Origin of the sequence: Lysinibacillus sp. S1 (genome assembly GCF_044986265.1) — a bacterium.
Lineage (GTDB): Bacteria > Bacillota > Bacilli > Bacillales_A > Planococcaceae > Lysinibacillus > Lysinibacillus capsici.
In genome coordinates this window covers 1,093,962-1,151,632 of sequence record NZ_CP173154.1, presented here as the reverse complement: position 1 = coordinate 1,151,632, position 57,671 = coordinate 1,093,962, and the positions used below count along the sequence as shown (strand labels likewise).

General features: G+C 38.7%; 48 protein-coding genes, 1 other RNA gene and 6 pseudogenes (2 of these 55 cut by a window edge). 47 read left to right on the top strand and 8 right to left on the bottom strand.

Annotated features, from left to right (window positions below; genetic code table 11):
* From arcC to ACHZEU_RS06105, 3 genes are all read left to right on the top strand, one after another.
* Positions 1–823: the 3' portion of a carbamate kinase gene (gene arcC, locus ACHZEU_RS06115; protein WP_404804203.1), read on the top strand. It extends 128 nt beyond the left edge of the window; only the last 823 of its 951 coding nucleotides appear in the window; its start codon lies off the left edge, out of view; it ends in the stop codon at positions 821–823.
* A 13-nt stretch (positions 824–836) separates the two neighbouring features.
* Positions 837–1,295, top strand: coding sequence for a nucleoside deaminase (locus ACHZEU_RS06110; RefSeq protein ID WP_048389958.1), 459 nt, complete (start codon positions 837–839; stop codon positions 1,293–1,295).
* Between the two features lie 169 nt (positions 1,296–1,464).
* Complete coding sequence (locus ACHZEU_RS06105; RefSeq protein ID WP_048389960.1) at positions 1,465–2,700, top strand: Zn-dependent hydrolase; 1,236 nt, start codon at positions 1,465–1,467, stop codon at positions 2,698–2,700.
* A gap of 108 nt (positions 2,701–2,808) precedes the next feature.
* Here ACHZEU_RS06105 and ACHZEU_RS06100 read toward each other — a convergent pair.
* A pseudogene (locus tag ACHZEU_RS06100) lies at positions 2,809–4,011 on the bottom strand (CynX/NimT family MFS transporter).
* 129 nt (positions 4,012–4,140) lie between these two features.
* Between ACHZEU_RS06100 and ACHZEU_RS06095 the strand changes: the two are divergent.
* Positions 4,141–5,022: a LysR family transcriptional regulator gene (locus ACHZEU_RS06095; RefSeq protein ID WP_404804202.1), complete on the top strand. Its 882-nt coding sequence runs from the start codon at positions 4,141–4,143 to the stop codon at positions 5,020–5,022.
* A gap of 178 nt (positions 5,023–5,200) precedes the next feature.
* Positions 5,201–6,451 carry an MFS transporter gene (locus ACHZEU_RS06090; RefSeq protein WP_404804201.1) on the top strand — a complete coding sequence of 417 codons (1,251 nt, stop codon included), beginning with the start codon at positions 5,201–5,203 and terminating at the stop codon, positions 6,449–6,451.
* A gap of 60 nt (positions 6,452–6,511) precedes the next feature.
* On the opposite strand, the gene ACHZEU_RS06085 is transcribed toward ACHZEU_RS06090, so the two are convergent.
* On the bottom strand, positions 6,512–8,359 hold the full coding sequence (locus ACHZEU_RS06085) for a multicopper oxidase family protein (RefSeq protein WP_404804575.1): 1,848 nt from the start codon (positions 8,357–8,359) through the stop codon (positions 6,512–6,514).
* 322 nt (positions 8,360–8,681) lie between these two features.
* Here ACHZEU_RS06085 and ACHZEU_RS06080 point away from each other — a divergent pair, with 322 nt between their 5' ends.
* The 7 genes and pseudogenes from ACHZEU_RS06080 (at position 8,682) to ACHZEU_RS06050 (ending at position 15,233) form a co-directional block, all read left to right on the top strand.
* Positions 8,682–10,106, top strand: a complete 1,425-nt coding sequence (locus ACHZEU_RS06080) for a tetratricopeptide repeat-containing diguanylate cyclase (RefSeq protein ID WP_066037664.1) — start codon at positions 8,682–8,684, stop codon at positions 10,104–10,106.
* A 318-nt stretch (positions 10,107–10,424) separates the two neighbouring features.
* Positions 10,425–10,907 (top strand): DUF5590 domain-containing protein, encoded by a 483-nt coding sequence (locus ACHZEU_RS06075; RefSeq protein ID WP_048389969.1) that lies wholly within the window; start codon positions 10,425–10,427, stop codon positions 10,905–10,907.
* Between the two features lie 16 nt (positions 10,908–10,923).
* The gene (locus ACHZEU_RS06070) at positions 10,924–12,117 is read left to right on the top strand and encodes a pyridoxal phosphate-dependent aminotransferase (protein ID WP_048389971.1); all 1,194 of its coding nucleotides are present in this window, start codon (positions 10,924–10,926) and stop codon (positions 12,115–12,117) included.
* A gap of 28 nt (positions 12,118–12,145) precedes the next feature.
* A complete protein-coding gene (asnS, locus tag ACHZEU_RS06065; RefSeq protein WP_004232833.1) occupies positions 12,146–13,441 on the top strand; it encodes an asparagine--tRNA ligase in 1,296 nt (431 codons plus the stop codon).
* Between the two features lie 77 nt (positions 13,442–13,518).
* Positions 13,519–14,247, top strand: coding sequence for a DnaD domain-containing protein (locus tag ACHZEU_RS06060; RefSeq protein WP_404804200.1), 729 nt, complete (start codon positions 13,519–13,521; stop codon positions 14,245–14,247).
* A 12-nt stretch (positions 14,248–14,259) separates the two neighbouring features.
* A pseudogene (gene nth, locus ACHZEU_RS06055) lies at positions 14,260–14,922 on the top strand (endonuclease III domain-containing protein).
* The gene (locus tag ACHZEU_RS06050) at positions 14,919–15,233 is read left to right on the top strand and encodes a YpoC family protein (RefSeq protein ID WP_066037666.1); all 315 of its coding nucleotides are present in this window, start codon (positions 14,919–14,921) and stop codon (positions 15,231–15,233) included. The pseudogene nth and the gene ACHZEU_RS06050 overlap by 4 nt, the downstream one beginning before the upstream one ends.
* A gap of 191 nt (positions 15,234–15,424) precedes the next feature.
* Here the strand turns inward: ACHZEU_RS06050 and ACHZEU_RS06045 are convergent.
* Both ACHZEU_RS06045 and recU read right to left on the bottom strand, forming a co-directional pair.
* A pseudogene (locus ACHZEU_RS06045) lies at positions 15,425–18,103 on the bottom strand (PBP1A family penicillin-binding protein).
* Positions 18,104–18,105: 2 nt separating this feature from the next.
* Positions 18,106–18,750, bottom strand: coding sequence for a Holliday junction resolvase RecU (gene recU / locus ACHZEU_RS06040; protein WP_404804199.1), 645 nt, complete (start codon positions 18,748–18,750; stop codon positions 18,106–18,108).
* Between the two features lie 380 nt (positions 18,751–19,130).
* On the opposite strand from recU, the gene ACHZEU_RS06035 reads away from it, so the two are divergent.
* The 29 genes and pseudogenes from ACHZEU_RS06035 to ACHZEU_RS05895 all read left to right on the top strand — a co-directional run.
* On the top strand, positions 19,131–19,328 hold the full coding sequence (locus tag ACHZEU_RS06035) for a hypothetical protein (RefSeq protein ID WP_004225568.1): 198 nt from the start codon (positions 19,131–19,133) through the stop codon (positions 19,326–19,328).
* A gap of 207 nt (positions 19,329–19,535) precedes the next feature.
* On the top strand, positions 19,536–19,919 hold the full coding sequence (locus tag ACHZEU_RS06030; protein ID WP_404804198.1) for a YppE family protein: 384 nt from the start codon (positions 19,536–19,538) through the stop codon (positions 19,917–19,919).
* Entirely contained in the window at positions 19,894–22,161 is a 2,268-nt protein-coding gene (locus ACHZEU_RS06025) for a DEAD/DEAH box helicase (protein WP_279494513.1), read from the top strand. The genes ACHZEU_RS06030 and ACHZEU_RS06025 overlap by 26 nt, the downstream gene beginning before the upstream one ends.
* Positions 22,162–22,319: 158 nt before the next feature.
* Positions 22,320–23,567 (top strand): ribonuclease H-like domain-containing protein, encoded by a 1,248-nt coding sequence (locus tag ACHZEU_RS06020; protein ID WP_054550769.1) that lies wholly within the window; start codon positions 22,320–22,322, stop codon positions 23,565–23,567.
* A gap of 121 nt (positions 23,568–23,688) precedes the next feature.
* A complete protein-coding gene (gpsB, locus tag ACHZEU_RS06015; protein ID WP_004269307.1) occupies positions 23,689–23,985 on the top strand; it encodes a cell division regulator GpsB in 297 nt (98 codons plus the stop codon).
* 60 nt (positions 23,986–24,045) lie between these two features.
* Positions 24,046–24,426, top strand: an RNA gene (gene rnpB / locus ACHZEU_RS06010) — RNase P RNA component class B.
* A 483-nt stretch (positions 24,427–24,909) separates the two neighbouring features.
* Positions 24,910–26,655, top strand: coding sequence for a GGDEF domain-containing phosphodiesterase (locus tag ACHZEU_RS06005; RefSeq protein WP_054550770.1), 1,746 nt, complete (start codon positions 24,910–24,912; stop codon positions 26,653–26,655).
* Between the two features lie 3 nt (positions 26,656–26,658).
* Positions 26,659–27,795 carry a class I SAM-dependent RNA methyltransferase gene (locus ACHZEU_RS06000; RefSeq protein ID WP_115673409.1) on the top strand — a complete coding sequence of 379 codons (1,137 nt, stop codon included), beginning with the start codon at positions 26,659–26,661 and terminating at the stop codon, positions 27,793–27,795.
* Positions 27,796–27,880: 85 nt separating this feature from the next.
* On the top strand, positions 27,881–29,788 hold the full coding sequence (locus ACHZEU_RS05995; protein ID WP_279494515.1) for an ATP-dependent DNA helicase: 1,908 nt from the start codon (positions 27,881–27,883) through the stop codon (positions 29,786–29,788).
* 279 nt (positions 29,789–30,067) lie between these two features.
* Positions 30,068–31,474, top strand: a complete 1,407-nt coding sequence (locus ACHZEU_RS05990; RefSeq protein ID WP_404804197.1) for a sensor histidine kinase — start codon at positions 30,068–30,070, stop codon at positions 31,472–31,474.
* The gene (locus ACHZEU_RS05985; RefSeq protein ID WP_404804196.1) at positions 31,467–32,045 is read left to right on the top strand and encodes an ANTAR domain-containing response regulator; all 579 of its coding nucleotides are present in this window, start codon (positions 31,467–31,469) and stop codon (positions 32,043–32,045) included. Before ACHZEU_RS05990 ends, ACHZEU_RS05985 begins: the two co-directional genes overlap by 8 nt.
* 83 nt (positions 32,046–32,128) lie before the next feature.
* Entirely contained in the window at positions 32,129–33,373 is a 1,245-nt protein-coding gene (eutH, locus tag ACHZEU_RS05980) for an ethanolamine utilization protein EutH (RefSeq protein WP_404804195.1), read from the top strand.
* Between the two features lie 26 nt (positions 33,374–33,399).
* Positions 33,400–33,741, top strand: a complete 342-nt coding sequence (eutS, locus tag ACHZEU_RS05975; protein ID WP_404804194.1) for an ethanolamine utilization microcompartment protein EutS — start codon at positions 33,400–33,402, stop codon at positions 33,739–33,741.
* A 10-nt stretch (positions 33,742–33,751) separates the two neighbouring features.
* Positions 33,752–34,252 (top strand): EutP/PduV family microcompartment system protein, encoded by a 501-nt coding sequence (locus tag ACHZEU_RS05970; protein ID WP_054550775.1) that lies wholly within the window; start codon positions 33,752–33,754, stop codon positions 34,250–34,252.
* Positions 34,253–34,269: 17 nt separating this feature from the next.
* A complete protein-coding gene (locus ACHZEU_RS05965) occupies positions 34,270–35,691 on the top strand; it encodes an ethanolamine ammonia-lyase reactivating factor EutA (RefSeq protein WP_404804193.1) in 1,422 nt (473 codons plus the stop codon).
* A 5-nt stretch (positions 35,692–35,696) separates the two neighbouring features.
* A pseudogene (locus ACHZEU_RS05960) lies at positions 35,697–37,067 on the top strand (ethanolamine ammonia-lyase subunit EutB).
* 9 nt (positions 37,068–37,076) lie between these two features.
* Positions 37,077–38,087: an ethanolamine ammonia-lyase subunit EutC gene (eutC, locus tag ACHZEU_RS05955; protein WP_404804192.1), complete on the top strand. Its 1,011-nt coding sequence runs from the start codon at positions 37,077–37,079 to the stop codon at positions 38,085–38,087.
* 11 nt (positions 38,088–38,098) lie between these two features.
* Complete coding sequence (gene eutL, locus ACHZEU_RS05950; RefSeq protein WP_404804191.1) at positions 38,099–38,749, top strand: ethanolamine utilization microcompartment protein EutL; 651 nt, start codon at positions 38,099–38,101, stop codon at positions 38,747–38,749.
* Between the two features lie 15 nt (positions 38,750–38,764).
* A complete protein-coding gene (locus ACHZEU_RS05945) occupies positions 38,765–40,255 on the top strand; it encodes an aldehyde dehydrogenase family protein (protein WP_404804190.1) in 1,491 nt (496 codons plus the stop codon).
* A gap of 20 nt (positions 40,256–40,275) precedes the next feature.
* A complete protein-coding gene (locus tag ACHZEU_RS05940) occupies positions 40,276–40,554 on the top strand; it encodes a BMC domain-containing protein (RefSeq protein WP_004269321.1) in 279 nt (92 codons plus the stop codon).
* A 128-nt stretch (positions 40,555–40,682) separates the two neighbouring features.
* A complete protein-coding gene (locus ACHZEU_RS05935) occupies positions 40,683–41,273 on the top strand; it encodes a phosphate propanoyltransferase (protein WP_048390004.1) in 591 nt (196 codons plus the stop codon).
* 12 nt (positions 41,274–41,285) lie between these two features.
* Positions 41,286–42,155 (top strand): phosphate propanoyltransferase, encoded by an 870-nt coding sequence (locus tag ACHZEU_RS05930; protein WP_009370493.1) that lies wholly within the window; start codon positions 41,286–41,288, stop codon positions 42,153–42,155.
* A 36-nt stretch (positions 42,156–42,191) separates the two neighbouring features.
* On the top strand, positions 42,192–42,476 hold the full coding sequence (locus ACHZEU_RS05925) for a EutN/CcmL family microcompartment protein (RefSeq protein WP_004269324.1): 285 nt from the start codon (positions 42,192–42,194) through the stop codon (positions 42,474–42,476).
* Positions 42,469–42,837, top strand: a complete 369-nt coding sequence (locus ACHZEU_RS05920) for a BMC domain-containing protein (RefSeq protein WP_048390006.1) — start codon at positions 42,469–42,471, stop codon at positions 42,835–42,837. The genes ACHZEU_RS05925 and ACHZEU_RS05920 overlap by 8 nt, the downstream gene beginning before the upstream one ends.
* Positions 42,837–43,784: a malate dehydrogenase gene (gene mdh, locus ACHZEU_RS05915; RefSeq protein WP_048390008.1), complete on the top strand. Its 948-nt coding sequence runs from the start codon at positions 42,837–42,839 to the stop codon at positions 43,782–43,784. The genes ACHZEU_RS05920 and mdh overlap by 1 nt, the downstream gene beginning before the upstream one ends.
* A 267-nt stretch (positions 43,785–44,051) precedes the next feature.
* Positions 44,052–45,146 carry a helix-turn-helix domain-containing protein gene (locus ACHZEU_RS05910; RefSeq protein WP_404804189.1) on the top strand — a complete coding sequence of 365 codons (1,095 nt, stop codon included), beginning with the start codon at positions 44,052–44,054 and terminating at the stop codon, positions 45,144–45,146.
* 76 nt (positions 45,147–45,222) lie between these two features.
* A pseudogene (locus tag ACHZEU_RS05905) lies at positions 45,223–46,719 on the top strand (carboxypeptidase M32).
* Positions 46,720–47,055: 336 nt separating this feature from the next.
* Entirely contained in the window at positions 47,056–47,322 is a 267-nt protein-coding gene (locus ACHZEU_RS05900) for a hypothetical protein (protein WP_054550783.1), read from the top strand.
* Positions 47,323–47,758: 436 nt separating this feature from the next.
* Positions 47,759–48,037: pseudogene (locus ACHZEU_RS05895) on the top strand (carboxypeptidase M32); the annotation flags it as partial.
* A 64-nt stretch (positions 48,038–48,101) separates the two neighbouring features.
* Here the strand turns inward: ACHZEU_RS05895 and ACHZEU_RS05890 are convergent.
* From ACHZEU_RS05890 to ACHZEU_RS05875, 4 genes are all read right to left on the bottom strand, one after another.
* Positions 48,102–49,763, bottom strand: a complete 1,662-nt coding sequence (locus ACHZEU_RS05890) for a b(o/a)3-type cytochrome-c oxidase subunit 1 (protein ID WP_404804188.1) — start codon at positions 49,761–49,763, stop codon at positions 48,102–48,104.
* Positions 49,750–50,241 (bottom strand): cytochrome b5, encoded by a 492-nt coding sequence (locus tag ACHZEU_RS05885; RefSeq protein ID WP_004269330.1) that lies wholly within the window; start codon positions 50,239–50,241, stop codon positions 49,750–49,752. Before ACHZEU_RS05885 ends, ACHZEU_RS05890 begins: the two co-directional genes overlap by 14 nt.
* 24 nt (positions 50,242–50,265) lie before the next feature.
* Positions 50,266–50,388, bottom strand: a complete 123-nt coding sequence (locus tag ACHZEU_RS05880) for a hypothetical protein (RefSeq protein ID WP_009370491.1) — start codon at positions 50,386–50,388, stop codon at positions 50,266–50,268.
* Positions 50,389–50,725: 337 nt separating this feature from the next.
* Positions 50,726–51,187, bottom strand: a complete 462-nt coding sequence (locus ACHZEU_RS05875; protein WP_004269332.1) for a chemotaxis protein CheX — start codon at positions 51,185–51,187, stop codon at positions 50,726–50,728.
* 482 nt (positions 51,188–51,669) lie between these two features.
* Between ACHZEU_RS05875 and ACHZEU_RS05870 the strand changes: the two genes are divergently transcribed.
* From ACHZEU_RS05870 to ACHZEU_RS05845, 6 genes are all read left to right on the top strand, one after another.
* A complete protein-coding gene (locus tag ACHZEU_RS05870) occupies positions 51,670–52,683 on the top strand; it encodes an ABC transporter ATP-binding protein (RefSeq protein WP_026023343.1) in 1,014 nt (337 codons plus the stop codon).
* The gene (locus tag ACHZEU_RS05865) at positions 52,658–53,635 is read left to right on the top strand and encodes an ABC transporter ATP-binding protein (RefSeq protein WP_036077504.1); all 978 of its coding nucleotides are present in this window, start codon (positions 52,658–52,660) and stop codon (positions 53,633–53,635) included. The genes ACHZEU_RS05870 and ACHZEU_RS05865 overlap by 26 nt, the downstream gene beginning before the upstream one ends.
* Entirely contained in the window at positions 53,632–54,423 is a 792-nt protein-coding gene (locus ACHZEU_RS05860) for an IclR family transcriptional regulator (RefSeq protein ID WP_279494520.1), read from the top strand. The genes ACHZEU_RS05865 and ACHZEU_RS05860 overlap by 4 nt, the downstream gene beginning before the upstream one ends.
* Positions 54,424–54,455: 32 nt before the next feature.
* Entirely contained in the window at positions 54,456–56,036 is a 1,581-nt protein-coding gene (locus tag ACHZEU_RS05855; protein WP_016991919.1) for an ABC transporter substrate-binding protein, read from the top strand.
* Between the two features lie 67 nt (positions 56,037–56,103).
* Positions 56,104–57,036: a nickel ABC transporter permease gene (gene nikB, locus ACHZEU_RS05850; RefSeq protein WP_036077499.1), complete on the top strand. Its 933-nt coding sequence runs from the start codon at positions 56,104–56,106 to the stop codon at positions 57,034–57,036.
* Positions 57,036–57,671: the 5' portion of an ABC transporter permease gene (locus ACHZEU_RS05845; RefSeq protein ID WP_016991918.1), read on the top strand. Its footprint extends 267 nt past the window's final position; the window shows 636 of its 903 coding nt (coding positions 1–636); the start codon lies at positions 57,036–57,038; its stop codon lies off the right edge, out of view. Before nikB ends, ACHZEU_RS05845 begins: the two co-directional genes overlap by 1 nt.

Below are 57,671 nucleotides of genomic sequence, written 5' to 3'. Positions count from 1 at the left end.
ARGTTATAAAGTGGTTGTCACACACGGCAATGGTCCACAAGTTGGTTTCACTTTACAAAGAAGTGAAATTGCTAATGAAGTATCAGGCATGCCAGCAATTCCGTTAGTAAACTGTGTGGCTGACACACAAGGTGGAATTGGCTATTTAATTCAACAAGCATTAATTAACGAACTGACTAAACGTCAAATTAATAAAAAGGTAGTCAGTGTGATTACACAAGTTGAAATCAATGAACATGATCCCAACTTTATTAACCCTACAAAGCCAGTTGGTTCATTCTTTACAAAGGAGCAAGCGGAGGCGATGCTAGTAGAGCATCCAGATTGGAAAATGGTAGAGGATTCTGGCCGTGGCTACCGTCGCGTTGTGCCTTCACCAAAACCAATCGATATCGTGGAAAAAGAGGCGATTAAATCATTAATTGATAATGATTATGTCGTGATCGCTGTAGGCGGTGGTGGAATTCCAGTTGTGAAAAAAGAAAACAATGTCTATGAGGGTGTAGATGCAGTCATTGACAAAGACTTTGCAACAAGTCTATTAGCGGCACAAGTAAATGCGGATTCATTAATTATTACAACGGGTGTTCCGCGTGTGTTTATTAACTTTGGAAAACCTGAACAACAAGCACTTGAAGAAATTACTGTTGAGGAAACAAAGCAGCATGTTCAAGATAATCAGTTCCCGCCAGGAAGTATGCTACCAAAAATCGAAGCAAGCTTAAGCTTCTTAGAAAATGGTGGTCATCGAGTAATTATTACAAACCCTGAAAGTCTGAAAGAAGCGATCAATAATCAGGCTGGTACTCATATTATTAACTAGGAGGAATCACGGTATGGATTATATTCAACTAGCTGTTGACAAAACAAAAGAAGGCATCGATCAAAATATTGGTGGACCATTTGGTGCAACCATTGTAAGAGGTGATGAAATCATCGCTGTTGTTGGCAATACAATGATGCGTGATACAGACATCACTGCACATGCAGAAATAGTAGCCATTCGTGAAGCCTCTAAAAAGCTTGGCACAATGGATTTATCCGATTGTGTCATCTACGCTACTTGCGAACCATGTCCAATGTGTGTGGGCGCTATTATTTGGTCGGGTATTAAAGAAGTTCATTATTGTAATACAGCAGAAGATGCTCATGTACATGGCTTCTCTGATATGCATCTACGTGATTACTTAACGGGTAAAGATAAAAGTGTCCTGAGCATGCAAAAAATTGAAACGACTGAAGAATGTGATGCTTTGTTCCATCATTTCAATGACAAAATGGCTAATAGTAAATAGATTAGAGCAGTCATATACTGCTTAAGTCTTTCCAGTGAATTAGAGTAGGGATCTCGTTATGGAGAATCCCTTTTCTAATTTTCAACCAAAAAGGTGTAAAATAGATACTATACAAGCGTACATTTGGTCTGATTTTCATCTTCGTAATTCTTCAAAAGGAGCTGTTTACATGATCTATAAAGAACGTTATCAACAATTACTAGATAAAATGAATCAATATAATTCAGGCGAAAAAGGGATTACGAGAGTTGCCTATACGAATGAAGAACAGGCTTGTTTACATGCCTTTATTCGTTTATGTAAAGATGAAAATCTTCAAATTCATATTGACCATTGTGGAAATCTTATTGCTCGAAGAGAAGGCAGTGTGCCAGGATTGCAGCCTGTTGTCATGGGATCTCATTTAGATACTGTCTATCAAGGCGGTAAATATGATGGCGTTGTAGGGGTAACCGCTGCCCTAGAGGTCATCAAGCGATTAAACGAGCGATCTATTGTGACAGAGCATCCAATTGAAATTATCGCCTTTGCCTGTGAGGAGTCTTCAAGATTTGGTGTGTCAACAGTAGGCAGTAAAGCAATGGCAGGATTAATTGATAAAGAAAAATATCGCCATTTAGTCGATCGAGATGGTATTACGATGGAGCAGGCTTTTGCTCATTGTGGACTTGATTTTAGTAGTGTTGATCAAGCGACAAGAGTAGAGGAAGGATTCCATGCCTTTTTCGAATTGCATATTGAACAGGGACCACTGCTAATTAACTATGAAAAGAAAATTGGTATTGTCACAGGGGTAGCAGCACCAGTTCGCTTATTAATGAAGTTAAATGGAAAAGCGTCCCATTCAGGCACGACTCCAATGAATATGAGAAAGGACGCTCTTTTAGGAGCATCCGAATTGGCATTAGAATTAGAAAAAGCGGCGATAGCAGAGCAGGAGTTTGGCACTGTGGCAACTGTTGGAATACTAGAGGTTGTGGCAGGCTCGATGAATGTAGTTCCAGGTGAAGTGGAGTTAACTGTAGATATCCGATCATCCTCTGTGGAATCGAGAGAACGTGTGCTTCAGCATTTTTATACGGTTATTGCAAACGTTCAACAAAAGAGGCAGCTTGCGATTGAATACAATGTCATTAGCTCAGAGGATCCTGTCCAGCTTTCTCCAAAGCTAATGCAAGATTTAGAAACAATTTGTGTAGAGAAGAAACTATCCTATCAATATATGCAAAGTGGAGCAGGTCACGATTCTATGAATATGACAAGGCTCGGACCAGTTGGCCTTATTTTTATTCCTTCAGTGGATGGTTTAAGTCACCATCCAGATGAACATACGGAGCTTGAAGATATATTAATAGGAATCGATGTTTTAGAGGCAGTTGTGCTAAGATATGCTTCAGTCAGCTAATTAGCAAGCATCAGTTGAAGACGCTACATGTATGGCAAGTGTCATCCCGTGAAGGCAATACAACAAAGGCTCAAAATCGATTCCATCATTAAAAGACGACCTTCCTTGTTAGAAAGTCGTCTTTTTCATGTGAATATGATGCCTTTGCGGTGGSYTKTGKKWTMMMATWWYWMGWTRWRTMRTRATMAKSWAAAGGACGATGATGATCATGCCAATAATAGCAGTTGTAAAATTGCCTGTGAAAYCTCGAACAAGTCCGACAAAGAAGGGGCCCAATGCAGCAAATACAAAGCCAACTGATTGTGTCATAGCAGCTAAGAAGCTAGCCTCGTGAATATCTTTGGCCTCATCAATTGGTAATGTTAGCCCTAATGAGAAAAGACCACCTGCACCAAGGCCAATCAGAATACTGCTCAGCCAAGGATTATAAGAAAACAGTAGCATCAATAATCCAATTAATTCTAATGATGAACTACCTACTAGCCATACGGCTCGATGCTGAAAACGGTTATTTAATATAGGCACTAAAAATGTAGCTGGCATTTGGGCAATTGTTAATAGTGTCAGCATCATTCCAGCGTCGTGTTTGCTATAGCCTAAATTTTCTGCGATGGGAGGTAACCAAGCCATGATGGTATAAAACATGAAGGCCATTAAACCAAAAAAGCCTGTTAAAAGCCAAGCCTTTTCATTCATTAACATTTGCTTCACACTGTTGCTCTTACTAGGTGAATTTGTGACTGATGCAGTAACTGCTTTTTGTTCAATTGGCTTCCACCAAAAGAATAAAGCGATTAAAGCAAGAATAGCCCAGGAGGCAGAAGAAGCTTGCCATGAATGAAAAAAATTGCTTAGTGGAATAGAAAGCCCAGAGCCAAGTGCAGCTCCTACTACAAGTGCTAGCGAGTAAATCCCCACTACACGGGAAGGGTTCGCAAATTTCTCCTTAATATAGCCCGATAACAGTGGTCCTACGATGGCAATGCCAATGCCTGATAACAAGGCTGTTACTAGCATGACCCAGGCAGTATTAGCAAAATATCTGGTAGCTGTTGCTAGTCCAATAAGAATAAGAGCGTAAGCGATAGTTCGCTCGATGCTCCAACGATTAGCTAGTTTGATTGCGAAAGGTGCAAATAAGCCCATACATAGCACAGCTAAAGAAGTTAGCAAACTAGCAGTAGCTGCGCTCATATGTAAAGTCTGGCGAATAGTTCCTAACAAGGGGGACACCGAAGTAATKACAGGCMGTAAATTAAAAGAAGCTRAAATAATGGCAATAATTGGTACAATTTTGTGTTTTATATTCATTGTCTTTCYTCTCCGTCCTATCAAATAAATAGTAAGCCTAAATTGAAGTCTATCTGAATTAGAATGATTGAACAATACTATTATTACTATTACAATGATAGTTAGAAACTATGATAGGGCGTGGTCTATGTGGAAATACGGCATCTGCATTATTTTATSGCAGTCTATGAGGAGCTACATTTTACAAAAGCTGCTGAGAAACTTGGCATCTCTCAGCCAACGTTAAGCCAGCAAATACGTGTGCTGGAGGATGAGCTAGGAATGCCATTGTTCGATCGTATTGGCAAAAAMATTGTTGTGACTGAGGCAGGCTATCTTTTGTTTAGCTATACAACAGAGGTATTTAATACATTACAAAATGTCAAAGATTCGATTAAAGATTTACAGGGGCTACAAGGGGGACAAATAAGTATTGGCATCATGCCATCTGATCTTGATTATCGGATTATACAGCTTGTTATTGATTTCCATCAAAAATTTCCAAAGGTAAAATTAAAGATACTTGCTTCCATCGATATTATGCGGCAGGTTCTCGAAAATGAAGTGGATATCGGTATTGGGACGAATGTAGAATCAGATGATCGATTGGTCATTATTCCTTTATGTAGAGAGGAATATGTACTGACCGTTTCAAAGGAGCATCCATTGGCACAGCAAACAGTGATCCCAATTGCTGAATTAGAAGGACTTCCTATGGTGATGTATCCAGAAGGTTTTCTTGGTAGAGAGATAGTAGAAGAGGCTGTAAAAAAGCATGGTTTTCACATTCATTCTATTCTTGAAACAAGCTCTGTCACGTCCATTATGAATCTCGTTCGAGCCAATATTGGTGTAACGGTGCAACCCTATCCTTTGCTCCAACAAATGAATGATCCTAGTTTGTGTAGTATACGAATTTCAAATGGTGCTCCAAGCCGAAGCCTATCCATTATTTTCCGCGTAGATCGCTATGTTAGTCAGGCAACTACTGCTATGATTGAGCAAATTAAACATTACTTTAAAAGTAAATAGGGTTAACAAAAAGGAAGATATAAAAATATGTTCCTTTTTTTGGGGAGTTCACATATACTATTTATAAACCGACAGTCAGTCTAATTTGTAGGGCAAGTCCTAGAAGCTTGTGCCTACAATTTTTTAACATATTAAATGACCGACTGTCGGTCTAAAAATAATAAGGGGTGTTTTTTATATGGAAATGCTAGTCAAAGAAAAAGGCTTTTCGAAAGATTTTATCATTATGGTAGCTGGGCAGATTATTTCTATTTTAGGCTCTGCGCTTTTAAGATTTGCTCTTTCACTTTTTGTTTTAGATATAACAGGACGGGCAGATCTTTTTGCTGTGCTTTTCGCTATTTCAAGCCTTCCTGTTTTACTTACACCATTTGGTGGCGCTATAGCAGATCGCTTTAATCGGCGAAATTTAATGGTCCTATTTGATTTTATCAGTAGTGGCATTGTATTGATTTTTTTTATTGTATTACTAACAGACAATCATTCTGTGCTATGGATTGGGTTGGTTATGGTGCTTCTTTCATTCATTAGTGCCATGTACACGCCAGCTGTAATGGCTAGTATTCCGCTATTAGTTAGCGAACAAAAGCTTGAGCAGGCTAATGGGATCGTCAATGGGGTCCAGGCATTAGCAGGAGTGACAGCACCTGTGCTAGGGGGGATACTATATGGAATGCTTGGCCTCAAACTTCTCGTCATAGTAAGTGGTTTATTATTTTTCTTTACGGCTATTGTAGAAATGTTTATGACAATCCCATTTGTGAAACGTAGCTATGATGGTCATTTGATGCCGACCTTAATCAAAGACATGAAAGAAGGCTTTACTTATGTGGTGAAGCAAACTTTTATTTTAAAATGTACGCTACTTGCTGCTTTATTGAATTTACTATTGACTCCACTTTTTATCGTTGGTGTGCCTATTATTCTTCGTGTCACGATGAAAAGTAGTGATACATTGTATGGAATAGGAATGGGGATTATTGATTTTGCGACGATTTTAGGCGCGTTAACGATGGGGTACTTTGCAAAAAAGCTGCGTATTCACACCCTCTATATTTGGGTATTGATGTCAGCCTTTTTGGTAATTCCCDTGGCTATGTCTGTGCTCCCTCGCGCCCTTCAAATTGGCTATTATCCATCGTATAGCTTATTTATTGGTTGTGCTCTTATCATTGCGATGATGATGACGATTATCTCCATTTACGTAATGACCCTTGTGCAAAAAGAAACACCAAATGAACAATTAGGGAAAGTCATGGCAATTATGATGGCAGTATCACAGTGTATGGCACCACTTGGGCAGATGGGGTATGGGTTGCTATTTGAGTTCTTTCAAGCCAACATCTATATACCAGTCTTTATAATCTCTGTGTGTGTATTATTATTAGCTTTCGTAACGAAAAGAATATGGCGATTGGAGGTCAAATAAATTGCTAGAACAAAGAAAACCACCTTTTCATTGGTAGTTTTCTTTGTAAAGCGTACTTTGCTAAAATCTTCGGGTTCTTTGACGAGGCCTATGCCTGCTCGTAGGAGTATTGGTAGGATGGGTTGGAAACAGTAGCGTTGGCATATGTTGTGTATTATCTCCTATATGAATAGTAATGGATTCTTCTTCTTGAGGTGAGACTACCTTTTCTTCCTCAAGTTGTGAGTGTTCTACCTCATTTAATAGTGGTGCTGAAGATTCACTATGATGGGTAGTACTTGTAGGATTTGAAGGATTTGTGGGAGCTGTTGATTCTTGATGTGTTACAGGATGTTCTACTGCTGCATGAGGCTGCTGAACAGCATGGACGTCTTTCATAACGAGAATGGGTCGCATCATATCATGATCCTCATGCTCAAGGAAATGACAATGCCACATATAATTCCCGACATGATCTTTCCAATGCATAATAATTTTTGTCACCTTTCCAGCGTCAGCCTTCACCGTGTCCTTCCAACCTCGCTCATAGTCTCTTGGTTCTTCAGGCGGCCCTGTAAATTGTACGATGCCTTCATTTTGATAGATTTCTAAATCAAACGGCCTTCGTTCCAGAATTTTAAATTGAATGAGGTGCAGGTGAATAGGATGGATAAAGGGTGTAGCATTAATAAAGTTCCAGNTTTCCACACTATCTAAAGAAGGTTTTTCCGTTGCTGGATCATGGTACATACGATCATTTAACAGCAACATAGGTCGACCAAACTCATCGGTAGTCGCCGTCAATGGTAGTTGTCTTTCAATATGGGCATGGTGTGGATGTAGATCCATAGAAACGGCAAGTCTTTCTGGAATCTCACTTGTATCTTCACATTTCAAAGGTAAAGTTACTCGAAACTGCATAATCACGTTTGTATGTTCATCACTGAAATCGGTATCAGTATTAAGTAAGGTAATCTCCTGTCCAGCACAGCTTGAAAAATCGATAATGACATCCGTGCGTTCAGCTGGCAGCAACTCGACAGATTGGATAAGTTGTGGTGCTGATAAGAAACCGCCATCTGTACCAATTTGAAACATTGGTTGATCATTGGAAAGACTGATGACATAGCCTCGTCGATTAGAGCCATTTAGTAAACGAAATCTATATTTACGTGGCTCAACATCTAAAAAAGGCCATAGTTTTCCGTTAACCACTATCGTATTGCCAACAAAGCCTGGTGTGATAGAGGGATGAACAGGCACGGGAAAGGGTGGTTCGTCAGGATAAAACAATGAGCCATCCTCATTAAACGTTTTATCTTGAATTAAAATCGGATATTCATAGTCTCCACATGGTAAATTAGAGCGTTCCTCAAGGGCATCCCTCAGTAAATAAAAGCCTGCTAATCCTGCATATACATTTAAACGTGTTAAAGCCATGGCATGGTCATGATACCACATGGTAGTGCCAGGTTGATGATTCGTATATTCATGTATTTCCTTATTAAACTTTGGACCAGTATGCCGATAGTCTCTTGTGTACCATGCTTCAGGATGGCCATCACTCTGCCAATCCACATTGGCACCATGTAAGTGAGTAACTGTTCTTACTTCTTGTGAATCGTTTGCAGCATGAAGCGTAAAATCTACTGGTAAAAAGTGCTGTAAGGGCAGCTGGTTTTTGTATTTCACATAGATAGTTATATTTTTAGAAGCTTCTATGGTTGGCCCTGGGTAAAGCCCATTGTAGCCCCAAATTAATGAGTTTGGAAAATGCTTATGAAAACGATGCTGGCCCTCCATCATGACCAATTCGTAATAATCATTCTTCTGTTGCCCTCTGCTGTATTTTGGTTTAGCAATCATTGGTTTTGGAAGTTCATCTACAAATTTTGGAATCGTTGCTGGATCAGAAGGGTTAATTTGCATACTCACAACATCACGTCCCTTTTCGATACTAAAAAAGCTAATTAACTCATCATATGGGTAAAAACAACAGGTAACGAGGACAAAAATGGAGAAAAATGTGTAAAGACATAAAAAAATTACCTACATATTATGATGGGATAAGATGATTCACTTTCAAGCAAACAGATGTAAGATTTTAAAACAATCATCACAAAAGATTTTTGCGTTGTAGGTAATAGTTGGTATCATACGAAAAAGGCGGACTAAGTGAATACATATGTCTTATAATTGAGAAAGCACAAAGTAAACTGGATGATATGGGGTATGGAGAAGTGGTGAAACGGTGGAATTAACATTAGAAGAATTAAATAAAACGATAATGGAGATGCGCACAAAGGGGTATTTAACGAAAGCACTAAAGCTTGCTGATCAAGGTCTTTTAGTCGCATTAGAGAGCAATAACTATCCATATGTCATGGATTTGTACTATCAAAAAATATTAGTTCATCATTCTTTAGGTGACACATTAAGCATGGTTAATCTTATTCATGATTATGAGGCCATTTGTCAAAATTATGGTACGACAAAAGATTTAATGCATTATCATTTAGTAATGTCATTAATCTATGATTTAGTTGGCATCCGTGAAAAAACGGTGGAGATGACGAAAAAATCTATCGCCTATGCACAGGAGCTACAAGATCCTGTCATGCTTGTTCGCTGTCATAATAATCTGTGCTATTTAGAGGTAGAGAAGGGCTGTACAAAGGAAGCACTTCAAGCAGGGCTATTAGCTAGAGAATATAATAAATCTCTTGCTAGAACAATGCCTGATCTAGCAAAATTACATGATATTCGTATTAATAATAATTTAGCAGATGTGTATATTTTAGAAGGGGATTTTAAAAAGGGGAAGGCATTGCTGGACAGTACGTTATCCTCTACTATTATTCATCATCATAAACGAGAAAAAGTAGCGGCATTGTTTGGCTACGGTTTTTTATTTGAAAAACAGCAAAAGCTTGAAGAAGCTGTATTTTATTATAAACAAGCCATAGATCTTGCCCGATCTTATGGAGATAAGCCAATTACAAAAAAAGTGATGCGCTTACTGTTAAATGTATTGTATCAATTGGATTGGCGAGATGAAATTTTTGATGTACAGCGTGAATATATTGATCTCTCGGAAAAAATGAGTGTTGCAAATTTATTACAACAAGTAATGAACTTAGAATTTAAGCGTCAAAAGGAAAAGCTTGAGAAAAAAGCACATTATGATCCATTAACAGGCGTTTTAAATCGACATTTTTTAGACTATGAGCTACAGGAATGGCTCAATGCAGCCGAAATAACGCAATCCTATGTATGTATTACGGTTTTGGATGTCGATTATTTTAAACTATTTAACGACACGCATGGTCATTTATTTGGAGATATGATTTTACAGCTTTTAGCTAACAGCTTGAAGGATTTTTTACAGGATGAAGATGTGGAAATTATTCGTTATGGCGGAGATGAATTCATCCTTTGTTTGAGGCATTCTCAGAAGGACTATATCAAAACATTGGTCCATAACACACATGCCTATTTGCTCTCACTAAAGCTCGAACAGGAACAGCAAAGTTATCCCTTAAGGGTCAGTATGGGTGCTTGTGTGAATAATCAGAAAAACTATCAATACAAGGAGCTATTTGAGCAAGCGGATAGCTGTTTATACCAAGCAAAGGCGAATGGCCGTGCTAGCTGTGTGCTATACGAATTATCATAATGACAGGTTCCTATTTACATAGTTAAATAGGAATTTTTCTTGTGATATGACCATGTTTTTTATGCCCAAAACGAGGCTTCTAAGAGGTGAAATGAAATTTACTGTAGTCATTGTTTGAAAACGTTGTTCTAGCAACGTACAATATATGAAATTAAGAAACACGACAGCACAAAATTGTTGTATAATGTTGTGGTATGAGGAAAGAAAGCAGGTTGACAAAATGGAAAGCAAAATGAATGGTTACACAGTTATAGACACACACATGCATCAGCTATGTGTTATGCCAAAACAGCTCGATGTGAAACATAAGGTGAATAGATGAAAAACTGGTTAATTTTCATTTCTGTCTTTATTGTTTCGTTGTCACTTGTCATTAGTATTTTAGTACTCTGGAAAGCCGAGGCTCCGTTCCGTTCAATTGAAGAGCAGGCTGAACAGTTGGCACTCGATGCCAAAGCCCTCGCAATTGTATCGGAGTCCTACACATATAATGGCAAACATTCGTATGTTACTGTGTTCGGGGTAGACGAATACGGTGATAAAAAAGCTGTCTTTGTTCCGACGAATCTAGACGAGGATTCCATTCAGGAAGTGATATTAGAAGATGGTATTACGGAAAAGCAAGCATTATCGGTTTTTAAAAATGAAGGAAATGTACAAAAAGTCCTCCACATGAAATTAGGCTATGAGGAGCCTGGCGCAGTTTGGGAAATTACATATCTGAACGACCACGACCAGCTCAACTATGTCTATATTCTGTTTAAGGATGGCGACTGGTGGAAGCGCATTACGAATTTATAAGAGGAGTAGATCCCGAATGAAAAATTTATTAGCAACACGTGTAAAAACTTTAACACCATCTTCAACATTAGCGATTACTGCAAAAGCAAAAGCATTGAAAGAGCAAGGTATTGATGTGATTGGTCTTGGAGCTGGTGAACCAGACTTTAATACACCTCAAAATATTTTAAATGCTGCCATTGATTCAATGGAGAAAGGGTATACAAAATATACACCTGCTGGCGGACTTCCAGTTCTGAAAAAAGCCATTATTGATAAGCTTCAACGCGACAATAACCTTACCTATCAACCAAATGAAATCATTGTTGGTGTAGGAGCAAAGCATATTTTATACACGCTATTCCAAGTGATTTTAAATGAAGGCGACGAGGTTATTATTCCAATCCCTTATTGGGTGTCTTATCCAGAACAAGTGAAATTAGCTGGCGGCGTACCAGTATATGTTGAAGGTACACGTGAACAAAGCTATAAAATTACAGCGGATCAACTGAGAGCAGCTGTGACAGACAAGACAAAAGCAGTGATTATCAATTCTCCTAGCAACCCATCAGGCATGATTTATTCTCGTGAAGAGCTAGCAGAACTTGCTGCTGTTGCAGAAGAAAAAGATATTTTAATCGTGTCAGATGAAATTTATGAGAAGCTTGTATACAATGGTATTGAGCATTTTTCAATTGCACAACTTTCTGATGCAGTGAAAGCACGTACAATCGTTGTTAATGGTGTGGCAAAATCTCACTCTATGACAGGCTGGCGTATTGGATATGCTGCAGGTGACACAGACATTATTAAAGCAATGACTGACCTTGCATCACACTCAACATCTAATGCGACAACAACAGCACAATATGCAACTGTGGAGGCGTATAATGGCTCTCAGGATGCGGTAGAGGAAATGCGTCAGGCATTTGAATCTCGTCTTGAAAAAATTTACCCACAGTTAAGTGCTATTCCTGGCTTCCATGTATTAAAGCCACAGGGTGCATTCTACCTATTACCAGACGTAGCAGAAGCTATGGCTCACACTGGCTATGATTCAGTAGATGCATTTGCTGCGGATATTTTAACAGAAGCAAACGTAGCAGTGATTCCAGGCTCTGGCTTCGGTACACCAACTACTATGCGATTATCTTATGCTACATCTTTAGACTTATTAGAAGAGGCAGTCCGTCGTATTGATACATTCGTAAAATCAAAATGGCAAGACTAATCCTTCTAGTTAACTTTGGAGGATTTCTATGAAAAAAATTATGATTAAAGATATGCCACAGCATATCGGTGAAACAGTCAAAATTGGCGCTTGGTTAGCCAATAAACGTTCAAGCGGAAAAATCGCGTTCTTACAGCTACGTGATGGCTCTGGCTTTGTACAGGGCGTTGTAGTGAAAGAAGAAGTAGGCGAAGAAATTTTTGCTACGGCAAAAGGGATGACGCAAGAAACTTCTATGTATGTGATTGGTGAGGTGAAAGCTGACGAACGTTCAAGCTTTGGCTGTGAGCTTGCTATCACTGGTATCGAGGTACTACATGCAGCAACAGATTTCCCAATCACACCAAAAGAACATGGTCCAGAATTTTTAATGGATAACCGTCATTTATGGCTGCGCTCTCGTAAACAACATGCCATTATGAAAATTCGTAATGAAATTATTCGCGCTACATACGAATTTTTCAACAACAACGGTTTTACAAAAATGGACCCACCAATTTTAACAGGTTCTGCGCCTGAAGGTACTTCAGAGCTGTTCCATACAAAATATTTCGATGAAGATGCTTATCTATCTCAATCTGGTCAGCTTTACATGGAAGCTGCTGCGATGGCTTTAGGAAAAGTATTCTCATTCGGTCCAACTTTCCGTGCTGAAAAATCTAAGACTCGTCGTCATTTAATCGAGTTTTGGATGATTGAGCCTGAAATGGCATTCGTAGAATTTGAAGAAAATTTAGAAGTACAAGAGCAATATGTAGCGCACATCGTACAATCTGTACTTGCAAACTGCAAATTAGATCTTGAGCGACTTGGCCGTGATACATCAACACTTGAAAACATTAAAGCGCCATTCCCTCGCATTTCTTATGATGATGCGATTAAGCTTTTACACGAACAAGGCTTCGACGATATTGAGTGGGGCGATGATTTTGGTGCGCCACATGAAACAGCGATTGCGAATTCATTTGACAAACCAGTATTTATTACTTGTTACCCAGTAGGCATTAAACCGTTCTATATGCAACCACACCCAGATCGTGATGATGTTGTATTATGTGCAGATTTAATTGCACCAGAGGGTTACGGAGAAATTATTGGTGGTTCAGAGCGAATCCATGACTACGATTTATTAAAATCACGTCTGGAAGAGCATAACCTATCATTAGATGCCTATGCTTGGTATTTAGAGCTTCGCAAACATGGCTCTGTCCCACATTCAGGTTTTGGTCTAGGGTTAGAGCGAACTGTAGCATGGATTTCAGGCACAGAGCATATCCGTGAAACAATTCCATTCCCACGTTTACTAAACCGCTTATATCCATAAGCTAATCAATTTAAAAGTCGCGTAGTGAACTATCTACGCGGCTTTTCTACTTACTTAAAGAAGGAGTCTGGAGAATAATGAACGTAAATAATCATCGACTCCGTACATGGACTGAGCAGAGAATGATTCCCATTCCACAGCTTTTTTTTCAGTTTTATAAGGAGTTAAACATGGAGGATGAAGAAGCACTGATTGTCATGCACTTATTGGCCTTTCATATGGAGGAGAATGACTTCCCAACACCTAATGATCTAAAAAATCGTCTCACAATGTCTGATAATGACATCACATCCCGTTTACAGCGATTAATGCAGAAGGGTTTTCTTGAAATTACACGAGATGTCGACGCGGGTGGCAAGCTATATGAAAAGTATTCCGTATACCCGCTATGGGAGCGCATTTTACAGATGATTGWTATGAAAGAGCAGCAACAAACGGCAGTGACACTTCAGCAAGAAGAAGGGGAGATATTCCGTCTTTTTGAAGAGGAAATGGGGCGTCTTTTATCTCCTTTAGAACTTGAAAAAATTGGATGCTGGCTTGATGAGGACAAGCATAGTCCTGCACTCATCAAAGAGGCGCTAAAGGAGGCTGTCTTTGCTGGGAAATTGAGTATTCGCTATATTGATCGCATTTTATTAGAATGGAAAAAGAAAAATATTACGACACCACAAGCCGCACAAAAGCAAAGTGAACAGTTCCGWGAGAAACAGACAATTAACAGAGCACCAGCTCRAACAATTCAACAAGAAACGCAATCAACGGGTAGAGTTCCTTTTTATAATTGGTTGGAAGAAAGAGAATAGGGGGCATCCAGTTTGTTAACGAAAAAACAGTGGGAGCATTGTCTAGAAGAAATGGATCGAATGTTTCCCGACGCACATTGTGAGCTCGTCCATGATAATGCTTTTGAGCTAACGATTGCCACATTATTATCTGCACAATGTACAGATGTACTAGTCAATAAAGTAACGAAAACCTTATTTCAAAAATATAAAACACCAGAAGATTATTTAGCTGTTTCTATAGAGGAATTGCAACAGGATATWMGCTCTWTTRRMCKTKATCRCAAKAAGGCGAARAMMAWWCAGGCKCKATKKCAACGTKTAMTAGATGAGTACGGTGGCGAMAKCCCWGCAACACGTGAAGYATTGGTGACATTACMAGGTGTAGRWSKRWARAMGRSMWAKGTTGTGCTTKCAGTAGCCTTTGWTATTCCAGSACTTGCAGTGGATACCCAKGTGGAGCRAGTATCMAAAMGCCWAGGGCTCTGTCGATGGAAAGATTCGGTGCTTGAAGTGGAAGAGACGATTATGAAGAAAACGCCAATGGACAAATGGTCAAAAACGCATCACCAATTAATTTTCTTTGGGCGTTATCATTGTAAGGCCCAAAATCCTGGATGTGGTACTTGCCCTTTACTCGACGATTGTCGTGAAGGGCAAAAGCGTTTAAAGAAAGGCATGGTGAAGGAAGCATGAATAGCGAAGCCATTGCAAAAGAAAAAGTAGATGCATGGTTTGCCCAATGGACTTCACTACAAGCCGCTATCCATACAGCACATGATGCAAGAAATGGACTGGCAAAAGGGCTAATGGAAGATGCCATCGAGCTATTTGAACAACTTGTGCAAGCTGCAGGAGATGAAGTGCTACCGATTAATGGGGTTGAGCGATTAGCCTTTATTAAAGCTAAGCCAGGTCAATATGCATGCTATCGTCAACTAGATGAGCTATTTAAAGAAACGAAAAAGCGCACAGCACGACTGCGGATTCAAGCTAGTAAAAGTTAGAGTGGATGGATAGAGTATAAAAAGTGGATAGGACATGTAAAGTGAAGGATAGAACGCGAAAAGTGGCGGATAGACCTTGTAGAGTGAAGGATAGACCGTCAAAACTGACGGATAGCCTCCTCAAAGCCCTTCATCAATAAAAAAACAAAAAACCGAGAAGCAGTGAATGAACTGCTTCTCGGTTTTTTTCTTTATTCTGAGCTTTGGTCTTCTTCATTTGGGTTGGTAGGCTCGGTAGGAGGTGTTGGCTGCTGATTTCCATCATTATTGCCATTGTTTCCACCATTGCCGTTATTTCCATGCCCGTTGCCATTTCCATGCCCGTTATTACCATTATTATTGTTGTTATTACCGTTGTCGCCATTACCATTATTGTTATTACCTTGATCATTATCCTCTTGACCAGGATCAATCGGTAAATCAATATCTGGTTCATCTGGATCTTCCGTTTCCAAATCTTCCTCAGGGGTACTTGTGATCTGGAAGGTAGTTGTCCCAGGCTCACTGCGTGTGCCATCTACAATGGCTACGACAGAGATTGTATAGTTACCATCTTCAAGTGTGTTAGCAACAGTTAAGCCTTTCGTGTCTGCTGTGCCAAGGACAACCGTTTCTCCACCTTCACGTGTGGCAGAAACTTCAAATGAAGYTGGTAATGGTTCATCGGTTTCTGGATTTAGGATGGCATMATGTTCCCAAGAAATATTGATCGACTGTGCTCCTAAATCTAAGTTTGCTGAAACATTATAAGGTGTAGATAGCTCTGGCGCCTCATAGACCTCAGAAACCTCTGTTGGTTCAGTCCCGCGAACGAATAACTCTGTTTGACGTAGTTCGCTAGGTGTATAGTCACTTGCCAATCTTAAAGGATTAGAGCCTACTTCCACCGTTGCTTCTACAACAGTACTTGGCTTTTTAAAGCTAGCTGTCTCAACATTCGCTGAAATTTCTTGCATAATCGTCTTAAATAAGTTTTGTGGTAATCGACGTTCTTCCCACGTTGTAATTGGATCAAAGTGTTTTTCATAGCCACTCCATATAGCGATGGAATAGTTAGTTGTGTAACCAGCAAACCATGAATCTGGCACACTTGTATTCGGTAAATTATATTTGTTAAAGTCTTCTGCTGAATAGTTAGTTGTACCTGTTTTACCTGCGATATCTAAGCCAGGCACATTGGCTGCAGTTCCTGAGGCATCAGGCTTATTGCCGACTACATCACGTAGCATGTCTGTTACCATGTAAGCCGTATAATCATTCATAGCCACTTTAGACTCAGGTGTATAGTTTTTAGACGTTTTACCATCACGATAAACAATTTTTGTAATCGAATGTGGATCTGTATAGACCCCGTTATTACCGAAAGCAGCATAGGAAGCTGCCATTTGAATAGGAGAGATAGTAATAGCACCGCCACCAATTGCATCGGACTCATAGAGATTTTCTGTTTCAATTCCTAAACGTCCAACAAATTCCTTGGCTTTTTCAGTGCCAACCTCCTGTAATGCTTTGACAGCAGGAACGTTCCGTGAAGCATATAATGCTTTACGTGCAGTCATGGCACCCATHTATCTGCCATCCCAGTTTGTGATTGTTTGCTTTGTACCTGTATAGTTCATTGGTTCGTCKACAAGTRTTTGACCTGTAGACCATTTTAAATATTCAATTGCTGGCCCATAGTCGACTAACGGTTTCATTGTGGAACCTGGTTGATTATTTGTTAAGTCCTCGGCATAATTCCAGCCACGTTCTGCACCATATTTACGACCGCCACCAACGGCTTGAATGGCACCTGTTTTTGTATCAACGACCGCCACACCTGACTGAATATCTTCAGTTGGGAAATTACTATCATCATTCATCAMATTWTCTACARCTTRTTRAGCATTTGGATMAMGCRYCRTATAGACTTTGATTCCTTCTGCCATTGCCGAACCGTCACCATTATTTTCTAATTCATTAATAACAATATCCAGGAAGGCATCATATTTGGAACCTGCAAATGATTGACGTGTTGCATCATCCGCTAAACCTGATTGAACTTCTGCTTTTTTGGCTTCTTCCATTTCGGCTTTAGAAATTTTTCCGTGTTGATACATTAATCCTAAAACGGTATTACGTCGTTTTTTTGCAAGCTCAGGGTTTTTTAATGGATTATACGCATTTGGTCGTTGCACTAACCCTGCTAATAGTGCTTCTTCATCTAATGTTAAATCTTTTAATTCTTTACCATAGAAGTATTGTGCGGCTGTGCCGAAGCCATAGATACGACCTGACATAAGCATTTTGTTGAAATACATTTCAAAAATTTCTTCTTTTGTATACTTACGTTCTAATTGGAAGGCAAGCCAAGCTTCCTGTGCTTTACGCTTTAATTTCTTCTCGTTTTGTAAAAATGAGTTTTTGACTACTTGCTGTGTTAAAGTCGATGCACCTTGCGCACCAAAGCCATCACGGAAGTTTGCAAGGATTGCCCCGCCTAGACGATAAAAATCCATACCATGATGCTCAAAAAAGCGTACATCTTCTGTAGCCAGAATAGCATTGATCATATCTKCAGGTATATCTTCATATTTTATATATTTACGGTTTTCAGCACCTATTGTTGCAAATAAATCACCGTTTTTATCGTAGAACTCTGAAGAAACAGGATCTTTTAGTAATTCTTCATCGAGCTCTGGAGCCGTGCTTGCATAGAAGGCAAATAATGCACCTCCTCCAATTAAGCCTGCTACACCGATTGCTAAGACTGTTAAGAWAWTGCGTTTAAWCYWTGWCTTWGYGGMTGAGGCTGGTTTTTTTTTTTTATTTTTATTTTTTTCAGCGWGAGCTTTTTGATGCTCTCCACGTGTTCGACGACGTTCAGTCATTCTTATTTCTCCTCACTTTCAGACCCGTAGCATTTTGCATCAATCAATTGTTGGATGWTGGGTAAATAATCGATRCGCGGATAATAGCTCGTAGGAATTTCATATGCCTCTTCTTCGATGATCGAAAAGGGTATCGATTTACGATTGCCATTTTCCATTGCTTGCCAGGCCTTTTGTAAAACTTTGTATGGCACAATAAAATATCGTTCAAAAGCCGAAAAACGAACGATAATAAAAGCCACACCATTTTGTTCCGTCACTTGCTGCATATGTGTCATTTGATGCTCATGAATATTTTTTAAGGGGAAACTTGTTTTGGAAGCCGTTTCCTTTGCATCAAAATCTATATAATGCCCATTCCAAACACCATTGTAGTCGGTTGTAGAGGGTGTTCGAAAATAAGCTTCACGAATGACAGCAGCACTTCGTGAAGGGTACTCTACTTTGACGATTTGCACAGGAACAGGTTTCTTATGAATGATAGCAAGTCGCCTTTTTATATAATAGTCGTTTGCTTCATTAATTTCATCTTCTAGCGTCTTCCCACGATTACTAAAAGATAAATCTTTGCTCTTGCTCTTTTTTTCTGTTTTCTGTACAGAAGCATTTGGGGTATACAATTTCCCGTTTGGATAACGAATTGTCATTAAACTCACCCTTTACCTTACTGCTTTTCTATCCACTAGTTTACCATGTTTTAATAGCTGTTCTCTACCTCCATCATTCATGAAATTGTTACTAGAATAGTAGAAAACAAATGGTACGTATGAATAATTTGCGTCGAAAAATCGTCAGCTTTATTATTACTAGAATCGTCAAAATAACTGATAAATTTAAATAGGTCATTGGGATGAAAATATACTCACACAGCAACCTTTCATTCATGACGATTTTTTTGGTCAGAGGTTCACTATTAAAATTTTATCGAAAATCTTCTTCTTTCAGCTAACTTACGCTTATTTTGTCACGCCTGAAGGTAATTCTATACATACGAGGAATACTAAAGTAAAGCAAAGGAGGCGTTATTTTGAACAAGTTAGAACAATTAGTTGCGCAGTTAGATCTGGTCAATCAATTACTTTTCACGAGAGTGTCATTGGAAAACAATGCTCATAGTTTGCATTTTTTTATGCAACTTAAAGCGGTTAGCCAGAAAGTAAGCTTAGCAGAAAAGAACTGGCAAGTAAAGAATGCTTGTTCGCCTATTAGTAGTGAAAAATCATAGACTTTGGTACACTTATCTTATAAGCAATTGAACTAACGCAATAGCATGAAGATTGATACATTATTTTCCATGAAGGTGTGGTAAATAGGTGTCATAAACAGTGATATTTCCATAGCTGACGAGCTGAACAAAACATACTCAGCATGTATATGCCGTCACTCCGAAATATATTTGCTATGTATAATTGTTGAGAGATGAGGTGCAAAATTGTTAGTTATCCAGCAAACATCCAAATTAATAGATGAATGTGATCAGTGCGTTTCACGTTTTTGGCAAATGCGTGAGGAAGATCGAACACCTGATTTTTTTCAAGAGGTAAAGCCACATGCAGATGAAATTCATCAACTTTTAAAGGTATGGCAGCAAGAAGCCAATAAATGGATTCAAAAAAATCGACCAAAATATATGCATACGCAACAAATTGCTTCAGTCGTTGAATCGATGGASCAATTKGTTGTGCAATCTTTTTATAAAGAAACAAGTAAAAAACGTTTTTTAGATGCCATACATTCTACTTCCTATACTTTGAAAATATTTGAACGATTAGTTAAGGAGGGAGAAAAGGATGCTATCGAAGAAACGAACGATTAGCGAGCTTTTACATGAGTGGAGATATGATGAAGAACTTAAAGAGCGTATCCTGCACTGGCAAACATTAGAAGGGCGTCCAGCGAACTATGCACCATTTCCTAGGAATTTACATCCTTCTTTAGTGAAAGCCTTACAGACAAGAGGGATTGAGCAGCTTTATACACATCAGCGAGAGGCATTTGATTTGGCACAGAGTGGTACATCTTTTACAGCGGTTACGCCAACTGCTTCAGGTAAATCCTATTGCTATCATCTGCCAGTGCTACAAAAAATAATGGAGGATAAAAATGCACGTGCCATTTATTTATTTCCAACAAAGGCACTGGCACAGGACCAGAAAAATGATTTGAATGAGCTCATTGAGCAAAGCGGTGAGGAGATTTTAAGCTATACCTATGATGGAGATACGGCTCCAGGCATTCGCCAAAAGGTTCGTAAGGCAGGGCATATCGTGATGACGAATCCTGATATGCTTCATTCGGGGATTTTGCCGCATCATACAAAATGGGTTTCACTTTTTGAGAATCTACAATATATTGTGATTGATGAATTGCATACATACAAAGGTGTGTTTGGTTCCCATGTGGCGCATGTTATTCGGAGATTAAAAAGAATTTGTGAATTTTATGGGAGTAAACCAGTGTTTATTTGTACATCGGCTACCATAAAAAATCCTAAAGAGCTTGCTGAGCTGCTAACGAATGAATCACACATGCTCATTGCTGATTCGGGTGCTCCAGTTGGTAAGAAAACCTTTCTTTTTTACAATCCGCCGATTATTCATAAAACATTTGGCGTGCGTAGAAGTGCTGTATTAGAGGTAAGTGATTTAGCTAAGAGGTTGTACACGGCTGGCATTCAATCCATTATTTTTGCCAAAAGTAGGGTACGAGTAGAAATGATTGTAACCTATTTAAAGGAACTTACACGTAATAAGCTGCTCGATGAATCTGTACGTGGCTATCGAGGTGGGTATCTGCCATCTGAACGACGTGTCATCGAAAAAGGCTTACGTGATGGAACAATCCAAACAGTAGTTAGCACCAATGCATTAGAATTAGGTGTCGATATCGGTCAATTACAAGCATGTATTATGACAGGTTACCCAGGAAATATTGCGAGTGCTTGGCAGCAAGCAGGACGTGCAGGGAGACGTCAGGATGAGGCATTGATTATTTATGTTGCGCAATCTTCCGCATTGGACCAGTATGTAGTCAATCATCCACTATTTTTACTAGGCAGTACACCAGAGGAAGCACGTATTTATCCAGAAAATATGCTGATTTTAATGGATCATTTGAAATGTGCTGCCTTCGAGCTACCTTTTTCAACAGGCGATACGTATGGAGAATATGACATACAAGAATTGCTGGAGTATTTAGCAGAAGAAGGGGTAGTTTTTAAGACGAGTGATAAATGGCATTGGATGAGTGATCGTTTCCCGGCGCATGATATTAGCTTACGTTCAGCGTCACAAGAAAATGTAGTCATTATTGATCTTACCATTCCTGCACAGACAAAGGTTATTGGTGAAATGGATCGTCATAGTGCCATGACACTCTTGCATGAAGAAGCCATTTACTTGCACCAAGGCATTCAGTTCCAAGTAGAGAAGCTTGACTGGGAAGAAAAGAAAGCCTACGTACGTGAAGTAGATGTTGATTACTATACAGATGCCAATCTAGCAGTTGAAATGAAAGTTTTAGAGGAAGATCGTAACTGTTCATATGCAGGTGGAACAATCTGCTTTGGCGATGTTGGCTTAATTGCACAAGCAACGATTTTCAAGAAAATACGCTTCGGCACACATGACAATATTGGCTCAGGACCTATACATTTACCACCTGATGAGATGCATACAAGTGCTTCGTGGCTATCGTTTACAGCACCAGATAAATGGACAGAGGAAGAGCTAACAGATGCTATGACTGGGGTAGCCTACGCGATGAATGCCTTCATTCCTTTGTTTATTCAATGTGATAGTAGCGATGTAGCCGTTGTACCACAGGTGAAGGCCACACATAATGAGCGGCCAACGTTTTTTGTCTATGATAAGTATCCTGGTGGCATCGGCTTAAGTGAAAAGGTATATGAACTATGGGAAGAGCTAATCATGAAAACATATGAGCATGTTACAAATTGTGCATGTGAATCGGGCTGTCCTTCCTGTATTGGGGCACAAGAATCATTGCTCCAAACAAAAGGAAAGGTAGCTAAATTACTGCAACAATTAATGGTATAGTAAACAGAGGGTGAGGAACGCCAATATGTTCTTTCACCCTCTTGTTTGTATTCATGGTAAATCGATTTTCCTCGAAGAATATTTTGAATGAGGTTAACAATCATGTTACTCTTGCAAGAGAGATGTCTTATACAATAAGCAGAAAATGAGTGAAATTCATGTCTTACGAAAATAAAATATTACAAATGAAAAAAATGCTGGGAAAAAAACCGATGTCCGCTAAAAAGGTTGAAGAACCAGCGTTCCAAAAGCCTGCTAGGCCAAGCTATACAGAGCAATGGAAACAGGCGGGACTAACGGTTGTTGAAAATGATTTCGGCATCGTATTTAAGCGTCAAGTAAGCTATCCGTTTAGCTATCAGCATGGACATTATCAACTGCAATCATTCTTTGAAGCCCTGAAAAAATGGCAAGATGCTGAGTTTGATCATCCTTATGCGCTAGATATGGAAGAGTCCGTCTTATTTTTTGACACGGAAACAACAGGTTTAAAGGGTGTTGGGACCCATATTTTTTTGCTTGGATTTTTAGAAGTAGCTGAAGAATCCTTTATCCTCACACAATATATTATGGCAGATCCTGCACATGAAGCAGCCTTCTTATTTGAATCCAAGCTTTGGCAAAAGTCAGCTACTGTGATTACCTATAATGGGAAAAGCTTTGATTGGCCACAGCTTGAAACACGATGGACATTGCATCAAAAAACCTTACCAAAATTACGCTCTCAGCGACAGATCGATTTGTTGCATAGTTCGAAGCGTTTATGGAAAAATGATATGGAGCGCTTAAAATTAAAATCTGTCGAGGAAGAAAAGCTTGGTTTTTCGCGTAAAGGGGATATTCCAGGCCATCTCGCACCTATTATTTATTTGGATGCAGTAAAAAGTGGCATTCCAGATGCTCTTATAAAGGTTTTGCATCATAATGAGTGGGATTTACTATCACTTATCACACTGTATAGTCATTCTACGTATTTATTGTTCGAGCAGGACCATGAAGAATCAGCAAAAACTTTCACCAACATTGGGAAATGGTATGGTGATTTAAGAGAAAGCACACAAAGTGTGAGGATTTTAGAAAAGGTGACATCAAAATTTGATGCGCTAGAAGCGGGCCATGCTCAATATTATTTAGCTTTACAGCACAAGAAGAATAAACGCTATAGTGAAGCTATTGACTCATTCGTGGCCTCCCTTCATTTTGTTGAAGCAAGAACAAAGTTACATGCCCTTGAGCAGCTAGCCATACTTTATGAGCACCAAATGAAGGATTATGAGCAGGCCCTTTATTATACGCAAGAAGGCATACGTCTCATTCGAAATAATGGGCAATGGAGAGCAGAACAAAAACAAAAATGGGAAATTTCTTGGGAAAAGAGACTACACAGATTAGGAAATAAGAAATAAATTCGTGGGTAAGCGCGTGAAACGACAAGTTTAGCCTTACAATTAGTATTTTCAGACGATATAATGTGATGAAGTATGCTATAATGTATTCGTGTATGTAGTGTGAGGAAGGGCGATGTGAATGGACATTAAATTAACGTCAAAAATGATCCTTGAAAAGGAATTTAAAAAGAACTTTAAAGGCTACAATGTAGAAGAAGTAGATTCTTTTCTTGATGAAATTATTCAAGACTATGAAACGTTTGAAAAAGTGGTGGCCCAACTACGTGAAGAAAATAGACAGTTAAAAGAAGAAATTGAAAGCACACCTAAGAGACAACCGGTTGCTTCAGCGGCAGCTGGTACAACGAATTTTGATATTTTAAAACGTCTTTCTAATTTAGAAAAACATGTATTTGGTAGCAAGCTGTACGAATAAATTTAGTCAATTATATTGTATTTAACATAAAACTCTAGTATAATCTTTCGTATCATCACGAAATTCTGGTAATCGCTGCGGCGCTAGACGTCGTAGAGGAAAGTCCATGCTCGCACGGTTCTGAGATGACCGTAGTGTTCGTGCTTACTGAAAAAATAAGGTAAGGCAGCTATTAAGGCTGACGGCGGAAGGAAAACCTAAGTCCTCTGGATATGGTTGACACTTCCTGAAAGTGCCACAGTGACGAAGCTTGCTTGGAAACTTGCAAGGTGGAACGAGGTAAACCCCACGAGTGAGAAACCCAAATTATGGTAGGGGCACTCTCTAGAAGGAATTGAACGGATAGAGGGACAGAGTTTGCTCTGTAGATAGATGATTACCACCTGATCGTACGAGGCGCAAGCTGTTTGAGTACTCGGGAACAAAACATGGCTTATGGAATTTTTTGATGCTTATCTACGAAATAACAAGCGCTCTCCAATTCGGTGGAGAGCTTTTATTTTGAATTCATGAGGAAAAAGTAACCTTGTTAATCAAGTCTTGGTATGCGCTATACGTTTGAGAAGTATCGCTACCGCTTCTAAGTCACAACATCTGAAAACGGTTATAGCATCAATGTGATGTATTGATCTTGACTGCTCACATACTTGTATTGTAAGCAAACGCCAGGTATAACAACCACCTCTATAAATGGTTTATCAGTTTAGGTGTATGGTTACCTGTTTATCAAGAGAATGCCTTCGGCGATTGTCATAGATTTACTTGAGGCGCTTTTCGAGCAAATTCGAAAAATCTGGACGCATTCATTGCACGAAAGAGAAGCGTCAGTGACAATTACACCGAGCGTAATAGATTACATAGTGGTTGGCCTGACGTAAATGCCCTTCTGAGAGGGAGTATAGAGAGATAGGATGGAGCGGAAACATGAACGGAGTAAACAATTGGGAAAGTACGGATAAACTGAAACTGATATCTAAATATCCGACTTCCTTAATACTTAAAATCTTCGAAAATGTATCTGAAGGTATCATGATTACTGATGAATACAAAAAAATAGTAATGGTTAATCCTGCCTTTGAATTTGTGACAGGCTATACATGTGATGATGTGGTTGGAAAAACGCCAGCCGTTTTACAATCTGGTGTACATGAATTGCCGTTCTATTTAGAGATGTGGGAGCAGATACGACAAGAAGGCATTTGGCAAGGTGAGATATGGAATCGTCGTAAAACTGGAGACGTATATCCTGAATGGTTAACAATTGTTTGTGTAACCAACGATGAGGGTGAGGTTACAAATTACTGTGGTATTTTCACAGATTTGTCTGAAAGAAAAATAGTAGAAAATGAATTAGAAAAGCGTTTGCTCACGGATTCATTAACAGATGTATCCAATCGTTTTGCCTATATCGAAAGAATGGATAATCTCTTGGAATCGACTTCTGCTATTTCTCATTCAGTGCAGCATGCGATCTATTTCTTAGATTTGGATCGATTTAAGCAAATTAATGATACATTAGGCCATGCTGTTGGAGATTCAATTTTAATAGAAGTAGCAAATCGACTAAAAAAATTACTGAAAAATAAAGATATTATTGCAAGATATGGCGGAGATGAATTCGTCATTACATTAACCAATGTGAAAAATGTGAAAGAGGCTGCAAAATTTGCTGAACAAATTATTAGTAGTATTGAACAGCCAATGATGATAAATGATCAGGAAGTTTTTATTTCTACAAGTATTGGTATTAGCGTTTATCCAGTTGATAGTAAAAACACAGAAGAACTGATCAATTGTGCAGATAGAGCGATGACTTATTCAAAAAAGAATGAATTAAACGGCTATTCCTTCTATTTTGATGAACTGCAAACCGACGCACAACGAGTGCTATTGCTAGATTCTGAGTTAAGAAGAGCAATAGAAAACCGTGAATTTGAGCTACATTTTCAGCCAAAGATTTCTATGGAAAATGAGCAGATTCAAGGTTTAGAAGCACTAGTCCGCTGGAATAGCGAGAGGCTAGGCTTTGTTTCGCCTGCTGAGTTTATCACTTATGCAGAGGATACAGGTCTAATCATTCCATTAAGTGAGCTTATTATCGAAAAAGCATGTGAGGCAGTCATTCAAATGCAACAATATGGTTGGAAAACACCTGTCGCCATTAATATCTCGAGCATTCACTTTAAACAGCAGAATTTTTTGGAGTCGATACAAACAATATTAGAGCGCTATAATATGCCAGCTAACAATTTTGAAATAGAAGTGACAGAGCGAACGGTGATGAACAGTGCCAATGAGACAGTTAGTAAATTGGTTCGTTTAAAACAATTAGGCTTTAAAATCTCAATCGATGATTTTGGGACTGGCTATTCATCCTTAAGCTATTTGGTTCGCTTCCCATTAGATTGTTTAAAAATTGATCGTAGCTTTATCCAGCATATTGGATCACTCGATGAAAAACAGGCAGTTGTAGATGCGATTATTCAAATGTCCCATCGCTTAAAAATGAAAGTTGTTGCTGAAGGTGTAGAACAAGCACAACAAGTGGATATACTACGTAAAATGAACTGTGATATTATCCAAGGCTATTATTACAGCAAACCACTCCCGTTAAACGAATTGATGGAGTTTATGGAGTATTGGGAAATTGAGCATCAAGGAAGGAAATAATCTATGGCAAACTATCAATTAGTAGCTACGTCAGCAATGGGCTTAGAAGCTATTGTGGCACAAGAAGTAAAAGCACTTGGCTATGAAACAACCGTTGACAATGGCAAAGTATATTTTGAAGGCGATGAAACAGCGATTGCGCGTACCAATCTATGGCTACGTGTAGCGGATCGTGTAAAGATTGTTGTTGGGCAATTCCCAGCAAAATCGTTCGAACAATTATTTGAAAGTGTAAAGGCACTCCCTTGGGAGAAGTATTTACCAGTGGACGCTGCTTTTCCTGTTTCAGGAAAGTCCGTAAAATCGAAATTATTTAGTGTACCTGATTGTCAAGCCATTACCAAAAAAGCAATCGTTGAGCGAATGAAACAGCATTATAAGCGACTTGGCTTTTTAGATGAATCTGGAGCGACTTACAAAATTGAGGTTTCAATTTTAAAAGATGTGGCGACACTAACGATTGATACATCTGGTGCTGGCCTACATAAGCGTGGCTATCGTCAGGCTCAAGGTGAGGCACCATTAAAAGAAACATTAGCAGCTGCACTTGTACAAATTTCAAAATGGAATCCAAATCGCCCGTTTGTTGACCCATTCTGTGGCTCTGGTACTATTGCATTGGAAGCGGCGATGTTTGGACAAAATATAGCGCCAGGCTATAACCGAGAATTTATTTCTGAGGAATGGCCATGGATGAAAGCTGCAATCTGGGATGCGGTTCGTGATGAAGCAGATAGTTTAGCGAACTATGATCAGCCGTTGGAAATTATTGGTTCCGATATTGATCACCGCATGGTCAGCATTGCGCAAGAAAACGCAATGGAAGCAGGCTTTGGAGAGTTAATCACGTTTAAGCAAATGCAAGCACGTGATTTTACAACACAGTTAACGGATGGTGTCATGATTGGGAACCCGCCGTACGGAGAGCGTATTGGTGATGTGGAAGTCGTGGAACAGGTGATTCGCGATGTTGGGAAGGTCATGAAAAACTATCCAACTTGGTCTGTATATATGCTATCCTCCATGAAGAATTTTGAAGAATTATATGGACGCCAAGCGACGAAAAAACGTAAATTATTTAATGGTTTTATTGAAACAAATTATTATCAGTTCTGGGGTCAAAAGTCTAAAAGAGATTAACGAATAGTAACGGAAGATAAGATTTTTTCTTATCTTCCGTTTCGTCGCGTATAATAGCACCAGATAGTTAGAGGGGGAACATTAATTGCGTAAATCTTTACCATTTGCATTATCAAAGGACCGTTCATTTTTCGATTCATTAGGTGACTGGATGGGCGATGTTCTTTATGATGAATTACCAGAAAAGGGCTTTGAATGCCGTGATGAGCAAATCTTTATGGCTTATCAAATAGAACAAGCACTAAAAGAAAAAAATGTTCTCTTTGCAGAGGCAGGAGTGGGAACTGGCAAAACGATCGCTTATTTGCTTCCAGCTATTTCCTACGCACGTTACACAGGGAAACCTGCGTTGATTGCTTGTGCAGATGAAACATTAATCGACCAACTTGTAAAAGAGGGGGGCGATATTTATAAACTCCAAAAAACGTTAGGACTTGATATTGATGTTCGTCTAGCAAAATCGAGAGATCAGTATTTATGCTTAAAACGCTTTGAGGAAGCAGAGAAAGTGGAGTCGGATGAATGGATTGATGATATTTCCTTTTCTATCCCTGATGGTGTTTATGCACAAGGTTCGATGATTGCTGTTCATCCATATGGGGAACGCAGTGATTATCCAACAGTCAGTGATGAGGATTGGCAAAAGGTTAATTACAATTCGATTATGCAATGTTCGGTTTGTGACCTTCGTAATCGCTGTGGGCAAACATTGCATCGCTCTCATTATCGAAAATCAACCGATCTTGTTATTTGTTCACAAGATTTTCTAATGGAGCATTTAGCTACAAAGGAATCTCGTGAGCGTGAAGGTCAGTTAGCATTACTGCCTGAGGTATCAATGATGGTGCTGGATGAAGGACATTTATTGGAGTATGCTGCGCAAAAAGCGATGACCTATAAAGTACAGGCGACGACTATCGTGCAATTACTGGAGCGCTTGATGGTAGATGGTGTACGCGAGCGCACACTGTATGCAATGGAGAAATTACAGGATGATCATGAACTATTTTTTGATCAGCTTCGTGATGATATTGTCGCTTCTAATGAAGATCGCAAACGCATAAACAAATCAAAAACATTGCTTACTTACGGGAAGCAATTAATAGATGATGTAGAAACATTGATGGAAGAATTCGTTTTTGAATCAGAAATGTACATGATACCTGAATATGAGCTAAATATGGCGGAAGAATATTTAGATCAATATGAGGCTTCGTTGCGTATTTTCATCGCACAGGGAGATGCAGTAGATTGGTTAGAGGAAACAGATGGTGAAGAAACGCTCGTCATTATGCCTCGTTTAATCACAGAAGTTTTAGCAGAAAAATTATTCTCTAAAAAGCTTCCAATCGTCTTTTCTTCTGCCACTCTATCGGTCAATAAAGACTTTTCTTATATTGCCTATAGTTTAGGAATTCGAGATTACCAATCATTTTCTGTGCCATCCCCATTCGACTATGAAGAGGTTATGAAAATCTATTTACATGAGCTTACACAACGAGACAAAACAGCGCGTGTTCAGCAGTTGCTGCTTGATGGTGAGCAAACGTTGATTTTGTTTAAATCGAAGCAAGCCATGCTAAACTTCAAGGCAGAATTACCGCTAATGGAACGTATGTATGTAGCATTTGAGGGAGATCGAGAACTATCAGCCATTGTTCGAGACTTCCAGCAAGGAACAGTTAAAACATTATGTTCATATCATTTATGGGAAGGGTTAGATTTGCCTGAGGAAGCATTAACTCGTGTGATTATTTATGATTTACCGTTTCCTCCACAGGACCCATTATTTGATGCGAAACGTACATTTGCCGAAAACCCATTTGAGGAAGTGGAATTACCTTTCATGCAATTACGCTTGCAGCAAGGGATGGGGCGCTTAATTCGTACATCGAATGACCATGGTGATATTCACATTTTATTAAATGAAGATGAACAAAAGCAGCGCGCAGCCTTTGAAAATATAGTAGCAGTTGTACCAGAAATAAAATAAAAAGAAGCGAGTTTACCCAAACGGTAAGCTCGTTTTTGTTATATCGAAATAACATTATGTGTGTAGTTAAATTATGGATCTTTAAAAAACTGTTGAATATTTCTCTTTTAAGCTATATAGTTCTTTGTAATGCAACGAAATCTTGTGAAAGAATATATTTTTTATATTGAAAATAATTTCACAAAAGGTTTATAATAATGACAAAGATTTTTAAGAATAGTCAAATTGCTTGCTGACTATTCCTTGATAGGGGGCTTAAACCTGTCGAACATTCAATCATTGTGTAGAAAATATACAAATCTATCGGCAACGGATATTGACAAGTTAATAGAAATAGAGGCTACGCTAACGTATTATGCTGAGTTGACTGATTGTTACATGTTCATAGATTGCCTGTTGGAGAATTTACCGCATGCAATTGTTGTGGCAGAGGCATTCCCGAAGAAAGAGATTGGTTTATACGAAAAATCAGTTATCGGAAAATTCGTATTTGAAAGTTTTGAACCAGCCGTATTTGCTGCGTTTAAACATAAAGAAAAATCATCCATTTCCAGAGCAATTACGCAGGAAGGCATAACGGTGGAGCAAAATGTCATTCCCATTTTTAATGAGCAGCAGCAAGTAATTGCTGTGTTGATTCAGGAAAAAATGGTGAAGATGCAAACGACACCGAAGGATGATTTTCAAAATATGCCGTTTGCATTAATTGAGCATATTGTCGAACCTAATTCTCAACCAATTCCAGTTGTTTCTGATTTACTCGTAGAGTCGANTATTCTCACAAATMACGAAAATAAAGKGATTTATAGTAATCCAGCAGGCTATCATTTTATTTCGGAGCTATCTGGATTAGAAAATTTTGACAATATAGCGTTGGATAAAATCTTACCTTTTTTACAGGAGGTCTATGATAAAGGCGACGATGTCTTTTTCCTAGAAATTACGATTGATCGTAAGTCCTTTATTGTGAAGAAGATTCCTATTCGCAGTCATAACGAGAAAGTCACGCTACTCATTATTCATGATCTAACAGAGCTTAAGCTGAAAGAAAATGAGCTAATGATGAAAACATTTGCGATACGAGAAATTCACCACCGCGTGAAAAACAATCTTCAGACAGTGACAAGTCTATTACGTTTACAATTGAGAAATAATCTGTCTGCTTCAAATGCAAGTGCGTTTCAAGAGGCATTAAATCGAATCTATAGTATTTCATCGGTGTATGAGCTGATTTTAGAAAATGAAGATAACGCTGAAGAAAGAGTAGACGTTATCGCATTAGCTAAAAAAATTGGTCATAAAATGATTGGTACGTCTAATACAGCAACTATTCAACTAGCCTTTCATCATGAAAATTTGCAGCTGTTCTGCCATTCAAAAAAGGCAGTCTCTTTAGCACTCATTATTTGTGAGCTACTGCAAAATGCATTAAAGTATGCGTTTATCGGACGTGATGAAGGAATCATCGATATTCAATTCATTCAGGAAGATTCTACAATTTCGCTTCATATTTCTGACAACGGCGTTGGAATGCAAGAGGTGAAGGCATCTTTTGGTATGGAGATTATCACAAGGCTTGTAGAATATGATTTAGCTGGCTCATTTTCAATTATCCCTAGTAATGAAGGTACACATACTCAAATTCAGTTCCCTGTAAGTGAGGAGGTATTTATCGTAAATGACTAGGAAAGTTATGATTGTCGAAGATGAATCACTGATTGCGATTGATTTGAAGTTTATGTTAGAAGATAACGGCTACGAAGTTGTAGCTCAAGCGAACAATGGGGAAACAGCCATTGAATTAGCCTTTTTACATAAACCACAGTTAATCTTAATGGACATTAAAATGCCTAAACTTGACGGTTTAAAGGCAAGTAAAATTATTGAACAACAGCTTGGTATACCCGTTCTTTTCATCTCGGCCTATAGTGAAAAAGAATTGTTGCTATACATGAAGCAGGATAATATATTAGGATATGTAATGAAAYCGTTTTCTGAAAAAAATGTGTTGCCTGTGCTTGAGGTTGCTTTTCATCAAATTGATAAATTCAACCGTCTCAATGGGGAGATCTTACATAAGCAAACACAATTAGATAAGCGAAAAGTCATTGAACGAGCGAAGGGCTTGCTGATGCAGGCTGAAAATATAAGCGAGGACGAGGCTTACCGTAAGATTCGCAATGAAAGCATGCAAACACAACAGGAAATGGTGCATATTGCACAGCAAATTATTAACAACTTACAAGTCAATAGTTGAAGCAAAGGCGCTTTAAAGAGATTTCTTCTTTAAAGTGCCTTTTTTTATATAAATTTATAAATAAAAAAKGGGTGATGAGTAAGATGGCAATGATAGGAACGGTTATCGTTTATATTATTATGATTTGTGCTGTTTTAGGGGCAATCGGAGCTATCCGAGATGCTGAGTATGGAATTGGGAAAGAATTTATGAATGGGATCCATACGGTTGGTCATATTTTTGTCCCAGCAGCAGGGATCATGGCAGCTATACCTTACTTAACATGGTTTATTAGTCATTTTATTAGTCCGATTTTTGAGTTAATTGGTGCAGATCCTGCGATTGCAGCGACTACGATTTTAGCCTCGGACATGGGTGGTTATCAATTAGCCAATGCATTAAAGGAGTCTTATGAGGGATGGGTAATGGCTCTTGTTGTTGGTTTTATGTCAGGTGCTACTATCGTATTCTCAATTCCAATGGGCCTTGCGATGTTGGATAAGCGTGATCATAAATACATGGCGCTAGGAATTATGGCTGGCGTTTTAACAATTCCGATTGGTGCATTTATTTCTTCTATCATGATTGTGCTATTCAACACAGAAGTACGTGAAGTCATTAGTACAACAGAGGCTCCTACATATGTATTTGCCATTTCTGTTTTACAAATATTAATTAACTTACTACCTTTATTCATCTTCGTTATCTTAATCGCACTAGGCTTAAAGCTTATTCCAAACGGCATGATTACTGGCTTCATGGTATTCGGTCGTGTAATGGATGCGGGAATTAAATTGGTGTTAGTGTTCTCTATTGTTGAGATTTTTACAGGTATTTTTACAAAGATTTTTGGCKCGTGGGGCTTCGATCCAATCATGGCTGATGAAATCGATCAGTTCCGAGCATTAGAAACAGCCGGTTATATCGGGATTATGCTAGCGGGTGCCTTCCCAATGGTGTATCTAATTCGAAAGTATGCTTCCAAGCCACTTGAAGCAGCTGGTAAAAAATTAGGCTTATCCTCTGTAGGAAGTGCTGGGATTTTAGCAACGATTGCGAATATTTTAGCGATGTTTACACTAATTCGCCATATGCCACCAAAAGACAAAGTAATTAACATTGCATTTGGTGTATGTTCCGCCTTTTTATTAGGTGATCACTTATCATTCACTGCGAACTTCCAGCCAACCATTATTTTACCTGTTATTGCAGGGAAGTTTTTAGCGGGTGTTATTGCGATTATTTTAGCCTATAAGCTTTCAGTACCAACTGCATTAAGGTTGGAAATTGAAGATCGTAAGGCTGGCATTATCAAAGAAGGCGAGTATTTAACAGATCAACAATCTTAATTAATTAAAAAGTGAGGTGATGACGTGTGAGTGAAGAGAAAAAACGATTTATTCAGGAGTTTGTGCCGGGTAAACAGCTAACATTGAGTCACCTTATTGCCAATCCTGATCCAGAAATGTTTCAAAAGMTARGTAWCCAAGAAGCAGGTGCCCTTGGCATTATGACTTGTACGCCAAGTGAAACGGTAATTATTGCAGGAGACTTAGCAACAAAGGCTGCCAATGTCAAACTAGGATTTTTAGATCGTTTTACAGGTAGTCTCGTTATTGTTGGTAGTGTGTCAGAGGTAGAAATGGCGATGTTAGAAATCAATSRWWWYKWATCCGAGGTATTAGGTTATACACCATCAAAAATAACAAAATCATAGGATGTGTCATATGAAAAATCGAGTAATGATAATAGGCGGTGTGCAAGCAGGAAAGTCAACATTGATGAATACATTGTTGGGCAAAGAAAGCAGTGCCAACAAAACACAAGCACTCGTTTATGATGACTGGATTGTTGATACACCAGGTGAATATGTTGAAAATCCAATGTATTACAGAAATATTATGGCAACATCTTTGGAAGTAACCCATGTAATTTACTTGCAGGATGCCACATCAGCAAGGAGTGTATTCCCTCCGCAATTCAGCTTAGGGATTCCCAAAATACAAATAGGGGTTATTACCAAGATTGATGCCCCTGATGCAGATGTAGAAAGGGCGACCGCCTTATTAAAAAATGTTATGACGCAGGGCCCTATCGTGAAAACCTCTTCCTGGCAAAAGCTTGGCATTGAATTGATTGAACCATTGATTCAACTCCAGACAAATGAAGAAATTCGACAATTTGTTAAGGAAAGCGATAGTCCGTATCTCATGTATTGCTCACAGTAGCGAGAGGGAGGTGTAGGGTGAAAACTGAAAAAATATTTAGTGCAGGCATTGATATKGGRACARGWAMKAMAAAAAWGGTKGKCAGTAGTTTTCWGTTAAAGAATGWGGCTGGCGTAACACATGTGCCAAGGATTGAAATTATTGAGAAAACGGTGTTGCATCAAAGTCCAATTATTAGAACCCCTTTTATCAATAAAGACATCATTGATATGAAAAAGATAGAGGAATTTATTTCWCAACAGTATCAATTGGCACAAATTGCTCCATCTGATATTGCAACTGGGGCCATCATCATTACTGGTGAATCAGCCACGAAGGAAAATGCAAGTGAGGTTGTCCATACCATTGCAGATGGCGCAGGTCATTTTTTAGTTGCTACCGCAGGTCCTGATTTAGAGGGCATCATTGCTGCCAAAGGGGCAGGTACTTTACAGCAATCAAAGAATTCATCCAAAGTCATCGCCAATATCGATATTGGTGGAGGGACAGCGAATATTGCTGTTATGCAATTTGGAGAGGTCATTGGTACATGTACCTTACATGTTGGTGGTAGATTGATTGAGTTTAAGGATGGCAAGATTCAATCAATTTCTCCGCCACTCATGCGATTGATGGAACGATGGACTAATCCGTTAGCGGTCGGTGATGCGGCCGAAGATATTCGAGTGACACATTGTATTGAAGAAATGGTGCAAACACTTGCCATGATTCTTCATGGGCAATGCAGAGATGAAAAGCATCCATTATTACTAGGGCATTTACCAAACTGGCATAAACCTGTGGATGCCAKCGTTTTTACGGGTGGTGTGGCCTCTTGTATTTATGAAAATGAATGTACCCAGCGTCAATATGATGATATTGGTGAAAAATTAGCGAAAATGCTACTACAGCATGAACAGCTACAATCATTTTTATGGTTACAACCAGAGGAAACAGCACGTGCAACAGTGACGGGTGCTGGTACACAAACCACTGAAATCAGTGGGGCAACCATTCAGGTGGATGCCCAAGTATTACCACTAAAAAATGTACCTGTCTTCAATTGTCATATAGATTCTTCAACAGATTTTAACTCGACGGTGAAGACAGCAGTAGAGAGAGCAAATGATTTATTTTCTATACAGGACAATCGTTCGCCATTTGCCCTCTATTTTAGTGAATTGCCATATTTAAGCTTTCAGGATGTACATGCATTGTGTCAGGCCATTTTGTTACATTTGGCGACAAGATGCTCTAAGGACATACCAATTATCATAGTCATTCAATCAGATTATGCAAAGATTATTGGACAGACCATACAAGCCATAAATGCGACAGTACCAATTATTTGCATCGATCAAATTAAAGTGGAAACGGGCGATTACATCGACATTGGAGAGGTTCTGCCATCTGGCGTCGTTCCTGTTGTGGTGAAGACCCTTGCCTTCCATTCAAAGTAAGGAGGATGAATGTGAACTTATCGGTGATATTTGGTGGAGAAAAATATAATTTTAAATCATTAAAAGATGTTATGGCTAAGGCCAATGAAGAAAAATCAGGCGATCAGCTAGCAGGTATTGCCGCTGAGACGGTTCAACAACGGATCGCAGCAAAGGCAGTATTAAGTGAGCTTTTAGTTAAAGATATCCGCGAAAACCCATTAGTGCCACAAGAAAATGATGAGGTTTCACGCATTATTGAGGGCGATATTAATGAGCAAATATATGGAGAAATCAAAAACTGGAGCATCGAGCAGCTGCGTGAATACATTTTATCAAATGACACGGGTGATCGTGAATTAAAGCGTTTAAGTAAAGGGATGAATTCCGAGATTATTGCCGCTGTTACAAAACTAATGTCCAATTTAGATCTTGTACATGCAGCCAATAAAGTTGAAATACTTTCAACGTGTAATATTACGATTGGTCAAAAAGGGACGCTGTCATCTCGTCTACAGCCAAATCATCCGACAGATAATATTGATGGCATCATCGCCTCTCTAAAAGAAGGACTGTCCTATGGTATTGGGGATGCTGTTATCGGCATTAATCCTGTAGATGATTCAGTTGAAAGTGTCAAAAAAGTGCTTACAGCTACAAAGGAATTCATCAATGATTGGTCCATTCCTACGCAAAACTGTGTATTAGCTCATATTACAACACAGATGAAGGCAATTAAACAAGGCGCCCCAGCAGATATGATTTTCCAAAGTATCGCAGGGACAGAAATTGCTAACCGTTCGTTCGGTATTTCTGCTGATTTAATACGAGAAGCAGAGGAGCTCATTAAAAAACAAGGAACAGGTACTGGTCCAAATTTATTCTACTTTGAAACAGGTCAAGGCTCAGAGCTATCGGCAGAGGCACATATGGGTATTGCCTAAGTAACACTGGAATCGCGCAATTATGGATTTGCTAGACATTTTAATCCTTATATTGTGAACACAGTAGTTGGCTTTATTGGCCCAGAGTATTTATACAACAATAAGCAAGTAATTCGAGCAGGTCTCGAAGATCATTTCATGGGCAAAATGCATGGTATTCCTATGGGGGTAGATATTTGCTATACCAACCATATTAAGGCAGACCAAAATGATGTGGAAGATTTAAGTGTATTGCTGACAGCTGCTGGTGTTAACTTTATTATTGCTGCGCCAATGGGCGATGATGTGATGCTCAACTATCAATCGATGAGCTTCCATGATGTGGCTACATTACTCCAAAYATTTGGTWWAAAACCAGCACCAGAGTATTTAGCATGGTTAGAGAAAATGGGCATTTATGAAAATGGTCGACTGTCAGCAAGAGCTGGCGATTTATCCATTTTTGAAAGGTAGGTGAGTCAAGTGAATGATCAATTAGTTTCTATGATTACACAGCTTGTCATGGAGAAGATGGAGAAAAGTACAGGTAGCCAAACACCTGAAATAGCAGCTACTCCAACAGAACAACCACTTATTAAATTTTATGATACAGTAGAAAATCGTTCTTCAGGAACAACAGAAACTATCGCAACATCACAGGAACCATTAATTCAGCKGTATCAGCATGGAGCTCCACAGCAAGTAACGACGGTTACTTCTGCTACTTTCGAACAACCAGTAAATGACGCTGTGCCAATCAAGCCCTTTCAGTTTGAGGCGGGCTCGTTAAGTGAAAGTGTGCAGGCTGCTAAGAAACATACACCTGCTCGTATTGGTGTAGGAAGAGCGGGGACAAGACCGAAAACGAAAACCTGGTTAAAATTCCGACTTGATCATGCTGCTGCGGTAGATGCTGTATATGGCGAAGTGACAGAAGATCTTTTACAAAAGCTTGATGTCTTTCAGGTCACAACGAAAGTCACAGATAAAGAGGAATACATTACAAGACCTGACTTAGGGCGTCGTTTATCAGAAGAATCAAAGGCATTGATTCAGCAAAAATGTAAACCACAGCCAAAGGTACAGATTATTATCTCGAATGGCTTGAGTGCAAGTGCGATTGAGGAGAATGTTCAAGATGTTTACTTAGCCCTTCAGCAAAGTCTTAGCAATTTAAATATTGACATTGGTACTACGTTCTATATCGATAAAGGGCGTGTTGCTTTAATGGATGAGATTGGTGAGCTGCTACAGGCAGAGGTTATTGTTTATCTAATTGGTGAGCGTCCAGGGCTCGTATCGGCAGAATCGATGAGTGCATATTTATGCTACACGCCAAGAATTGGGACAGTGGAAGCGGAACGTATGGTAATTTCAMATWTCCATAAGGGTGGTATCCCACCATTAGAAGCGGGAGATTATCTTGGCACAGTCATAGAAAAAATCYTGYGTTATCAGGCAAGTGGCGTAGAGCTTGTCGMAAAAGAAKGTTAGGAGGCTGAAATATGTATCCTMAAAAAATTATGGCGCAAATCTTGGCGATGCAAACCATTCCAAGAGTCAACAGTGAACTAGCAGAGCAGTTAGATTTAAARCCACATCATCATAGCATTGSACTTGTCACACTKACAATCGACGATGTTGGCTACGTAGCCTTAGACGAGGCGACGAAAAAGGCAGATGTCGATGTTGTTTATGCAAAAAGCTTTTATGCGGGAGCGGCACATGCGTCTGGCCCATTGTCAGGTGAAGTGATTGGCATTATTGCTGGAAGCTCACCTGATGAAATTCGTAGTGGTCTTGATGCCATTCAACAAAAAATTGAATTTGATACGTATTTTGAAGCCATTAATAATAATGACAATCATGCCTTGTTTGCCCATACCGTGGCAAGCTGTGGGACGTATCTTGCAGAGCTTGCAGATGTAAAGGTTGGCACCCCACTTGCTTATTTAATTGCTCCGCCGCTTGAAGCGGTTGTTGGATTAGATGCAGCATTAAAGGCTGCAGATGTTGAGCTAAAGGTTTTCTTTGGTCCTCCATCTGAAAMCAATTTYGGGGGCGGCTTATTAACTGGCAGTCAATCTTCATGCGAGGCTGCGGCACATGCATTCAGAGAAGCTATTGAAAATATAGCTAGAAACCCAGTGATCTAGAAGGGAGGCGGCTTTATGGCCACATTAGACAAAGACTTATTAGCGATTCAGGAAATGAGAGATGCCGTTAAACATGCTAATACAGCACAGGCTGCCTATATGCAATTTTCTCAGCAACAAGTAGACAACATTGTAAAGGCTGTCGCGGATGCTGCCTTTAAGGAAGCAGAGCGTTTAGCAAAAATGGCTGTGCAAGAAACAGGAATGGGTATTCCTAACCATAAAAAGATGAAAAATGAAGTAGCTTCACGAGATGTCTATGAAGATATTAAAGAATTAAAAACAGTTGGTATTGTGGGCTATGATCGGATGAAAAAAGTAGCCGAAATTGCAAGTCCTTTCGGTGTCATTGCTGGTATCGTACCAACAACAAATCCAACCTCTACAGCGATCTTTAAGACACTCATTTCTTTAAAAACGAGAAATGGTTTAGTGCTTAGTCCACACCCATATGCAGTGAAATGTACAAAAGAGGCCTTAGATATTTGTCGAGTAGCTGCTGAAAAAGCAGGTGCGCCAGAAGGATTACTACAATGTTTAACAATGTCCTCCATGGAGGCAACACAGCAGCTAATGAAGCACCCAAACATCCATTTAATTTTAGCTACGGGTGGTGGTGCATTGGTCAAGGCGGCCTATAGCTCTGGCAAACCTGCCTATGGGGTTGGGCCAGGAAATGTACCAGCTTATATTGAAAAATCGGCTAWTATTCAAAAATCTGTACGTCAATTGGTGCAAAGTAAATCGTTCGATAATGGCACAATCTGTGCAACAGAACAAGCCATTATTGTGGATAAGGTGATTGCAGAGCAAGTGCAAACAGAATTAAAGAAAAATGGTGCCTATCTATTAAATGCCGAAGAAAAAGCTAAAATGGAAAAATTGATCTCGCCAGTTCCTGGGAAAGTAAATCCCCAGATTGTCGGTAAATCAGCTACTTGCCTAGCAGATTCTGTCGGTATTACGGTACCAGACGATACAAAAGTTCTTGTGGGCTTCGAAACAATGATTGGTAAAAATATTCCATTTTCTCTTGAAAAACTATCACCAATCTTTGCGCTTTATGTTGTTGAAAACAGTACAGAAGCCAAGCAGGTGATGATTGACCTATTAAATATTGGAGGACGCGGACATACATGCTCAATTCACACTGAAAATGCAGCATTAGCAGAGCAATTTTCTGTCGAATTACCAGTATCACGAATTGTGGTTAATACATTATCCTCAATTGGTGCAGTAGGTGGCACAACGGGCTTAGCACCATCCTTTACATTAGGCTGTGGGACATTTGGCGGCAATATTACGTCAGACAACATTACAGCAAGACATTTATTAAATATCAAACGTATGGCGTATGGCATTAAAGATGTCGAAGTGCCAAAACCAGAATTCGAAGTACAGTCCGTTGTTGAATCGGTAGTTTCACAAGAACCTACTCTTGATACAACGATGGTTCAACAAATTGTCGATCAAGTATTAAAACAAATCACATTACAAAATAAATAAATTATTTGGAGGAATGACAAATGAGTACAGCATTAGGAATGGTAGAAACAAAAGGTTTAGTAGGAGCAATTGAAGCAGCAGACGCAATGGTAAAGGCAGCAAGCGTTAATTTAGTAGGCAAAGTACATGTAGGTGGCGGGATCGTAACAGTTCTTGTACGTGGTGATGTAGGTGCAGTAAAAGCAGCAACAGATGCAGGGGCAGCAGCAGCACAACGTGTAGGAGAGCTATTATCTGTCCATGTAATTCCACGTCCACACCACGAATTAGAAATGATTTTACCAAAAGCAGAAGCATAATTTCATGTTCTTTCAAACGCTATAGATGGAAAAATAACTACCATTTATAGAAGAGAGCTGGATCTAACTTTAGAACAGCTCTCACCTTGTCCTGATAAAATAATCAACAAAATAAAGAGGTGGCTAACATGACAACAGCAACAAAAACTTTTCCAGTGGCCATTTCGGCTCGTCATATCCATCTAAGTGAAGTGGATTTACAAGCACTTTTTGGTCCAAATGCAACCCTAACGAAAGATTTCGACTTATCACAGCCAGGGCAATTTGCTGCAAAAGAGCGCGTCTCTATTGAGGGACCTAAAGGCGTTATTCATAATGTCCGTGTCCTTGGACCTGTAAGACCAGCAACCCAAGTAGAGGTAAGCCGCACTGATGCCATGAAGCTAGGAGTGACACCACCTTTACGTCAATCAGGTGATATTGACAATTCTGCGGGTATTAAAATACTTTCTCAAGACAAAGAAATAGAGATCCAGCAGGGAGTCATCATTGCGCAAGCGCATATTCATATGACTGAGGAAGATGCCAAAGCATTGGAAGTACGCAATAATGAATTAGTTTCAGTAGAAGTTGTAAGTGATCGACCTGTCACTTTCCGAGGTGTCGTTGTACGTGTTTCCAATGATTTTAGTCTGGAAATGCACATTGATACAGATGAAGCAAATGCTGGTTTTATCGAACAGCAGGCACAGGGTAAATTAATAAAAGTATCATCGTAAGGAGGAGGCAAGATGCAAGAAAATTTAGTGCAAAAAATTGTGGAAGAAGTTCTGCAACAAGTCTTAAAAAATCAATCTTCCCCTCCACATGACGGTAAAATTCCGATTGGTGTATCTGCCCGCCATGTCCATCTTGCACAAGCAGAAGTTGAACAGCTCTTTGGTGAAAATTATCAGCTCACACCGAAATTCGAGCTTTCACAGCCAGGGCAATTTGCTGCGGAGGAAACTGTAGTAATTGCAGGTCCAAAAGGGTCAATTGAACGCGTGCGTATTCTTGGTCCCGCTCGTTCCTTATCGCAAGTGGAAGTAAGCTGGACAGATGCTATGAAATTAGGTCTGAAGCCACCATTAAGAATTTCTGGTGATATTCAAGGTTCCAGCCCTGTTACATTAATTGGTCCAAAGGGAAGTGTTGTGTTAAATGAAGGCCTCATTATTGCACAGGCACATATTCATATGTCCCCAGCGGATAGTGCGAGATTCCAAGTCGTAGATGGGCAATCTGTCCAAATTAAGGTAGAAGGTATTCGCCCAATTATTTTATCGAATGTGGTTATCCGTGTTTCAGAGCGCTATCGCTTAGAAATGCATATTGATACAGATGAAGCAAATGCAGGGTTAATTCAGCAAGGAACGCTTGCAGAAATCGTGCATCATCAAGTAAGTGAACCTATGATCACTGTGAAAGAGCAGTCGCCAGTCGTACAGAAAGTAGAGCAACCGTCCGTCTATCATTATGACAAAAAGCTACTTTCACAAATAGAAGTGCTCGATATCGATGCACAAGAAATTGTCGTTCCAAAGAAAACCATTGTGACAGCATTGGCTTATGATAAGCTGCGAGAGTTAAATAAAACATTAACGATTCGTTCAGAGTAGTTAGACAATGTGTGTCGCATAAAGAGGGTGAAGTTCATGCAAATGGGAAGAGTGATAGGCAGTGTATGGGCAACACGCAAGGAAGAGGGACTGAATGGTTTAAAGCTACTAATCATTCAACCTATTGATTCCAATCAACAGCCGATTCGCACAGAAATGGTTGCAGCTGATCGTATAGGAGCGGGTATTGGTGATGATGTCCTGATTACAAGTGGTGGGTCATCTCGCTATATTATGAAAGATAATCCGTTACCGATTGATGCAGTTGTCATTGGTATTATTGATTCTACGGAAGTAATGAGAGGTGAGGACAATGAGTAGCGCAATTGGAATGATCGAAACAAAAGGATTAGTAGGCTCTTATGAAGCTGCTGATGCGATGATTAAAGCGTCAGACGTCACAATCGTCAAACAAGAGTTTGTGGATGGTGGCATCGTGACGATTGTCGTAAAGGGTGACGTAGGTTCTGTACAAGCTGCAGTAGAGGCTGGAAAAGCAGCAGCTATGCGTGTTGGTGAATTATTAGGCGCTCACGTCATTCCGAGACCTGATGAAGATGTCTTTAAAATGATTAAAGGACCAGAGGCACCAAAGAAAAAGGCTGTCTCTGCACCAGCAGCAACCCGTGCTAAAAAAACAACAGAAACAACATTGGCGACAGATAATCGAGGTGAGGCATAATGGCATTTCGTAAAAATAAAATCGCTGTTATTGGAGCAGGCCACACTGGTGCCACACTGAGTTTATTTTTAGCACAGAAAGAATTAGGCGATGTAGTGCTTGTTGATATTCCAGAAGCCGAGAACCCGACAAAAGGGAAAGCTTTGGATTTGCTACAAACAGGCCCCATCGAAAAATTCAATGTGTCCATTAAAGGCACGAGTCAATATGAAGATATCGCAGGCGCGGATATTGTTGTCATTACAGCAGGTATTCCACGTAAACCAGGGATGAGTCGTGATGACTTAGTCACAACAAATGCTAAAATTATTCAACAGGTTTCAAGACAAATTAAACACTATGCTCCAAATAGTATTGTTGTTGTGTTGAGTAATCCTGTTGATGCCATGACGTATGTGTGTCATAAGGAAACAGGCTTTGCCAAAAATCGTATCATCGGTCAATCTGGTGTGTTAGATACAGCTCGCTTCAACACGTTTGTGGCGCAGGAGCTTCACATTGCACCAGAGGATGTATCAGGCTTCGTCCTAGGAGGACATGGCGATGAAATGGTTCCATTAATCCGTTATTCCTATGCAGGAGGCATTCCATTAGAGAAACTAATTCCTCAGGAACGACTACAGCAAATCGTGGAGCGTACGCGTAAAGGCGGCGGTGAAATTGTTGGCTTACTAGGTAATGGTAGTGCCTACTATGCTCCAGCCGCAGCGTGTGCCCAAATGGTTGAAATTATTATCAAAGATCAACGAAAAATTATCCCTTCTATTGCCCTATTAGAAGGAGAATATGGGTACCACGATCTCTTTTTAGGGGTACCAACTATTTTAGGTGGCAATGGCATCGAATCTGTCATCGAATTGCACCTTACAAATGAAGAACAAACAGCCCTTCAGCACTCTGCAGAGGCTGTGAAACAGGTAATTGCTATTTGCCAAAACATTGAATAGAGTAAACAGACTCTATTHTTCAATGGATCGAAAGGATCCCCAACTTTCTTTCCAATAAAACTTCATGATAGCTCAAAAAATGTYTGATTGGAAACCGARCATGACTTGAAGGCTAGTATAAATCCCCAATTATATAGAAAGCTCTCCTCTAGTTATGGGAGCAGAAACTGTAGCAGACTTTAAAGTTTGCTGCAGTTTTTTTCATTCACAACTTATATCATAAAAAAAATTATCGCCTCTACTATAATGAAATTAGGAGGGATGTGGATGAACAACATTGTACAGGAGATGATTGATTGGATTGAGCTTCATCTATTAGAAGGATTTTCATTAGAGCAATTAGGAAAGGATATAGGTTATTCTCCTTATTACTGTTCTTTTAAATTCCATCAGACGACAGGGATGACGATTAAAAAATATAGATCACTACGTAAAATTTATYTTTHTAMTATTGCATTAAAAGATCCCCAAAAGAAAATAATCGACATCGCCTTTCACTACGGCTTTTCATCGCAGGAATCCTTTTCTAGAGCTTTTAAAAGGTATTTTGGTATAAGTCCGAATGATTACAGAAAGTCTCCTCAACCTTTACAAACCTTTGTAAAGTTGAGATTACAGGATGATGGAGGATGGTTGACGATGGATATTTCTCAGAAATTAAAAATTGAAGCATTACAAGAGAAGATTAATGCGCAATACGATCAAGAGCTATTGAATGTATTAAATGGTCAAATGAKGTATGAGGAGTTAGAAAAACAAAAATTAATGGGCAACAGTGATTACGTTCCTTTCAATGAAGCGATGTGTGCGAATCCAACGATTAGTCCGATTTTCAGTGAAGAATTTAATAAACTGCGTGCTATAGGGCATGAGGTGTCTTTACAGCAATATGAGCAGGTGACATTGAAGCCGTTGAAGCCATTGTTAACAAATGACTATAAATGTATTGTTTTATGGTTTGGAGATGATATGTTTTGTCAGATGAATTTATTGACCGTCCTTGCTTTCCTAGAGCAACAAAGTTATCAAGGCAAAGTCTATTATTATATGGTCAAGGAAATGACCTATGATGTGGAAGAAACAGAGATAGAACTTGGACCGTATGGGGAGGTCTATCAAGAGGTCTTAATGCACCATCGTCTACCCAAGACAACGTTTATACCTGTCATGTATCAGGGCATTCAATTATTTTTCAGCTATTTAAATGAAGAGAATGAGATCACTACGTATATAAAAAAACACCTCAATCTATCTCAAAATGACCTGTTAAAGCAATTGTTTTCCCTATTTCCACACTATGGATTAGGGGATAGACAATACATCAAAATAATAGAGAAGTTAAAAAAGGAATATTCTGAATAATTATCCTAGAAAGTCCGCAATATACAAAATTTTCGAAAATATGATAAACTTATAACGTGAAAAGGAGGATGAATGCATGACTGTTCAACAATTTACAGACTATGTGAAGAAAATGCAGCATTATGAGGAAGCGCTCAATGTGATTTATTGGGATATGCGGACGGGTGCACCGAAAAAGGGGTTAGCACAACGTTCTGAGGTAATTGGTACATTATCAGCCTCCTTATTTGATATGCAGACGAGTGAGGAACTAGGAGAGCTTCTAGCAGCATTAGAGGCACAAAAAGCTGATCTTGACTATGTAACACTACGTTTAGTAGAAGAAGTAAGAAAGAATTACGATCAAAATAAAAAAATCCCTGCGAATGAATATAAAGAATTCGTCATTCTTCAATCGAAGGCAGAAACGGCTTGGGAAGAAGCGAAGGCGACGAATAATTTTGCTCTATTCCTACCATACCTAGAAGAAATCATACAATGGCAGAAAAAATTCATTCAATATTGGGGCATTAAAAATGGATCTCCATACAATACATTACTAGATTTATATGAGCCAGATATGACAACAGATGTCGTAGATCAAGTATTTGGTGAATTACGAGAGTCTATTGTGACGCTTGTTCAAAAAATTGTTCATTCATCGAATAAACCCGATACTAGCATGTTATTTAAGCATTTCCCGCGTGAGGCACAGCGTGAATTATCGTTAGAATTGCTTGCTCAGCTCGGCTATGACTTCGATGCTGGTCGCTTGGATGAAAGTGTTCATCCATTCATGATTGGCTTAAACTATGGTGATGCGCGTATTACGACGAAATATGATGAAAATGATTTCCGTTCAGCTATTTTTGGCACAATTCATNAGTGCGGTCATGAGATGTAGTAGCAAAATATKGATGAGAAACTTGCAGGACTGCCATTAGCGACTGGTACATCGATGGGGATTCATGAATCACAATCATTATTTTATGAAAACTTTGTCGGCAGAAATGAAAAGTTCTGGGAGCATAACTACGGACGTCTTCAGCATTTTTCACCAGCTCAATTTGGTGATGTAGCGTTAGCCGATTTTTTACGTGCCATTAATATGGTAGAACCATCATTGATTCGCATTGAAGCAGATGAACTAACATATCCATTACATATAATGATTCGCTATGAAATTGAACGTGACCTGTTCAATGGGGATTTACAGGCGAAGGATCTACCACAGTTATGGAATGATAAATATGAGGAATATTTAGGTATTCGTCCTGAGACAGATGCACAAGGAGTGCTACAAGACATGCATTGGTCAGGTGGTATGTTTGGCTWYTTCCCRTYCTMKKCATTGGGGAYGATTTATKCAGMACARTGGAAGCATGCGATKGACAAGGATATTCCTAATTTTGATGAATTACTAGAAAAGGGAGAGCTACTACCTATTCGTGAGTGGCTAACTGATAAAGTTCATCAATATGGGGCATTGAAAAAGCCATTTGAATTGCTGAAAGAAGCGACAGGGGAAGGCTTAAATGCTAAGTACCTAGCAAACTATTTACAAGAAAAATATACGAAACTCTATCAATTATAGTGAAAAAAGCGATTTCTCTTACATGAGAAATCGCTTTTTTATAGGAAATTATGCTTACCACAATTGATAGCHTTTGAGCCGCTGRTGAGTTTGAAATAATATCKATAATTGGTACTGTGTAAGCGAATAAAATTAAGGCTACTAAAATAACAAGTTAAGATTGAAAGTAAGCTACATTTCATGTTACATCAATATTTTTTATATAATGTTCAACATAATAAAGAGTCATTTTTAAATTGAACTATTGTGTTAAACAATCTGGCCAGATTGTTGAGTAAATATTTTTTTGTGTAGCTTATGTATGATACTTTTTTAAAAAATTTAGGGGTGATTATGGTGACACTTAAATGGTTGTGGATATTGGTTATTGCATTTTGCGTACTAGAATGGATTTCAATCCCATTCATAAGTGCATTTACAGGAAAATTGTATCAAGTAGTTGATGGTGTATTAATAATTACTTTTATTATTTATCCATTATTTTTCTTGACTACTCTTTTATTATTACAAAAGGGGAATAAAAAAATTGGTGCAGTAATTTTGCTTATTCCACTAATAGTGTATGCCCCCGTGTTAATAAGTCTTCAAACGTTGGTTAAATAATGAATTACTAATTGAGTTAACGTAGCGCTTTGTACAACAAGAGTTTCAAATATTATCGAACTTTAAGAAATTTAATCAATCCCATTAAATAAGAGCAAGTTTTGAACAATCATTTTTTCAAAACTTTCTCTTTAGTTTTGTTCTCATATCAAGGTTGATATCGTTAATTTAATCAAACTTTATTACAAATCTACTCAACAAGAAGTATTTGGGTATTTATGTTAGAATTCGATTAAGTTTGTGAAGTATATGTAACTTGGTAACTTTTATATGGAAAAGAAGGAACATAGGCAGATGGAAAATATAATAAGTTAATTAATGCAATTCCTGCTCAAGAATATGATGTTATGGGACAACTATTTAAATTTATGAGTAATTGAGGGATTTACTTGACGATTTTCAGAGTAAGCAACATCGAGAGACATGTTAGTGAGTGTCAGGTGGCATGTTCGATTACTTCCCATCCTATGCGTTAGGTATGATTTATGCCGCGCAATGGAAGCACGCGATGGACAAGGATATTCCTAATTTTGATGAATTACTAGAAAAGGGAGAGCTACTGCCAATTCGAGAGTGGCTAACTGATAAAGTTCATCAATATGGAGCATTGAAAAAGCCATTTGAATTGCTAAAGGAAGCGACAGGGGAAGGCTTAAATGCGAAGTACCTAGCAGACTATCTACAAGAAAAATATACGAAACTCTATCAATTATAAAGTGAAAAGAGCGATTTCTCGTTACAGAGAAATCGCTTTTTTATAGGAAGATGCGTTTGGATGCTTACCACAATTGATAGCCTTTGGAGCCGGCTGGTGAATTCGAAATAATATCGATAATTGGTACTGTGTAAGCGAATAAAATTAAGGCTACTAAAATAACAAGCCATATTTTAAAGTTTTCTAAAATAGCTGGTGTCGGACCGCTAAGCTCATGTACATCACCTACTGGGAATTCCTCTTCGCCTTTAGGTGCGAACCAAGCTAATTTCACTACGATATAAATGATCACAAGGATGGCGATAAAGAGAATTGTTCCACCCACAGCTTGTGCGATTTGATAAGGAATCCAATCGTAAGCCTGCTGAGCGCCACCATATTCTGAGTAATCTGAGCGACGAGGCGCACCAATCAGACCAGCAATATGCATTGCTGAAGACATAATCGTCATACCAGTAGCCCATAAGATACCAGCAAAATTACTAAGATTATTTAAAGACTTCGAAAGTGTACGGCCTGTTAAATGTGGAATTAACCAGAATGCCGCACCGAAGTAAGTTAAAACAACAGCTGTGGCAATCGTTAAATGGAAATGCCCTGTAACCCAAATAGTATTATGAATTAATTGGTTCATTTGATAAGAGGCATTGACAATTCCGCCTGCACCACCTGGAATAAATGACACCATACCGATAAATGGTACGAAGAAACGAGCATCCTTCCAAGGTAATTTTTTAAACCAACCAAATAGTCCTTTGCCACCTAATTCACGTCCACGTAACTCGAACATTGCAAACATCGAGAAGGCCGTCATGAGAGAAGGCACGATTACAGCAAATGTTAAAACAACTTGAATGAACTTCCATGTACCATCAATACCAGGCTCTGTTAACTGATGGTGAATCCCAACAGGAATAGAGAAGAGTAAGAACAGCATAAACGAAAGTCTTGCTAAAGAATCGGAGAAAATTTTCCCGCCAATTACTTTTGGAATAATCACGTACCACACCATATAGGCAGGTAATAACCAGAAGTATACAAGTGCATGACCAAAATACCAGAAAAGGGTACGCGATAATGCCACATCGACACGCTCAATTAAACCTAAGGACCATGGTAACAATTGAATTAAAACAGAAGCTGCCACACCAAGCGTTGCCACGAACCACATTAAATTATTAACAACTACCATAAATGATAGTAATGGGCTGCGTTGTCCACTCGCTTTATTTTCTTTGCGCCACTGGACATAACGTAAAATTTGACCTGCGCCGCCAACCCAAGAACCAACTACGACGAATGTAAGACCTAAATAGAAAATCCAATGTGCCTTTAATGGCGCATAGAAGGTATAAAGAACAGTTGCTTTATTCAATAACACCATCGTTGCGGCAGCAGCTGTACCAATCGTCATTAACCAGAAACCAATCCAGCCAAGTCTTCTCTGAGTATCAGTGAACGTACCAGATGTTCGACTTACACTTGCAATTTGGAAGCCGTAAATAAAGAATGTAGTTAATATAAGACCGAGTAATACACCATGAACTGTTAATACTTGATAATAACCAATGCCTGCTGGTAATGTAAATTGACCAGAACGTACAAAAACCTGTAATAAACCTGCAAGACCACCTAATAACAATGCGATAAATGCCACGTAAATATGTGCCATTGCTAGCTTTGCATCTCGACGATCCACTTTTGTCATTGAATTAGTGTGACTCATTTGAATCCACCACCTTTAGCATAGAGTGCATCATCGTATGTCCTGTACCACAATACTCATTACATACGATTAAAAACTCGCCGACCTTATTGACTTCTGTTACATATTCCGAAATATAGCCAGGCTCAAGCATCATATTGATATTCGTACCTGCAACCTCAAAACCATGCATAACATCCTCGCTTGTCGCGATAAATTTCACTTTTGCACCAAGTGGAACCTCAATTTGTGGAGGATTATAATTGAATGCAGAAGCAACTACTACCACTTCGTAATCCCAATCTTTACCTTCAACCTTATGGACACCTGGATTATCAAAAGGCGCTGTCTCTTTCACTTTCTCGTAATCTAGTGTTTTTTTACCATTGTTTGGATGGGAGCCTTGATGAAATGCTCCGATACCGAGAATGATCAGGAATGCCACTAAAGTGGTAACTCCAAACACAAGCCAGTATTTCTCATACTTATGTATGTGCATATATTTCTGTCCCTTCTTCGTAGATTAAAACCGTCCAATGAACAAATCGAAGCAGTACACCCAAAGTAAAATGATGATAATACCTACTCCAAAAACTGCATAGAGTGAACCTTTTAAATTTTCATCTGACTTCTTTTTATTTGCCATTWTTGMTCCTCCTACGCTTTTTATTGTTGTGTTWCTTACAGTCATCATATAAAAATCCCCTGCATTTTGATGTGAAAAAAATCACACTTCTAGAGGGATTATGTGAAAAAAGTGTGAAGGAATTACGAGAGAAAAAAAACAAGCCATCTCAAAAGTCATTGAGATAGCTTGCTCACCGACTATATTTTGCTTATTTTAGTAAAAATAAAAGATTTTAAGGTAGGGAGAACCGTCATTCTCATTCCCTTGTGTGCGAATGATAAATCTTACTTGCATGTGTGCTGTCTGTTGAGCATACAATGTCTTATTTGGAACATTCCTCAAACCTACTTGTTTTCTATTCCGCTTCTTCCTCAATCGTTAATAGAACTGTTAGGGCACCGACGCTTGGGACCGAAACTGGGAGAGCAAATGCCTTTTCAAAGCCATATAATTTTGTATTGCCCACCATCACCGTTGGCGGAGTGATATCAATTTCTAAGCTTTCTTGCCCAACAGCTGTACATAAATTTCCTGCAATCATGTTACCAAATTCCCCTGTAAAGGATTCTAGCATTTCTCCTTCAAGCGGCATACCGAACATGGTACTACCGATCCCGCTGAACACTTCGGGAGAGGAGTCAATGATGACGCGTCCCTTTAAATCTCCGATTAAGCCAATTAATACGCCCATTTGTTGTTGTTGAAAGGGTTCAGAAATAATACTAGGCGACTTTACTTCTATATCCATAGGAAGAATGGTTTTTAAAGCGTGAATTGTCCCGTTTAAAATAGTTTGAAAGTACTTCGAATTACTCATCATTACCGCATCCTTTTTCCGACTTTTCTACATCTTACCATGTAAAAAGGGTAAGATGAAAGTATGTCTTGACGAATTCACGTGAAATTTATAATATATTAATGAGAATGATTTTCAAATTCAATGTAAACGTCTGAAAACTTAACGAAAAATAACTAAGAAGGAGCGGTTCGCAATGACTTTCGTATTGATTGGAGCAGCTGTAGTGATCTATATTGGAGTTGGAAAATACGTCATGAACCAGGCAACTGCACATTTGAAATAAGAGCTAATACTTGTTAAATATCTTTAGGCATGGTCCGAATATTCGGACCATGTTTTTTTGTATTTCTAGGAATGATAAAAAAATTAAATGTTTTTTCGGAATAATTTAATTAAGAGGAATTTTTATTTTTTTCTGAAAACTATTGAAATAACCAAGTTTTTTCTGTTAAGATTTTAAAAAATGGAATCGCGTTTCATATTTTGGAACGGAGGGGGAAATGAGTTTGAATATTTTAGAAGTAAGCGATTTGAAAATAGGTATTCAACAAAATAAAAAAGATATTGCCATTGTGAATGGAGTATCATTTCAACTTGAAAAAGGAAAAACTTTGGGGATTGTAGGGGAATCAGGTTGTGGAAAAAGCATGACATCACTTTCACTTATGGGATTGTTACCTGCCGGGGTTAACTGGCAAGGTGGAGAAGTTTACATAGATCAAAAACAAATTAATAAAAAGTCGAATAAGGAATGGCGAAAGATTCGTGGGAAAAAAATTTCTATGATATTTCAAGAACCAATGAGTTCGCTCAATCCAGTATATAAGGTCGGTTCCCAAATTATGGAAATGATTCATAGCCATGAAAAAATTTCAAGGAAAGAAGCTCATGAACGTGCCGTTGATATGCTTCGTCTCGTAGGTATTCCTCGTCCAGATAAAGTAGTGAATGAATATCCTCATCAATTATCAGGAGGAATGCGACAAAGGGTTATGATCGCCATGGCATTGGCTTGTGGACCAGAAATATTAATTGCAGATGAACCTACTACAGCATTAGATGTGACAATCCAGGCTCAGATTTTAGATTTAATGAGAGACATACAAGAAAAACTAGATATGTCCATCATTTTAATTACCCATGATCTTGGTGTAGTAGCAGAAATATGTGAGAAAGTAATTGTGATGTATGCTGGTGAAATAGTGGAAGAGGCAACAGTGCTAGATTTGTTTAATTATCCGCTTCATCCATATACAAAAGGGTTATTAAATTCATTGCCTGACATTGAATCAGAACAAGAGTACCTTCCATCAATAGAAGGGGTGGTGCCATCACCATCCGATATGCCTTCAGGTTGTAGATTTTTCGATCGCTGCGAATTTGCAACAGATCAATGTAAAAAGAAGCCTGATCTATATACAACCTCTATTGGTACCAAAGTTAGATGTTGGCTGTACGAAGAGAACGAAGTAGGAGGGGGAATTGTCAATGGGCAGTCCATTGTTAGAAGTTAAACACTTAAAGAAATATTTTCCAGTTAAAGGATCACGTTCAGGTCATTTAAAAGCAGTAGATGATGTTTCATTTTTTGTAAATGAGGGTGAGGTTTTAGGAATTGTCGGAGAGTCTGGGTGCGGAAAGTCCACTATGGGTAAAACATTAATTCAGCTTCTAACACCTACTGAGGGTGAAATTTTACTGAATGGAGAAAATATTGCCACTCTTAGCCCAAAAGAGGTACGTCAAAAGCGCCGTGATATGCAAATCATCTTTCAAGACCCTTTTTCTTCCCTTAATCCTCGTATGAAGGTGTTTAAAATAATCGAAGAACCTTTGGTGAATTTTGGAATAGGTACAAAGGAAGAGAGAAAACAACGCGTTTATGAAGTAGCTAAACAGGTTGGACTTACACAAAAGCAGTTAGAACGTTTTCCACATGAATTTTCAGGTGGTCAAAGACAACGGATTGGAATTGCTCGAGCATTAGTGTCCAATCCAAAATTGATTGTTGCAGATGAACCAGTATCTGCTCTGGATGTTTCCATTCAATCTCAAGTATTAAATATTATGAAAGATTTAAAAAAGGAAATGAACCTTACCTACATTTTCATATCACATGATTTAAGTGTAGTGCATCATTTTTGTGACCGCATAGGGGTAATGTATTTAGGAAAGTTAGTGGAAATGGCAGATAAACACGAATTATTTAATAATCCTAAACATCCATACACAAAAGCTTTACTATCGGCATTACCAAAATCTCATCCTTCAAAAGTAAAGGAGCGAATTGTGCTAAGTGGAGATGTTCCCAATCCTGCTAATCCACCATCGGGTTGTACATTCCATACACGATGCCCAAACTGCATGGAAATATGTAAAGTGACACCTCCGAAATTTAAAAAAATTGGCGATAAGCATGAAGTTTCCTGTTTACTTTATGAAGAGCAAATGGAGCGATTAACATGAGCAAAACATTGGAAAAAGGTATTAATATTTTAACGTTATTTACTGAAGAAAAACCTTCTTGGCGGTTAGACGAGCTAGCGATCGAAACGGATATTCCTAAACCGACTTTACATAGGTTTTTAAAAACATTTACAGATTTAGGCGTATTAAAACGTCCTTACGTTCAAAGCGGTGGACAGTTAGTATTGAGTGATCATTATCTACTTGGGAATAAACTCATTGAATTAGGTGCAATTGCTGCAAATTCAATTGAAATTCGTTCTTTGGCTATGCCGTATATGAAGATGTTGCAACAGAAGTTTGACTTGGCTGTTCAACTAAGCATACTGGATGAAACAGATGGTCTTTATATCGAAAAAATCGAAAGTTTAAAACCAGTTTTATTATATACACGGGTGGGGAGAAGAGCACCTCTTTATGCAGGCGCTTGTTCAAGAATACTTTTATCCTTTCAATCAGAGGAAAAAATTAGTGAGGTACTTCAAAAAACTCGTAAAAAATATGCTAGTGGAACACCTGTTACTGATGAAGAGATATTTGAACTAATTGAATTTGGGAAAAAAAATGGCTATGCCTACAGCGTGTCAGAATTGGAAGAAGGCACTGTATCAATAGCAGTACCGATTTTCAATAGTGAACGCAAGGTAGAATACTCGATTAGTATAGCGGGCATAGAGACACTCATACCAAAAGAAAAAATAAATGGATTTTTAGAAGGTCTGTGGGAAACGGCAGCTTCAATATCTGCTGAACTAGGTTATTCGATGCCATATCCTTATGGCGTATAGATAGCACAAATACAAAAGGGGATGAACAATGTATGAAGAAACAAAAATGGATTGCGCTATTACTTGTTTGTATAATGATTGTTTTAACAGCATGTAGTGGCGGTACATCATCAAAAGACGAAAGTAAAAATAGTAGTAAATCATCTGGTGAAAATCCAGCAGCAACACGTGGAAATGAATTAGTTATTCGTGTGGCAGGAGACCCACAAAACTGGGACCCAATTGATACATTTTTACTTGCTTGGAGTACAGTAGCAACATCGGTATTTGAAGGATTAGTTAGTCGTTCTTTAGATTTAGAAATTCAACCAGGGTTAGCGGAATCTTGGGAATATATAGATGATAAAACGATTGTTTTTAAACTACGACAAGGTGTTACCTTCCATAATGGCGAACCGTTTAATGCGGAAGCAGTTAAATTTACATTTGATCGTCTACTAGGAGAAGAAGGTCAACAAGGTCCGCAATATTCAAACTATACGTCGATTGACAATGTTGAAGTGACAGGTGACTATGAAGTCACTATGCACCTAAATGCCATTGACCCAGTATTATTGACTAAACTTTCAGGATATGGTGCTGTCATCGTACCACCTAAATATATCCAAGAACAGGGTGCAGAGAATTTTGACATGAAGCCTGTTGGTACTGGTCCATTTAAAATGACTGATTATCAACGTGATAAACAAGTAGTTATTGAGCGATATGAAGATTATTGGAATAAAGATGCTATTAAACTAGATAAAGTAACATTTAAAGTGATTCCAGAGACAGCGACGGCACTGGCAGAATTACAAACAGGAAATATTGATATTATGACACGTTTAGAGGTTTCGCAAGCGGCAACAGCAGAAGGAACTGATTTCATTGAATTAAAGGATGTGTCCACTCCTACAGCGTATTCAATTCGTTTTGATACAGCACAAAAGCCTGTTGATGATGTACGTGTTCGTCAAGCGATTAACTATGCCATTGATAAGGAAACAATAGTGAAAGAAATTTTAGGTGGCTATGGCAACCTCATTAGTTCGTTCCAAAGTAATCTATCTTTTGGCTATAACAAAGATTTAGAGCCATATCCATATGATCCAGAAAAAGCAAAAAAATTACTTGCAGAAGCTAAGGTTCCTGAAGGTACTACACTTGAATTCTTTATTCCAGGTACGGATGGAACATTTAAAGAAATAGCCCAAGCAGTAGCATTTTATTTACAAGAAGTGGGATTAAAAGTTTCTATTAATAGTGTGGAAAATACTACATTCCAATCAGAGTTAATACCACAAGGGAAAGCTGGTCAAATGTATAAAAATGGCTGGGGTGGTTGGACTTTAGATTTTGATAATACAGCTTATTTAATGTATCACGAAGGGGAATTCTGGAATCCATCCTATAAAAATGAAAAAGTTGAACAATTATTAGCGGCAGAGCGAGCAACGATTAATAATGAGGAGCGTCAAAAAATCTTTAAAGAGCTGACAGAAGTGTTATATGAAGATGCTGCAGAAGTTAATTTATATTCTGAGGTTGAAATATACGCAGTGAATAAACGAATAAAAGATTTCCAACCACCTCATGATGGCCGCTTTAGATTTGAAGGTGTCACTGTCGAGTAAGTAAAAAATTATGAGATAGTATGCTTGTCATACTATCTCTTTCATTTCAAATTAGGAGGATGGAATTATGCTTTCCTATATACTACGACGTTTATCGCATACAGTGTTGGTGATAATTGCTGTCTCATTAATTATATTTTTCGCCATTCGTTTAACGGGGGATCCGGTAAGCATCATGTTCGGTGCTGGGGAACCTTCACAACAAGCAGTAGAGGAACTGACAGCAAAGTTGGGTTTAGATAAGCCTATTTGGGAGCAATATATCATATTCATGAAAGATTTAGTAACGCTTGATTTTGGTACATCGTATCGTTCGAATAGTCCAGTTTTGGAAATGTTGTTAGAACGAGCATGGCCAACACTAGCACTTGCTTTAGGGGGGATGACTGTAGCATTGTTAATCGCTATTCCTATCGGTATCCTATCTGCAGTTTATAAAGGCAAGTCCATTGATATTTTTGGTCGTATTTTTTCTTTATTAGGTATCTCTTTCCCTAATTTTTGGTTAGCGTTTATGCTAATCTTGATCTTTGCTGTTCAGTTAAAATGGTTACCTGTATCGGGCTTTGATGGGTTTAGCTCATTGATCCTGCCATCCATTGCATTGGGTCTGATTTTATCTGGTATTTTAGTTCGATTAATTCGTACCTCTATGCTTGAGGTGCTTAAAATGCAATATGTGACAACTGCTCGAGCAAAAGGAATTAGAGAATGGCTTGTCATTATTCGACATGCCTTTCGAAATGCCTTATTGCCAACTGTGACGTTTGTTGGGTTACAGTTCGGTGGACTTTTAGGGGGGGCTGTTATTGTAGAGCAAGTATTTTCTTGGCCGGGAATCGGAAGATTAATTGTTGATTCTATTAATCAACGAGATTATCCAGTCGTACAGGGTGGAGTAATTCTCCTAGCTCTTATCATGATTGTCGTCAATCTAATTGTGGATTTATGTTATTCATTAATTAACCCAAAAATACGCACTGGAAGAGGTGACAATTAATGACACAGATAATGGAAGCAGAAACAGTCGAAATAAAAAAGGTTAGTAGAATAATAAGTATTTTAAAGTTTATTAAAAATAATCCAACTGGGATAATCGGTCTATTATTAGTTGTCACGACTATTCTATGTGCGATATTTGCCCCTTATATTGCTCCACATGATCCAGGAGCAGCTAGCTTAGGACATCGTCTAGATTTGCCTAAATGGTTAGACGATACTGGTAAATCTCAATATTTACTTGGGGGAGACCAAGTTGGACGGGATTTGCTAAGTAGGATTATATATGGTGCTCGTATTTCCCTTTTGGTAGGGATTTGTGGTGTGCTCATTTCGTTAGTCCTTGGAACATTTCTTGGAATTGTGTCAGGGTATTTTGGGAAATGGATGGACGATTTAATCATGAGGTTAGCTGAAGTTCAATTAGGTCTGCCATTTATTTTACTAGCAATTGTAATTATGAGTGTATTTGGAACAGGGATTGAAAAAATCATTATTATTCTTGGACTTACATATTGGGTTAGTTTTGCTAGGCTAATTCGAGGGGAGATTTTAGCTCTAAAGGAACAAGAATATATACAGGCTGCAAAGGCAATCGGAGGCACACATTTTAAAATTATCCTTAAGCACATCTTA

Bases quoted from the DNA above. Each gene is read 5' to 3' on its own strand.
- ACHZEU_RS05940 (WP_004269321.1), top strand. From the start codon at position 40,276: ATGAGTACAGCATTAGGAATGGTAGAAACAAAAGGTTTAGTAGGAGCA.
- ACHZEU_RS05935 (WP_048390004.1), top strand. From the start codon at position 40,683: ATGACAACAGCAACAAAAACTTTTCCAGTGGCCATTTCGGCTCGTCAT.
- ACHZEU_RS06020 (WP_054550769.1), top strand. From the start codon at position 22,320: ATGTCTTACGAAAATAAAATATTACAAATGAAAAAAATGCTGGGAAAA.
- ACHZEU_RS06005 (WP_054550770.1), top strand. From the start codon at position 24,910: ATGAACGGAGTAAACAATTGGGAAAGTACGGATAAACTGAAACTGATA.
- ACHZEU_RS05860 (WP_279494520.1), top strand. From the start codon at position 53,632: ATGAGCAAAACATTGGAAAAAGGTATTAATATTTTAACGTTATTTACT.
- ACHZEU_RS05870 (WP_026023343.1), top strand. From the start codon at position 51,670: ATGAGTTTGAATATTTTAGAAGTAAGCGATTTGAAAATAGGTATTCAA.
- ACHZEU_RS05970 (WP_054550775.1), top strand. From the start codon at position 33,752: ATGAAAAATCGAGTAATGATAATAGGCGGTGTGCAAGCAGGAAAGTCA.
- ACHZEU_RS05925 (WP_004269324.1), top strand. From the start codon at position 42,192: ATGCAAATGGGAAGAGTGATAGGCAGTGTATGGGCAACACGCAAGGAA.
- ACHZEU_RS06000 (WP_115673409.1), top strand. From the start codon at position 26,659: ATGGCAAACTATCAATTAGTAGCTACGTCAGCAATGGGCTTAGAAGCT.
- ACHZEU_RS05920 (WP_048390006.1), top strand. From the start codon at position 42,469: ATGAGTAGCGCAATTGGAATGATCGAAACAAAAGGATTAGTAGGCTCT.
- nikB (WP_036077499.1), top strand. From the start codon at position 56,104: ATGCTTTCCTATATACTACGACGTTTATCGCATACAGTGTTGGTGATA.
- asnS (WP_004232833.1), top strand. From the start codon at position 12,146: ATGAAAAAAATTATGATTAAAGATATGCCACAGCATATCGGTGAAACA.
- ACHZEU_RS05865 (WP_036077504.1), top strand. From the start codon at position 52,658: ATGGGCAGTCCATTGTTAGAAGTTAAACACTTAAAGAAATATTTTCCA.
- ACHZEU_RS05930 (WP_009370493.1), top strand. From the start codon at position 41,286: ATGCAAGAAAATTTAGTGCAAAAAATTGTGGAAGAAGTTCTGCAACAA.
- ACHZEU_RS06050 (WP_066037666.1), top strand. From the start codon at position 14,919: ATGAATAGCGAAGCCATTGCAAAAGAAAAAGTAGATGCATGGTTTGCC.
- ACHZEU_RS06025 (WP_279494513.1), top strand. From the start codon at position 19,894: ATGCTATCGAAGAAACGAACGATTAGCGAGCTTTTACATGAGTGGAGA.
- ACHZEU_RS05875 (WP_004269332.1), bottom strand. From the start codon at position 51,187: ATGAGTAATTCGAAGTACTTTCAAACTATTTTAAACGGGACAATTCAC.
- ACHZEU_RS06075 (WP_048389969.1), top strand. From the start codon at position 10,425: ATGAAAAACTGGTTAATTTTCATTTCTGTCTTTATTGTTTCGTTGTCA.
- ACHZEU_RS06105 (WP_048389960.1), top strand. From the start codon at position 1,465: ATGATCTATAAAGAACGTTATCAACAATTACTAGATAAAATGAATCAA.
- ACHZEU_RS06110 (WP_048389958.1), top strand. From the start codon at position 837: ATGGATTATATTCAACTAGCTGTTGACAAAACAAAAGAAGGCATCGAT.
- ACHZEU_RS05890 (WP_404804188.1), bottom strand. From the start codon at position 49,763: ATGAGTCACACTAATTCAATGACAAAAGTGGATCGTCGAGATGCAAAG.
- ACHZEU_RS06070 (WP_048389971.1), top strand. From the start codon at position 10,924: ATGAAAAATTTATTAGCAACACGTGTAAAAACTTTAACACCATCTTCA.
- mdh (WP_048390008.1), top strand. From the start codon at position 42,837: ATGGCATTTCGTAAAAATAAAATCGCTGTTATTGGAGCAGGCCACACT.
- ACHZEU_RS05885 (WP_004269330.1), bottom strand. From the start codon at position 50,241: ATGCACATACATAAGTATGAGAAATACTGGCTTGTGTTTGGAGTTACC.
- ACHZEU_RS05855 (WP_016991919.1), top strand. From the start codon at position 54,456: ATGAAGAAACAAAAATGGATTGCGCTATTACTTGTTTGTATAATGATT.
- gpsB (WP_004269307.1), top strand. From the start codon at position 23,689: ATGGACATTAAATTAACGTCAAAAATGATCCTTGAAAAGGAATTTAAA.
- ACHZEU_RS05880 (WP_009370491.1), bottom strand. From the start codon at position 50,388: ATGGCAAATAAAAAGAAGTCAGATGAAAATTTAAAAGGTTCACTCTAT.